The organism is Gloeocapsa sp. DLM2.Bin57 (assembly GCA_007693955.1).
Taxonomy (GTDB): Bacteria; Cyanobacteriota; Cyanobacteriia; order Cyanobacteriales; family Gloeocapsaceae; genus Gloeocapsa.
Genome location: RECR01000135.1, coordinates 1 through 52,881, shown reverse-complemented (window position 1 = coordinate 52,881; position 52,881 = coordinate 1). Strand labels below are relative to the sequence as shown.

Below are 52,881 nucleotides of genomic sequence, written 5' to 3'. Positions count from 1 at the left end.
TAATTAAAAAAGTGGGGATGGGCATCGCCTCACTCAAAAACGGTCAATCATCTCTGAAGGTGAAAGACAAGAAGCCTACAGCGTAATCTTTGATTCGTTGTAGGAGTATGTCACTTTAGGTATTAGGTTTTAGGGGGAACGGTTGAACGGTTTTATTATTCCTATATATCATACTCCCCATCTCCCCCATCTCTTCCCTTTTGCCTTTTCAAGTAACGCTATAAAAAAAAATTTTTTGAGTTTTTTCTTGACAATAGCTCGAAATACACTACAATATATTAATGTACTGTTAAATCACAGTTTATTCGAGGAAAACTTAATGCGTACCATGAATCGTACATCAACCACTGAAATGGAAGTTACCAGCATTCGTCTAGAAAGACAGCTCAAAGAGAAACTAAAAAAACTCTCTGGTAATCAAGGTTATCAAGCTTTAATCCGTGATATTCTCTGGAACTATGTTCAACAAAAATCAGGAGATTATCGCCCTAAATTCTCCAAAGCTGATATCCGTGCTCTAATCGAAGCTAAAGCAGCTAAAGACGAAAGTTGCGTTTTCACTGGTAAACTAATCGCCGAAGAATCAGAAATGTATCTAGGTTTAACTACCTACGGTGATTTAGTTCCAGTCAGCAAAGACGCTTTTAAAAATCTACCTGCAGAATAGTCTGTCTCTATTGTGACTGTTCTAATTGACTAGAGCTAAGTAAATTAACCCCGTTGTATTGTGAGACTAATTCAGAGACTTGAGGATTGTAAATACGTAAGTAATTCCAGTAATTACCAAAAACAGATTTTACGTATCCTTGAGTCTCAGGAAAAGGGATATTATTCACAAATACATCAACATCCGTCAAAGAGTACCTCTTTTTCCAGTTGTTCACGTTACCAGGACCTGCGTTATAACTGGCTACCGCAAACAGGGAATGATTTTGATATTGCTCATGGGTGTGATCAAAATACCAAGTACCCAAAATGATATTATCCTCGGGATCAACCAAAGAATAATCTGAGTCAATATCACTAATATCAGCAATCCACTGAGCTGTACTAGGCATAACTTGCATTAATCCTTTAGCCCCAACAGGAGAACGAGCATCAACCTCAAAGGTTGACTCTTGACGAATCAGGGAAATAACTAACAAAGGGTTAAGGTCTCTTTTTTCCGACCAAGTCAAGATAGTTTGATAATATGGGAAAGGAAAAAGAGCCTGCCAATAGGTGGGTGTTTGTCGTAAAGCTTGCCATTGCTCTTGTTCTCGGGGTTCTTCCCTCATTTTTAAATTCCAAATTAAGCTAATAGCTCGACGATAGTCTTGTTGTTCTAACAGTAGTAACCCTTGGGTAAATTGTTCAGCTACGCTTAAATCCTGGCGATCGCCGATTTCGGCATTAAATAAATAATAGGCGTCTAAATCTTGACCTAGTAAAAATAATTCCTGAAAAGTTGGCGACCCCGCAGGAGGTAGAGGACGTTGCGTAGGTTTAACTACTTCAGGACGATGATTCCTTACATCAGTAAAGTCTCCCACATCCCAACCCAGAAAAACAGCAGCACGCCAAGCATAATAAGATTGCCAATGATGAGTTAAAATGTACTCAAAAGCTTGATTAGCTTGTTCTTTTTCCCCTAGGTCTAAAGACCATTTACCTAACCAAAACACCGCTTCAGGAGCAACATCACCTCCAGAAGTAGTCTCTAAGATCGGTTTGAGCAATGCTATAGCTTGACGTTTATCCCCTGAGTTGGCTAGTTTTTGTGCCGTTTGCCAACGATAAGTGATAGCTGCTTCTGAATCAGCATAATTTGTCAGTAAAGTCTCTCTAGCTTCTACTGCTGATTGGGGAGATTGCAGAAAATCTAGGATAATTGATTTACGATAATAAGCTGTAGCTGCTTGAGAGGGAAATTTTTCAATTAATAAATCCAGATAAAATAAAGAAGCTTTCGCACCAGATAAAGTCGCTAGATGTTCTAAAGCTAAAGCGGTTTCTTGAGCATCAGGGAACTCTGTAACTAGTTTTTTATACCAACTAATCGCCTCTCTAGTATTGCCATTGATATGAAACCCTCTTGCTGTACGATAGATACTGCGCGGATCTCCCCCAACGTAACGATAAGCGTCTGAAGCTTTACGATATTCCCCATTTTGCCAATATCCTGCGCCAATACTTTGCCAATTTTGGCGAGTTAGATCGCCACTATGCTCTAAAATCAAACGATCTCTAATTGGGTTAGTGCGATAACTATGGTCATAAGTAGCCAATAGTAACATTAACTCCACTTGGTCTGGATTTTCTTCTAAACGTTGACGCACTATCTCATGAGTGAGAGGATGTTCAGGAAAACGCGCGATCATCTGCTCAAGATCTTGAGGATCATAATTACTTAAAGAAAATAATGCTTGAGCTGCAGCAGGAGTATCGGGATAATTTTCTATTAATTGACGCCAGGTATTTTGTGCTTGTTGAATATTATTAGTTAATTCATAAGCCCTACCCCTTTTTAGTAAAATATAGGGAGCTAAAACAGGGTAGGTTACTTCTAAACGTCTCAATAAAACTAAAGCTTGACCACCTTCGTATTGGGCGATTAAATCATTAGCTAATAAATAACGAGCGCGATTACGTTCTAAACTAGGTTGACTTTGAGCAATTATCGTTAACTCTTCTCTTCTAGTTTCGGGTGTTTCTAACACTAAAGCTAGTACTCTAGAAGATTCCTGATTAGTTGTTTCAGGTGTTCCCTTCAGAGAAAAACGGTATTCTTCAACTAGAGCTACTGCTTCTTGAGCTAATCTTTTAACTTGGGGTTGAAACCAGAAATAACCCCCAATCCCTCCTAGTAACAAAGTTGTTGCTAAGAAGAAAGAACCTTTTTTTATAGTTAATTTTTTCACTACTTTCTATTATCTTGAGGTAAAAATGAACGATCCATCGGTAAAGAAGCTACAGACTCAGTTAAGGTAAAATCACCTTTTTCGATTAAACTTTTTAAGGCTTCTGCTACTTCTAAAGAACGAGCAATACTAGCTAAGGGTGCTGTTCTAACTGTTTTCCCTTCAATGGTAATTTTACCGCTTTTTAATTGAGCATAACTAACTAACCCAAAAGTAGGACGTACTCTTCTTGGTATCGAAAAATCCATAATGGGAGTAACTATTTCTTCGTCTTGAATCCCACAACGTTTAATTACTCCTTCGTGTAAAACAGGTAAGGGTATCCCCACACCTAACATTAAAGATGGTCCATAATGTTTAAAATAACAACCTCTCACCCAGTAAGAATCCATTTCTTTAGCGTTACCAATTAAAGCTAAGGTAGCTGCAGGTCCAATGGGGGTATCATTGGGTAAACGTTTTTGCAAGGGAAAATGTTGTGTACCTTCCCAAGTAATATAACCTATTGCTCCACCTAAAAAAATCCGCGTACCAATACCGATGACTTCTAATTTAGGATCGTTAAATAAAGGGGAAATCGCCCCAGGATTAGAGTAAACAGCATTCCCTAAACGCGGTAATAATGGACCGAGATAGGTAAACAGTGGGCGATCGCCGGCATTCACACCAACGATAAAATTTTGATAGAGATTGCGAGGATTAAATAAATAAAATTGGTTAATGGTATCACGGTTAATCGAGGTTTCCAGAGACGCTCTCGGATAACAATCGGTTACTTGTCCAATTGCGCGTAAGTGTATTGTTTTTCCCGCGATTAACTCCTCAATAATATGACCTCCTCCTTTTTCTTCAGCTTCGGGAACTTCTCCACCGTAATCAGCCATACTAGTAGCACCTAAATATAAATCCACTGCGCCAAAACCCGCATAAACCGGGATTCCATCTAACCAACATTGGCGAATTTTGATGGGTGGATCTGTATGTCCAATATTGATGAATGCTCCCGATGACTCCATCGGTTCAAATGTTCCTGTACAGATAACATCTACTTGTTCATAACAGTTTTTTACTCCTATTTCTTTGACTTTTTTTTTCAGTTCCGCTACTGTCCAAACTACAGCTGAGCCTTGTTTAATTTTGGCGTTAATTGATTGAATCGTCCTGATTTGCTTCATTTTGGCTGACATTGTTCTGACTTGTCCTCCAGATTAACAATAAAACCATGATTACTGGAGGTAAAAAAACCCCAATCAAAGCGTTAGTTGGACTAAAGGCTATGGGTAATTCGACAGCAACATATTTAATTAAGATTGCTATAACCAAGGCGATCGCGAATACTTTACTAGTTAAAATTATTGCTGCTCTCACGGGATTATTTGAGTTTTTGTTTAATGATTTGGACAATTTGATTAAATTGTTTCTTCATCTGGGTCATTTCTTGCTGCATTTTGGCTATAGTGGCTTTAAGTTGTTTGATTTCTGCTGCCATCGCTTCAGGATCACTAGACACAGCAGTTGTTGGGGGAGTAACTGCTTTTGGAGCTACAGGTTTAGCAACGGCGAATTTCTTCGCTTTCTGCATCGCGTCTTTAATTCCTTCTATGAGTTGTTTTTGATCAAAGGGTTTCTCTACAAAAGCGAAATCTAGAAAAGGCTCTTTGATTTTATCTGTTACCTCTTCTTTACGACCAGACATCAATACTAGGGGTATAGCTTTGAGTTCTTGTTGCTTCTGAATTTGTAGATATACATCCCAACCGCTCATTTTTGGTAAAAAGAAATCCAGCATAATTAAGTTAGGTTCTGCACTTTGGATCAAATCCCACCCCTGTTGTCCATCTTGTGCTTCTATGATTTCAAATTGCCCTTCTGGTAACATATCCTTGACGCACCGTCTAATTACCCTACTATCATCAATAACCAGAATTTTACGACTAGCCACCAATTTTACTCCTTAATAACTATTTATTTAATTAATTTTTTTAGTGATTTGAGATTTATTTTAGCCTATTTGACTTCTCAGAGAACTTAAAACTATCTAGATAACGCTGATAATTATTAGATAATAGATAAAAACTGTCATTTTCCTCGTATTTATGTCTAACCCTAGTAATAACCTCAAACAAGAGTGGAGTTCAGAAATTCGCAATTTACCTTCTTGGTTACGTCCTAGTATCGGTAAAGCCAGTGACATTTCTACGGTACAACGAATTATTAAACAACGTCAAATTTATACTATTTGTGAAGAAGGGCGTTGTCCTAACCGTAGTGAATGCTATGCTCAAAAAACCGCCACATTTTTATTAATGGGACAAACTTGTACTCGTGCTTGTGCTTTTTGTCAAGTAGAAAAAGGTCAAGCACCCATGATCCTAGACCCCGAAGAACCCCAAAAAGTCGCTGAAGCAGTACAATTATTAGGCTTACGTTACGTTGTTCTTACTTCTGTAGCTAGAGATGATTTAGCCGACGGTGGCGCTAGTTGGTTTGTCAAGGTAATGGACAAAATTCGTGAACTCAATCCTGGTACGCAAATTGAGGTACTCACTCCTGATTTTTGGAGTGGTCATGATGCAGCTGTTAAACAACAACAGAGGGTTAAACTATTGGTAGAAGCTGAGCCTGTTTGTTATAACCATAATATTGAAACCGTGGAACGTCTCCAAGGACCGGTAAGAAGGGGTGCTAAATACGATCGCTCTTTAGGAGTTCTCAGTTTAGTCAAAGAATTTAACCCTAACCTTCCTACCAAGTCTGGTTTAATGTTAGGACATGGTGAAACCGAAGAGGAAATCAAACAAACTCTTGCTGATTTAAGAGCTGTCGGGTGCGATCGCCTTACCCTAGGTCAGTATTTACGTCCTTCCCTAGAACATCTTCCCGTCCAAAAATATTGGACTCCTGCTGAATTTGAGCAACTCGGTGATTGGGCGCGCTCCCTTGGTTTTACTCAGGTGCGTTCTGGTCCTTTGGTTAGGAGTTCCTACCACGCCGGAGAATTAGAAGCCTAATTTTGCTAACACTGGTTTAGTTGAGACCACATGACGATCTAACCCCAATTTTTCTGGCGCTATACCTAAAGCTAGAGATACTAGTTGAGACATATGTAGAACAGGTAGATTAAGAGTTTGACCCGTAACTTTAGCTACCTCTGGTTGACGTGAATCTAGATTCAGATGACAAAGAGGACAAGGGGTTACTAAACAATCTGCTCCTGCTGCTCTCGCCTCAGCTAGATGTTTTCCTGCCATTTGTAGAGCTTGGGTAGTGGCATAACTAGAGATGGGCCAACCACAACATTGAGTTCTACCTTGATAATAAATTGGATTAGCTCCTACAGTCCGAAAAACATTTTCTAACGATTCAGGAGCAACCGGGTTATCATAGGGTATATGGTCTTGACCTCTGAGTAGATAACAACCATAAAAAGCCGCGCAGTTTAGCCCAGCTAATTTGCGCTTTACTTTAGCTGCTAATGCTTCTAAACCATAATCTCCTACCAAAACCCAGAGTAAATGTTTAACCTCTGTTGTTCCTTGGTAGGGATTACATTTTTGTTGAGTCAGAAAATTGTTAACTTGATTGAGGTAATCAGGGTTATTTTGTTGAGCTGATTTGAGTCTTTCATCTACGTGACCAATCACCCCTTGACAAGTGCTACAATGAGTTAGCATAGGTAAATTTAGAGCTTCAGCTAAAGCCAGATTGCGAGCGTTAACCGTATCTTCCAACAATTGTGAATCTTCTTTATAAGTACCAGAACCACAACAAGCAGCCTGTTTAAGTTCGAGTAACTCGATTCCTAGTGCACTAGCCAGAGCATTGGTAGATAAATACAGTTCACGACAAGCACCCTGAGCGACACAGCCTGGGAAATAAGCGTATTTGAGCATAGATTTATTGTAGTTAAAACAAAGATTGCTTTTTTGATCCCTTTTTCAGATATGATATAAAAATGTCTATCTTTAAGGATATCATCTAGGAAAAAGAAAAACAATGAATGAAGAAATCTTTGCTAGAGTAAAAAAAGTAGTAGTAGAGAAACTAGAAGTAGAAGAAGAGCAAGTCAAACTAGAAGCTGACTTCGCTAACGATTTAGGCGCAGATTCTCTAGACTTAGTAGAGTTAATTATGGCTCTAGAAGAAGAATTTAACATAGAAGTAAGTGACGAAGTAGCCGAGCAACTAGATACAGTAGCAAAAGTAGTAGAGCATATATCTAAAGAAAAAGAACCAGTGTCATAACTGTTTCACTCCCCCATTAACCCATCTAAGCTACCTGACGCAAAAAGTGCCTTTGAAATAAATAAAAGAAATGACCAATTTACAACTGAAACGAGTTGTGGTAACGGGATTAGGGGTGATAAGCCCCCTCGGAAACAATCTGGAAACATACTGGGAAGGTTTACTCAGTGGAAAGAGTGGAATTGGACCGATTACTCTATTTGACGCCTCCAATCAAGCCTGTAAAATTGCAGGAGAAGTCAAGGGATTTGACGCCAATGAATATATCAACCGCAAAGAAGCTAAAAGAATGGATCGCTTTGCTCAATTTGCTGTAGTAGCAAGTAAAGAAGCCATAGCAGATTCAGGATTAGTTATTAACGATCTCAACTCAGAAGCAATAGGCGTAGCCATCGGCACAGGAATAGGCGGATTGCAAGTCCTAGAAACACAACATGAAGTGTGTCTAACTAAAGGACCCTCTCGTTGCAGCCCCTTTATGGTACCGATGATGATCGCTAATATGGCAGCAGCACAGGTGGCAATTCAATTAGGGGTAACAGGACCAAATCTCTGCCCAGTAACAGCTTGTGCAGCCGGGACTCATGGCATTGGGGAAGCCTTGCGCATGATTCAAAGAGGCTACGTCAAAGCTATGATTTGTGGGGGAGCAGAAGCAGCCATAACACCTCTGTCATTAGCAGGGTTTAGCGCAGCCAAAGCTCTATGTTTTAGCCACAATGAGCAACCAACTCAAGGGAGCAGACCATTTGATAAGGATCGCGATGGCTTCGTAATGGGGGAAGGAAGCGGAATCTTAATTCTCGAAGAGTTAGAACACGCTCTAGCTAGAAATGCCAAAATCTACGCCGAAGTAATCGGCTATGGGTTAAGTTGTGACGCTTATCATCTGACAGCTCCAGCTCCAGAAGGACGCGGAGCAACACGTTCAATGGAACTAGCCATCTTAGACGCTCTAATCAAACCAGAGCAAGTAGATTATATCAATGCTCACGGCACAAGCACCCCCGCTAACGATATCAATGAAACTAAAGCAATCAAAAAAACTTTTGGAGAACACGCTTATAAATTAGCGATAAGCTCCACAAAGTCCATGACAGGACATTTGCTAGGAGGATCAGGAGGTATCGAAGCAATTGCCACAGTGATGTCAATATATCAAGATAAAATTCACGCCACGATCAATCTAGATAATGCCGATCCCGAATGTGATCTAGACTATGTACCTCTAGAGAGTCGTGAGCAAAAAGTAGAGATAGCGCTATCTAATTCCTTCGGTTTTGGAGGAAATAACGCCACGCTAATCTTTAAAAAATATTAATCAGAATAATGAGATGATTATTGTAGAGTCAAATTAAAGCAAATCAAGATTATGGTTGTTCAAGCTCAGTCACTTTCAGAACTTTGTATCAATTCTATCCGTTTTCTGGCGATAGACGCCGTAGAAAAAGCTAACTCAGGTCACCCAGGTTTACCCATGGGAGCAGCCCCGATGGCTTTTGTCCTTTGGGATCGCTTCTTACGCTATAACCCCAAAAACCCTGATTGGTTAAACCGCGATCGCTTCGTCTTGTCAGCAGGTCACGGTTGTATGTTACACTATGCGTTATTATATTTAACAGGATACGATAGCGTTGGTCTAGAAGATATTAAACAATTTCGTCAGTGGAACTCCAAAACCCCAGGACACCCCGAAAATCACATAACCAAAGGGATAGAAGTAACCACAGGACCACTAGGACAAGGTATCGCTAACGCAGTGGGATTGGCGATCGCCCAAGCCCACTTAGCCGCAACCTTTAATAAACCAGACTTTCCCCTAATCGACCATTACACCTACGTCATCCTAGGAGATGGATGTAATATGGAAGGTATATCTGGTGAAGCTTGTTCTTTGGCAGGACACCTAGGCTTAGGTAAGTTAATCGCCCTTTACGACGACAACCATATCTCCATCGACGGCTCTACCGATATCTCCTTTACCGAAGACGTGGCTAAACGTTACGAAGCCTATGGCTGGCACGTACAACACGTAGAAGACGGTAACACAGACTTAGAAGCAATGGCAAAAGCGATCGCCGCGGCTAAAGCAGTCACCGATAAACCCTCTTTGATCAAAATTACCACCACCATTGGTTATGGCTCACCCAACAAAGCCAATAGCCACGATGTTCACGGCTCACCCCTAGGTAAAACCGAAATTCAAGCCACCCGTGAAAGTTTAGGTTGGCAATATCCCGAATTTGAAGTACCCGCAGACGCACTAGACCACTTCCGTAAAGCCGTAGCTAAAGGTGCTCAACTAGAAAGCGAGTGGAACGAACTATTCAACGCCTATAAAACCAAATATCCCGAAGAAGCAGCCCTACTCGAAAGACTCAGAAGCGGTAAACTTCCCGAAGGATGGGCAGATGCACTTCCCACCTATACCCCTGAAAGCAAAAAAGACGCTACCCGTAACCAATCGGGAGCTACCCTCAACGCTATAGCAGGAGTTTTACCAGAATTAATCGGTGGTTCAGCGGATTTAGCCCCCTCCAACAAAACCCTACTCAAGGGTTATGGCGACTTTCAAAAAGGTCAATACCAAAATCGTAACCTGCGCTTTGGGGTAAGAGAACACGCCATGGGAGCTATCTGTAACGGTATCGCTCTACATAACTCTGGTTTGATTCCCTACGGCGCTACCTTCCTCGTCTTTACCGACTATATGCGCAACGCCATTCGCGTGTCAGCTTTATCAGAAGCAGGGGTTATCTGGGTTATGACTCATGATTCCATCGCCCTAGGAGAAGACGGACCTACTCATCAACCCGTTGAGCATATCGCTTCTTTACGCCTTATTCCTAACTTGGTTGTCATTCGTCCCGCCGATGGTAATGAAACCTCTGGAGCTTATAAAGTAGCCGTAGAAAACCGTCATGGACCTACTCTATTGGCTTTTTCTCGTCAAAACTTACCCAATCTAGCAGGATCTTCCATCGAAAATACAGCCCTTGGTGCTTATATTCTCGAAGACTGTGAAGGAACACCCGAACTAATTCTCATTGGTACAGGTGGTGAAACCTATCTCTGTGTAGAAGCAGCAGCTATCTTAGCCCAAGAAGGGGTTAAAGTCAGAGTAGTTTCGATGCCTAGTTGGGAACTATTTGAGCAGCAGGATGCAGCTTATAAAGAATCTGTTTTACCCAAAGCAGTTAGTAAAAAACTATCTGTAGAAGCGGGTTCAACTATGGGTTGGTCTCGTTACGTCGGTAGCGAAGGCGCTAGTATTGGTATCGATACTTTCGGAGCATCCGCCCCTGGAGAAGTAGTTTTAGAAAAATTCGGCTTCACCGTAGATAATATCGTTAAACAAGCTAAAGCTTTATTAGCCTAGTCACAAATCCCCACTCTCTTGAGTGGGGCTGTTTTTTAGCGATAGTCAGGACTCTGAATATCCCTTAACCTCGCTTCAGGACGTTTAAAACGGTCTAATTGACTCTCATAAAACTGACGGTTGATTAAAAGGTGTTCAGGATTAGGATCATCGAGAGGATAATGTAAAGCGGTGCGCAAAGCTTGAATAACCGCAGAAGTAACGTTATACATAGAACGTTGAAAAGAGATACCCAATTGAATCAACATATCATCTTCACCGCGACAATGTTGACGATAATATTCTTTGAGATATTCGGGTAAAAAGTGAGACATATCATCCATTAATAGGGTAGGTGGAATACCCGCAGTACCTACAGGGAAAACATCAGCGTAGAGAATACCGTAATGGAAGTCTTTTTGTTCATCGGGTACTTGTTGAGCTTGAGCATTGTATGATTTAGTACCACGGAAAGGAGAGGTACGGTAAAAAACCGCTTCCACGTAGGGTAAAGCTGCTTCATGTAGCCAAGTAAAACCTTCAGATTCAGGGACAATCTCATAACATTCCCCCCGAATATAAACATTATGATAAATGGGGCGTCCTGCAGCAGCGAAAATACCGTTAACTAGAAACTCCATCGCTTCTTTGACGGTAGTCATCTTACCCTCATCATAGAGATCCGACATCTCAAAGAATACAGGAGCCATGACTTCCCAGAATAACCCTAGATTAGCGTAATAAGATAATTGGCGTACCTGTTCAATAAACATCTCGGGGAAGAGACGATATAAACCCAACATCACGGGGTTACCGCGAAAATAAGCTTTAATCGCTTTGTCAGCGTTAGCTTTATATTCATCGCTATCTAGATAGGCGTCAAACTTACCCAAACCCATATCACGACCATGCCAAAACATAGCGCGCATACAAGCTTCAGCGAATTCCATATTAATGCGATCGTGTAATAAGTGATGGAAGATTTTTGGTCCAGGGATAGTTTCACCCTTTGCCATAAAAGCCAGTAATTCTGGATGGGCTTCCGCTTCACCGCGCCAAACCCTTAACACTGCATCATCTCCTGCGTAATGGTTATGACGTTGTAGATAACTATCAGGGAGGAAATATTTAAAAAAGGGTAACGGGTTAAGAAAGACTTGTTCAGCGATATAGAGTAAATCCCGCCAATAAAAGTCCATAGGTACAGCGTAAGCTTTATAGATACCGATAATCTGCATCAGATTTTCTGGTGTATCGGGTAACATCGATCCTCCCCCTTCGAGACGGTGGATAATGTCGGCGAATTCGTGGGTAGAAGGGGGTAGAGTAGTGAGAGTTTGTACCATATTTATTACCTCTGGGCGTATGTTTGCACTAGTTGAGTCGCAGCTGCGATCGCATTGGTAGTAGTTTCTGTTGGGCGAACTAACCAGTTAGGTTGGATTCCCAAGACAAAAATCATTGCTGCGAGAATCAAAGCGGGTATTTTTTCAGACCACTGTACTCGGGGATAGTACGCTAAGCGGTTATCAAGTTTCCCAAAACAAGTACGATTGAGAAGGATAACAAAATAAACAGCGGTTAAACCTGAAGCGATAATACAGAGTAGGGTAGGAATGGGGAAAGTAGTAAAACTGCCTTGGAAAATTAAAAATTCTGCCACAAATCCTACTAAACCAGGAATACCCGCACTCGCCATCCCTGCTAGGATTAGTAAAGCACTAGTTAGGGGTAAACCACGGATAGGATTCATTAAACCATTGAGTACGTCTAAATCTCTTGTTCCTGCTTTACGTTCCACGATACCTACTAGGTGGAATAACAGGGCTAAAATCAAGCCGTGGCTTAGCATTTGGGCTACTGCGCCAAGTAAGCTTAATTCTGTCCAAGCGGCGATCGCTACTAGTATATAACCCATGTGACCAATGGAGCTATAAGCTACCATGCGCTTAATGTCTTTTTGGGCGATGGCGCTTAGTGCACCATAGACTACGGTAATTGTCCCCACAATCGCTAATCCTGGGGCTATTAATCGCCAAGTTTCAGGGAATAACTGTAAACCAAAGCGAATTAAGCCATAAGTACCTAATTTCGCTAGTATTCCTCCTAACAGAATCGTTACCGCGGGAGATGCTTCAGTATAGGCGTCTGGTAACCAGGTATGCAGGGGAACTAGGGGTATTTTAATACCGAAACCTACTACTAAAAGTGTGAGGAGAATTAGTTGGGTTTTTGAGGATAATTCTAGGGTAGAGATAGATTGATAGTCAAAATTTCCTGATCCACTTAACCAAGCTATTCCTAAGAAAGCAGCTAATACTAGTAAACCTGAAATAGCTGTATATAAAAGAAACTTGATTCCAGCGTAAGCGCGATTAGGTCCACCCCAGATAGAAATGAGTAAGTAAAAGGGTATTAGCTCAATTTCGTAAAAAATGACGAACAATAACAGATTTTGCGCCATTAATGCTCCTGCGATACCCCCATTACTTAGCAGTATTAGAGAATAGTATAAACGGGGACGCTCTACTTTTTCACCAATACTGTAGATAGCTACTAGGGTTAAAATCCCATTGAGAATTAACAAAGGTAGGGATATACCATCTACCGCTAGACTATAGTTTAAACCAATGGGTTCAATCCAGGGGAGATACTCACTAAATTGCCCTTGGGTATCATAGTAGTTGAATTGCCAGAGTAAAATTAAACTCACCGCAATAGTTAGACAAGTAAAGACAGTGGTAATTTGTCTTAAGCGTACAGCATTCAAAGCAACAGGGAGAAATCCCACCAATAAAGCAGCGATAACGGGTAACCAAAGTAAGATACTCAGCATGATTTTACAGTAGGATTAAAAAACAAAAAATAGCTACCCCAATCAGAATTGATAGGGCGTAAAATTGAGTTTGTCCTGAAACGTTGTATTTCAAGCTTTGACCACTAAATACCGTGACTAAACCAACTAAATTAACTATTCCATCGATAATAAAGCGGTCAAACCAGGAGATTAATTGAGATACTAGGTTAACTGCGCCGACGATGGTTAATTTATAGAGTTTAGCGGTGTAAAAATCGTAAGCGAAAAAGTCTTGTATTCCTTGTGGTTGTAAAACAATCGGTTTGGTGATCTTGTCGTTGAGATAGATATATATCGCTAATCCTCCACCTAATAAGGTTGATAGCAACAACATCCCGATTAATCCTTCGTTAAAACTTCCCGAGTTGGGTAATAATCCTGCTACTCCTAATAACAAGGGTAGATGCAATACCATTCCCGTTAAAAAAGTCATGGGTAAAACTAACGCCCATAAACCTTCTGGCGATCGCACCGTCATAGCTTTCGGTTCACCTCCAAAAATAGCGCAAAATTCCCGCATCACGCTAAAAGCGGTTAAACCATTCACCAGAATTACTACTAGGGCTACTGCTGGGTGTTCTTTCCATAATCCTTGCACAAATTCACTTAATACCCAAAAACCCCCTAAAGGTGGAAAAGCTACTAAAGCTGTTGCCCCCACTAGATAGGCTACACCTGAAATCGGACGACGACTCCATAAACCGCCATATTGTCTCAAGTCTTGGCTAATATTGTTTAAGACAATACCACCGATACTCATGACTAACAACGCCATGGCTAACCCATAGACTAATAATAGCTTCAGGGCGATCGTCTCTTGTTGAGTTGCTACCGCGATAAAGACTAAACCCATATACCCACTCACCGAATAAGAGAGAGATCTTTTGATATCGATTTGGGCGATCGCTATTAAAGAAGCTCCTACCGCTGTAGCTGCACCGATTACCAACATTACCTCTGAGGTTATCCCCGATAAGGCTAATACTGGTTGTAACTTAATTAATACCCAAGCTCCTGTAGATACAACCACTGTACTACGTAAAATAGTAGCTGGCATTGGTCCTTCCATCGCTTCATCTAACCATAAATGCAGAGGAAATTGAGCGCATTTAGCCAAAGGTCCTGCAATTAAAGCTAAACAGAGAAGAGTAGCGGTTTGAGAGCTAATTTGGGCGGTTTGGGCCCATTTGGCTAGTTCGGTATAATTCCAAGTTCCCGCTAAAGGTAATAAAGCCACTACCCCCATTAACAGGATTAAATCACCTACCCGTTTAGTTAAAAAAGCATCTCGCGCACCAGTTACCACTAAAGATTGATTGAACCAAAAACCAATCAATAAATAAGTACCCAGAGTCAGTATTTCTAGCACTACATAACTAAAAAACAAGGAATTACACAAAACTAGGGTACACATCCCCGCTTCAAATAGATTTAACAGAGAGAAAAACCTCGGCCATCCCCAATCCATCTCCATATAACCTACAGCGTAGATTTGGGCTAACAGATTTAAGCCTGTAATCAGAATTAGGGCGATAATATTGACTTGGGAAAATTCTAGATCTAAAGAAATGTTTAAATTAGCCGTCTCTAACCAGTTAAATGAACTATACTGAGTACTAGACTGGAGAGCTATTGGCAAAGCGAGCAAACTATGTAAAAAAGCGATCGTAGTTAGCAAAATATTAATATACCCACTAGCTCTAGGTCCAAGATTACGCATCAAACCAGGTGACCAAGGTATAACTAAAATCGTCCCTAATAAAGAGTAACAGGGAACTAACCAGACAGTCTGGTAAAGACTATTGAGCATTCCTTAACCTCTTGAAACTAAATTATTTTTTAACAAAGAAATATCTATCTGTTGACTTTTGACGATCAAATAGTCTAGAAAGGTTTGGGCAATAATTGAGAGACGTTTTCCTGAGAGATGAGCAACGTACCAACGACGCCGAATCGGAAAATGTTGCACGTCTAGTATGACTAACTCAGGGTTAGGAATTTGGGAAATTAAGGTATGTTGAGACAATACTGATATCCCCAAACCACCAGCGATCGCCTGTTTAATCGCTTCATTACTACCTAACTCTAACCTTACCGCTACTCGAATCTGATTACGTTCAAAAAGTTCTAGTACTGCAGCGCGAGTACCCGAACCTTCTTCACGCATAATAAAGGGTTCATGATTTAATGATTCAATCGGGATATTTTTCTCTTTAGCCAGAGGATGATCACTACGGGCTACTACTACTAGAGGATTTTCTAGAAATGGTTGACTATGTAAATCCACTTCCTCGGGAGGTTGACTGAGGATATACAAATCATGGTCATTTTCCAACATCTGACGCTGCATTTTTTGATGATTGGTGACATCAAGAGAGACGTCTATACCTGGATACTGTTCACAAAAAGCCCCCAAAATCCTCGGAATAAAGTATTTAGCCGTAGTAATTACAGCTAGGCGTAATTTTCCCTGTTTAGTACCCTTGAGATCAGCAATTTTCATCTCAAAGTTATCTAAACGTTCAAAAATATCTTGACAGGTTTTCAGTAACTCTTTGCCCGCTTCGGTTAAGTATAAACGTTTACCAATTTGTTCAAACAAGGGTAAACCAATTACTTTAGTCAGTTGCTTAATTTGACTAGATACCGTCGGTTGAGTGATATACAACTCCTCTGCGGCGCGGGTAAAACTCCCTAAACGCGCTGTGGCTTCAAATACGGCGAGTTGATGCAGTGTTGCGTGAATCATGACTCAGGCTCGATAAGACTAGTATTTATCATATACTAGAATCAATCTTTTGACAAATAAGATATATTTATTCCTATGATAGTCAAATGAAATGAAAATGTAGGGTGTGGCTTTATTCCTTATCTGCAAGGAGTATAGTTTAAGATATTATAAAATTTAGTCGATTAAATTAAAGTATAATGAGTTACTCAAAAACTATATTTAAATTGTGCACAGGGATTGTTTTAGGATTAAGTATCTCTATTCTTCCCGTTAAAGCCGAAGTAAAATTAGATAACCTCTTACGTCAAGGACGTGAGTATTTTGAAACAGGTAACTATGAAAGGGCGATCGCTATTTATCAACAAGCAGCAAAGATAGATAGTGATAACCCCAAGATATTCTCAGGGTTAGGTTATCTTTATGCACTGCAAAACAATTATGCAGCAGCAACTAGGGCTTATCAAAGAGCAATATCACTAGATCCCGATAACGGGAGTTTTTACTATGCTCTAGGTTATAGTTTAGCTCAAATGGACGATAATCACAACGCAGCTAAAGCTTATTATCGCGCTGTACAATTAGAACCCTTAGAATTAAAATATCATCTAGCTTTAGGTACAGTTTTATTGAGAGAGGAAGACTACGAAAGCGCTATAGTTACTTATCAACGCATTCTCGCTCTTAATCCGGACAACACAGAAGCAGAAGAAATCTTATTCACCTTGTTACTATATCAAGAACGTACCGAAGAAGCTCTAGAATTTTTAGAAAGTACTAGTTTAGATTTAAGAGAACATCTAGATTTACAATTACAGTTAGTCAGAACTTTATTAAAACAAAGACAATTTGATTTAGCCTTAGAAAATTTAACAGCCATAGAAGCACAAGCAACAGCAGATATAGAATTACAGCTAGAAATAGCCCAAACTTGGCAACAAATCAATAACCTTGATCAAGCTTTAGCCGCTTATCATCGAGCAATTCAGCTACAACCAGATTTAACTCCAGCACAAGAAAAGATAGCCGCAATCTTATTACAACAAGAAAACTATCTCGAAGCAATAGTAGCCTACCGACGTCTAATCGAGTTATCCCCGAATCAACCCGAAAACTATTATTATCTCGGTATCGCCTTACAGGGAAGAAATAGACATCAAGAAGCTTTGCAAGTTTGGCAAGAAGCTTTAACCCTCTATCAAGAGCAAAATAATCAATCAGGAGTAGAGAAAATAACTCTATTACTAAACAATGAATAAACTAGAGGGAAAAATAGCCCTAGTCACAGGTGCAACCAGAGGAATAGGTAAAGGTATCGCCATTGGTTTAGGAGAAGCAGGGGCAACTATATATATAACAGGTCGTAGTTTAAACAGCGATCCCGAAGTAGGCGGTAATTTACAAGCAACCTCTGACGCAGTCACCGCAGCAGGGGGTAAATGTATCCCTGTAGCGGTAGATCACAGCGACGATACAGCCGTAGAAACACTATTTCAACGCATCGCCCAAGAACAAAATGGACAACTAGATATACTGGTAAACAACGTCTATGGTGGAGTAAAAGCCCTTCGCAATAATCAAGGTAAACCCTTCTGGGAAGGAGAACTAAACCTGTGGGATGCTTGCAATAAGGTTGGGTTACGCAGCCATTATATAGCTAGTTACTATGCAGCTAAAATGATGACCCCTAGAAAACAGGGTTTAATCTGCACCATCTCTTCTTGGGGAGGAATGAGTTATATCTTTGGTGCAGCTTATGGCGCAGGTAAAGCCGCTTGCGATCGCTTGGCTGCTGATATGGCGGTAGAATTACAACCCTATAATGTCACCTCTATTTCTCTTTGGCCCGGTATAGTAGGCACAGAGCATATTACCCAATTAGCTCAAGAAATTAAAAACCAGGGGGATACCACCCCCCAAAATAGCGGCATTAGTGAAGGTTATAACTGGGAAACACCCCTATTCACAGGAAGAGCGATCGCCGCTTTAGCCACAGAACCAAATCTTATACGCTATACAGGAACTACTCAAATAGTAGCAGAACTAGCCCGACGCTACAATATCCTAGATGTAGAAGGAAATCAACCCGTATCTTTACGCTCTTTACGTTTTTTGTTACCCTTAACTATACCAACATTGCGAGATTATGCTCAGTTTATCCCTGATATCTACATACCCTGGTTTTTATTACTTCTTATCGCGCTTAAATCACCGAAAATAGGATAATTTAGCATGATTTTTTCAGTATTTATATTTATAGTGCGAGCATCTTGCTCCCTTAAGTAGTGGAGCTTAATTAAACATAAAATATCATAACGAGTTAAGATACTAAATTAATTTATGAATAATGTTAATCTTTTATCTGCAATTATTACTATCATTAATAAGACAGAATACTTAGTAGATATTAAAAATCCCAACAATCCAGCGCAACTAATTAAAAGTATATTAATAACATTTACTGTATATTAAATGAAGGTAATATCTCTTTTTTCAGGGGGTGGCGGATTAGATCTAGGCTTTACTAAAGCTGGATTTGAGGTAATTTGGGCTAATGAATACGATAAAGAAATATGGGAAACATACGAGAAAAATCATCCAAATACTTATTTAGATAAAAGAAGTATATTAAATATTAAATCACCAGAAATACCTAATTGTGAAGGCATTATAGGTGGACCTCCTTGCCAAAGCTGGAGTGAAGCAGGAGCTTTAAGAGGAATTGAGGATAAAAGAGGACAAATGTTTTTTAATTTTATTCAAATTTTAAAAGAAAAACGGCCTAAATTCTTTGTTGCTGAAAACGTATCAGGTATGTTAATGTCAAGACATCAAAATGCTTTTAAAATGATTATAAGCATGTTTGAAGATTGTGGTTATGAATTGCAATTTAAACTTTTAGAGGCTTCTGAATATGGAGTTCCTCAAAATAGAAAAAGAGTTTTTTTCATAGGGTTCAAAAAAGATTTGAAAATTAGCTTTAGTTTTCCAAATCCAACAAATCTTTTTAAAAAGGTAAGTTTACGTGATACTATCTATGATTTAAAAGATACAGCAATTCCTGCTAAGAAAAATAATAATTCAAATAAAGAATTTTTGAAAATTCCTAATCATGAATATATGATTGGAGGGTTTTCATCAATATATATGTCCAGAAATCGAGTTCGTAATTGGGACGAAGTTTCTTTTACAATTCAAGCGAGTGGAAGACATGCTCCAATACATCCTCAAGCACCAAAAATGGAACTAATAGAAAAAGATAAAAGAATTTTTAAGTCTGGTAAAGAACATCTCTATCGAAGATTAACGGTACGAGAGTGTGCAAGAATACAAACCTTTCCTGATGATTTCATCTTTTATTATGATAAGGTTTCAGCTGGATACAAAATGGTAGGAAACGCTGTTCCTGTACAAATAGCTTACATTATAGCCAAAGAAATATATAATACTATCTTAGATGATAATCAGGGAATAGGGAGTAGGGAGCGGGAAATGAAGAATGTAGAATGAGCGAAAAAATAATTAATTCTTAATTCTTAATTCAGAATAACACCGTTCTACCTAACTCCTAAATTAGCCTTTTATTTTTCATTCAATATAAGTACTCTGATTTTCCGCCAGTTTTGCGTAACAAACGAATCGATTCTATAATTATTCCCTTATCTAAGGCCTTGGCCATATCGTAGAGGGTTAAAGCAGCCACAGACACAGCGGTTAAAGCTTCCATTTCTACACCTGTTTCCGCTTTAGTTTTGACTATGGCGCAAATTTGATAACCTGGTAAACTCTCATCTGGGGTTAATTCTACGCTAATCTTATGTAAAGGTAGAGGGTGACACAAAGGAATTAAATTAGCAGTTTGTTTGGCTGCCATAATTCCTGCTAACTTAGCAGTAGCTAACACATCCCCTTTAGGAGCATTTCCCTGTTGAATAGCCTGATAAGTATCTAAAGACATCTTGACTTCCCCAAGGGCGATCGCTTCTCTAACGGTGGGAGATTTAGCCGAGACATCTACCATTTGGGCTTCTCCTTGGGAATTAAGATGAGATAGAGGTTGATTATTCATATTTATGCTCATCTTTGGGTGGACGTTCATTATTCCAAGCCCACCAAGAATGTCCACATTCACAGTGATAAAATTCTTGCCATCTACGATTGCCTTCTTCTGTAATTACAGGCGATCGCCGATTCAACCAAACGCTAACGGCTTGAGTAGGGGAAGCTTGACACTTAGGACAACGAAATTTCAGACCATGAGTAGCATTAACAGTCCAAGGAGGGGGTATGAGGCTAAAAGCATCCATTGAACAAAGAGGGGTTTTTTCCCATAATATAATATTATTGTTTTTTTCGCTGAAGAAGGGTTAATTATGAGTGAATTCATGGATTTTTTGCAACACAAATACGCTTATGTAGCTATTGGTGAATTTAAACCTGGCAAATTTGCCGAAGCCCAACAACTGTATGAACAAGCGATCGCCACTTATACCCACGGTTTTCAGGGGGCGTATTTATTACAAAAACCTGGTACAGATGAAGGAATCGCGGTGATTATGTGGGAAAGAATCGAAGACATGGGAGAAAATCAAACTGAAGCTTATCAAAAAATTCTCGATGAAATGAAGCATTTATTCGTTAAACCTCCTGTTGCTTGTTTTTATGAGGTAGCTAGTGAAATCAAAGGTAACCATGAGTAAAAAAAAATCCGCATTGTAGCACTAGGTTTAATCAGAGATAGAGATAGAATCTTTCTCTCTCGGGGGTGGGATTCTGTCACTCAACGCACTTTTTATCGGGCTTTAGGTGGTGGCGTAGATTGGCAAGAAACGAGCTTAGACGCTTTAAAAAGGGAATTTAGGGAAGAAATAGCAGCAGAACTAACCAATATAAACTATTTAGGATGTATTGAGAATATTTTCACCTTGGAAGACCAACCTAAACACGAAATTATCCAACTCTATAGCTGTGATTTCCTCGATCCTCATTTTTACCAACTCCAGGAATTAACCTTTACTGAAAAAACGAGAACAAAAATCGCCCTATGGGTGGACATAAACTCCTGTCTTTCGCGAGAATTAACAGTAGTACCTGAAGAATTCCTAAACTATCTTTAGATGTTAGAAACCACAAGTAACCAAATTAAACAAATTATTGCTCAACGTCTCCCCCTCGGAGAAAGAATTAAAGAAGTAGAACTCAACCTTAAACTACTCCAAGAGAAATTACAACAACTAGAAAATTACCGACAACAAATCTTATCTCAAAGCAACGACGTTAAACTCAGTAGCTATCTAGAAACAATAGACTATATCACTCTTAGCAATAAGCTAGACACAGAAATAAGCGTATTAAACCAACTAAAAGCTAGATTTTCCCGTCAAACCCTTAATTTAGGGGTAATAGGTAGAGCAGGACAAGGTAAAAGCCGTTTATTACAAAGTCTCTCGGGTTTAACTAATACAGAAATTCCTACAGGCGATCGCCAACATTGTACAGGAGTACGTTGCACTATCTATCACCATCCCCAATTAGAAACCTATGGGGAAATCTGGTTTCACTCAGAGACATCCTTTCTCGAAGAAGTGATTTATCCCTATTATGATAAACTCCATCTCGGCTTAAAACCCCCGAGTTTAGATAGCTTTGCTAGTCAACCTCTACCCCCTTTACCAGAAACTCTAGCTAATAATGCTGTTTCAGGGGCGATGTATGAACATCTCAGTCATTATCATCTTAACTTACCCAAATACCGTCATCTCTTTCGGGTTACCTCTCCCTACGTTATCCCTAAAGCGGAAATTAGATCTTATATAGCTCAAGATACCCCAGAAGGAGAAAGAATCTACTCTAACTATCTAGCCGCTAAAGAAGCTAAAATCATCTGTAGTTTTCCTAACCAAGACTTAGGACAAATCGCTTTAGTAGATATGCCAGGTTTAGGAGATACTGGATTAGGAGACCAAGAAAGACTGATTCAGGTATTAGGTAAAGATGTAGATTTAGTCCTATTTATCCGTTTACCACGTCCACCCCGTGACTATTGGGCTGATGTAGATGTACAACTCTATGATATCGCTAATCAAGCTTTGCGAGATTTACCCCTAGACAAGTGGTCTTTTTTGATTCTCAATCGCACTAATGCTGATTCCCCCATTAAAGATAACTCTCTCTATTGTCAGGATTTAGCTAACTCTTATCTGGATAAACATCTCTACACCGTTGATTGTATTATTGCTGACTGTGCTAATCCTACGGAAGCCCATGAACAAATACTAGATCCAGTCTTAGACTATCTGACTCAAAACATTACTACCCTAGACCAACAGTATAGTCATTCTTGTCAACAACGTCTCCTGGAGATTCATCATACCCTTAACGCTGAATTAGCTAAAGCCCAACAAGTCTTAAAATTAGTCTCTCTGGGTAATTGGTTTCCTCTGTTTGAGCAATTATTTGAGCAACTTTGGGATAATTTAACCACTAGTTTAGAAGATTTACTCAGTAAATTTCGAGAACAAAGAGACTGGGAAGATTTAGACTTTAAACAACAAGTAGAAGCAGCGATACAAGCTTGTCAAACCGATACGGGTATTCCTACTCTAGAAGAAATCGAAACTCGTCGTAAACGTCTCGGAGGTTATCCTAACGCTTATTATGAGTATCTCAACGAAATTCGCGCCCATCTCTCTCAACATTTCCTCTTACTAGATGAGGGTTTACAAAAGGGTATAGACAGGGTTAAATCAGAAGTAGCTCAAATCTTAACTGAACAAGCTCATCTTGGTAAACTAGATAAAACCACAGCTACAGACTTTCTGAATCAGGTTATCAGCCAAATCCCCCCAGAATTAACCGATTTAAGTTTAGGATTTCAAATTCTGGCTGATTTTAATCTCTCTTATCGGGGTATGATCCAACATCGTATTAGAGTGCATCTCGATGATTTGACTCCTAATTTTACTTCTTTACAATTATCTACCAATCCCAACGCCTCTGAAGTGTTAAACTGTTTGCGATCGCTCCACGCTGAAGCAGTCTATAAATGTCAAACCGCTTTAGACGACTTATTAGCCGAACCAAGTCAGGCTGCTTTTGCTATCCTAGAGGAGTTTTTAGATCGCGTTTTAAGATCCCAAGGAATCAAAAGTCAATGGCGTATATTCCTCGAAGAAATTCGCGATCAAATTTGGTCACAAGAATTCGCCCAACTTGGAACACAAACCAGAATGCGTCGGGAATGGTTAGACTTAGTAAAGCAGGTAACATCCGCTAATCAACTAGATAAGTTGCGATTTTTGAACTAAAGTAACGATGGAAAAACTCGAAATCACCATGTTAGGGCCATCGGGTGTAGGTAAAACTACCCTGTTAACCGCTATGTATGAACAATTTGAGAGTAATATTGGTTTGACTGATTTACAACTTACTCCCAATGAAGAAAGTTCAGCCATTTTACAAGATCGTTTGGTAGAATTAAAAGGTATGCTCGACGTCTTTGAAGCTAGAGATAGAAGAGGTATTCAAGGTACAGAAGCTCCCGCAGGTCCTGAATCTTTACGCTCTTTTATCTTTAGTATCGGTAAAAAAGGACGTACTCCCTCATTAGAGTTACACTTTCGTGACTATCCAGGTGGTTATCACACCGCTAAAGCTACAACCACCGAGAAGGAATTTGTTAAAAATTTGTTACAAAACTCCGTCGCTGTCTTAATTGCCATCGATGCACCTGCTTTAATGGAACAAAAGGGTAAATTTCATGAACGTATCAATCGTCCTCAACAGATTAAAGATTTAATTAAACAAGCGTACCAAGATTTAAACTCTCCCCGACTAGTGATTTTTGCTCCCATTAAATGCGAAAAATACCTCAAAAACGAAAAATCTACTAAAGAGTTAGTTAACGCTATTCGTCAGGGTTATGGGGGATTATTAGATCATTTTAATTCTGAACAACTTACCCCCTGGATTGCTAGTGTAATTACTCCTGTACAAACCGTAGGAAGTGTGGTTTTTTCTCGTTTAGAAGTAGATACCTACAATCTCCCTCATTTTTATTTTCGCAAAATACGTCATGACGCTCAATATAATCCCCAAGATAGTGAACAACCCTTACGTTATTTATTACGTTTTCTGTTGAAGTTACACTATGAGAATGGTAATTGGGGAATTTTTAATTTTCTCAGGGATTGGTTGAGAGTTGATGAACATCTGAAAATAGCTATTAATCAATTTGCTAATGGTTGTAAAACTACCGAGGGTTTCGCGGTTTTAAAAGGGGAAAAATGGCTAAGTTAAATAACAATACGTCTATCTATATTCAAAGTAGGGGAATTACTCCCGAAGATGATTACTGTTGGCTAAAAATCGAAGATAATAACCAAGTAACCGCTATCCCTGAGATTCTTAATCGATTATCTCTAGTTTCTTTGATTGATAGTCAAATGTTTTCTCTGGTTTTAGCTTATCAGCAACCCTATTTTATTTTATTGGTTACTGGTTTAGAAGCAACACCACCAGAATTAGATTTTATGGGGCGAAAAATTCGTAATTCTCTACTTTGGATTTCTCCTGAAGAAGCTCAAATCAGAAGTTTAACCGTAGCTGCTTTAGAGGGACAATTAGCTAACGCACTTGAAGAGATTATCTACCGAGATAACAACTTAAATAATAGTTTTAGAATTGATACCGACCAACTAGAAAAATTAACTGATTTAGTTAAACTTAACTACTATAATAATAGTTATAATCCTGCTCAATTGGGTAATAATAATGAAACTCTCAGACAACAATTAGCCCTAGAAATTCAAACTAATTGTTTACCAACTAATCGCCAATTATTAATAGTAATTACTAGCATTAAATCAGCAATTGACTTAGAAAGACTTAAGGTTTGGCGAGGTTTATCTAATCGTATCTCTTCAGACGAATTAACCCCAACTACTGCAACGGAAAAAAAAACTCTAGTCAATACAGCGGTTATAGCAACAGCAACAGCGATTACAATTTTTCTCATAATTTCGATGCTATTTTAAATGAAGGTTTCCAATTCTTAACCAAAGGATTAGAAATTACTCAAGTGATGGATTTTTTAAGACAAAAAGAACAACTAGAAGAACTCGCTAAACAAGGTCGTCTCCAATCTGCTGACTTAGAAGTATTAAAAAAAGCAGAAGATACCCTCAAGGAGTATCTAGCTTTAATTGAAAAAATTAGAGAATTAAACCGTAATAGTTGAAAAAAATAAAACCTTATGCTATGATACGTCTTTATAGCTAGGGGTGCTTGGCTCAACCAGGCTGAGATAGACCCTAAGAACCTGAGACTGGGTAATACCAGCGGAGGGAAGCTGTAATTAGAGGAACAAAAATATATGAGAGCAGAATGGGTTGTTAAGCGACGTGGACAGGATAACGTGTCTCAAATGCACTACGCACGTCAGGGAATCTTGACAGAAGAAATGCACTACGTCGCTAAACGGGAGAATCTCCCCGTAGAATTGATTCGTGATGAAGTAGCTAGAGGAAGAATGATCATCCCTGCTAACATCAATCATACCAATCTTGAACCGATGTGTATCGGTATCGCTTCTAAATGTAAGGTTAACGCTAATATTGGTGCTTCTCCTAATTCTTCTGACATCAACGAAGAAGTTAATAAACTCAAATTAGCGGTAAAATATGGTGCAGATACCGTAATGGATCTCTCTACAGGTGGAGGAGATTTAGATGTTATTCGTACAGCGATTATTAACGCATCTCCTGTACCCATTGGGACTGTACCTATTTATCAAGCGTTAGAAAGCGTTCACGGTAATATCGAAAATCTCACCCCTGATGACTTTCTCCATATCATCGAGAAACACTCTCAACAGGGTGTAGATTATATGACTATCCACGCGGGTATCTTAATTGAATATTTACCTTTAGTCAAAGATCGCATCACTGGTATAGTTTCTCGGGGAGGAGGAATTATCGCTAAGTGGATGTTACACCATCATAAACAAAATCCTCTCTATACTCATTTTGATGACATCATCGAAATTTTCAAAAAATACGACGTATCCTTTAGTCTAGGAGATTCTCTACGTCCTGGTTGTGTTCATGATGCTTCTGACGATGCACAATTATCTGAGTTAAAAACCCTCGGTAAGTTAACTCGTCGCGCTTGGGAACACGATGTACAGGTAATGGTAGAAGGTCCAGGTCACGTACCTATTGACCAAATTGAGTTTAACGTCAAAAAACAGATGGAAGAATGCTCAGAAGCTCCCTTCTACGTTTTAGGACCACTAGTAACTGATATCGCTCCGGGATATGACCATATTACTTCAGCTATTGGGGCGGCGATCGCTGGTTGGCACGGTACAGCCATGCTCTGCTATGTTACACCAAAAGAACACCTCGGACTACCCAACGCCGAAGATGTACGTAATGGTTTAATAGCCTATAAAATCGCAGCTCACGCGGCTGATATAGCTCGTCATCGTCCTGGAGCACGCGATAGAGACGATCAACTCTCTCAAGCGAGATACGATTTTGACTGGAATCGTCAATTTGAACTATCTCTAGATCCAGATCGCGCCAAAGAATACCACGATGAAACCCTACCCGCTGATATCTATAAAACAGCGGAATTCTGCTCTATGTGTGGACCAAAATTCTGTCCCATGCAAACCAAAATTGACAACGAAGCAATTACCGAGTTAGAGAAATTCCTAGCCAAAGAATCAGCTACTGTCTCTTGATACTCCCATGGTTAACCTTCGGGTATAAGAGTTAATTATTGGTTTACTTATCTCTCCCGTTAATTTCTGTAAGCATTTTTGAGCAAGAAATTTAACGGGATTCTTTGGCATCTGATTTTTATTGTTAATATTGAATGGAAAATAAAACGCTCTTGATAACTGCAAACTCTTACTAACTCCTCATTCTAATCTTTTCCCAAAAATTAAAAATAGCTTCTAATTGAGAGTTCCAAAAATCATAATCGTGTCCTGCACCTTCTCTGGGATAATATTCTATAATCTGGTTATTTCCGTGTAATTCTCGATATTTTTCGTAAAAAAGACGACTTTGAGACTCCGGGACAACCTCATCAGCAGTACCATGGGTAAGGAAGAGAGGCATTTTCCATTCAGCTATTCTAGCTTGGGGATTATCTACCCCCAACCAGCGATCGCCAAACTCTTCTCTATCCCCATAAACAGCGCGCATCAGGTTATCTGTGGGCATATTTTCCTGACTAAAATCACCTGAAAGACTAGCCCCAGCGACGAATAAATCAGGGTTAGACAAAGCGATTAAAGCTACTCCTCTACCTCCTGTAGATAATCCTAAGAGGGTATTATTTTGTCCAGGTAGTAGCAGATTATGTCTAGCTTGAATTGTGGGTATAAATCTGGTGTTGATAAACTCTAATCCAGGTATAGCATTCCAACGCATGGTAGTTTCAGGATAATAGCTACTCTCATAAATAGTTGTGCTCATTTCTGGCAAAATCAGAGCATAGCCATATTGTTGAGCGTATTTAGCTAAATCAGAGTTTTCTAACCAACTAGTGCGGGGAAAATTCCAACCAGGAAGAACTAAAATAGTACCAACGGGAGGGTTAAGAGGTAGATATAAATCATAAAAGACATCATCTACCTGTAGGTTTTTTTGCCAACCCTTTGCTGAGAGTATATCTCCTTGAGTCATGATTAATGGCGGTGGAGAGTTAAAATAATTAATAGATATGTTAGGAAAGTTCATGAGTTTACACCTGATAACCTAAAATTGCTAAAATAGTGATAAAAAGTCTTAGGTAAGATTTATGTATCAACTAATAGTTTTATTGCTAGTAGTAGTCTATGCAGCTGGAGTAGTTAAATTTCTAAAGGGGTTTCGGCGTACTAATTTTAACCCTGGTATCGTCAATAAAATCAAACTATCTCTATTATGGCCATTATTAATCATGATCAGTGGATCTTATCGTAGAAACTTCCAAAAAGCCCTCAAAGGATAAACCCCGATTTTGGTTAATTGGGGGGACATCAGAAAGTGCTAATTTAGCTCAACTCCTAGCAACTAGGGGTATTTTAACCACTATTACTGTTACCACGGTTGCAGCCCAAAAACTGTATCGAGATTCACCCTATCTTAAGATTAGGGTAGGGAAGTTATTATCAGATCAAGAAGGAGAAATATTCTGTAGAGAAGAGAATATCCAAGGAATTATCGACGCTTCACATCCTTTTGCGATCGCTATTTCCCAAAGGGCGATCGCCCTTTCTCATCGCTTAGATATTCCCTATCTACGTTATGAACGTTCTACTCTAGAGACTAACACAAGTAAAACGATTATCTGCGATAATTTTGATACCCTGATTCAGGGTAATTATTTAACAGGAGAGAAAGTCTTACTAACCATAGGATGTAATCATCTTTACTTATTTAAACAATGGCAAGAAAGAGCTACACTATTTACCAGGATTCTACCGACTATTGACTCTCTAGCAATAGCTACAGCTGCGGGTTTTACTCCAGAGAGAATCATTGCTATACGTCCTCCTCTAAGTTTTGAGTTAGAATTAGCCTTATGGCGTCATTGGGGTATCTCTTTAGTGGTTAGTAAAGCTAATGGGAAAGCAGGAGGAGAAGATATTAAACAAAGGGTAGCTAAGACTTTAAATATTCCCCTGATCATCATTTCACGACCAAAGTTAGACTATCCCAACATTACTGATAACCTTGACGAAGTTATAAAATTTTGTCTAAGGTGACATACTCCTACACCGAATCAAAGATTATGGTGTAGGCTTCTTATCTTTCACCTTAAGAGATGATTGACCGTTTTTGACTAAATCCTCAGAGACAATTGTCGAGTAATAGCAAAACGAATTAAGCGCCAAGGATTGCGAGAATTAAAGATGATTTTGTAACGAATAAATCTCCCTGTAACTAGACGAGTTAACCCTTTTAAACGTCCTTGCAATCTTACCCCAAAAAATTGGCTACTTCCTGTCTCAGCGTAGAAGGGATTAAACGCCAGTTTACCATAGATAACGTCAGCTCGATGAGTTTTGCTTAAACCTACTTTCTGATGTTCTAAATTAGGTTTTCCTCCATGTTCCCCATAATTGCGAAAAGGTAGATAATTAATTAAATTATGACCACGTAAATATTGGTCAAGATGAGAATCCCAACTAGAATAACTATCAGGTTGATAACTTGTCGGTAAGTTTAGTAGTAATTGAGCAGCATCAGGAGTAACAATATAAGCAACAGTAGAAGCAGAATAACCCTCAGCGTAACCCTGTGGGGAAATACTATAGACTTGAGGAGCACAAGTATATAACCAAGCTATACCTACATTTTGCTGATCTAAACTAAAAGGTAGGGGAAGTTGCGCAAAACCTTCTACGGGGACAAAATCTGCTTCTAGAATAAGGGTTAAATCTGTCTGTTGCGATGCTATTTCCCAAGCGCGATAATGATTAAGGAGACACAGATAACTAGGGGAATAGTTTTGATATTCGGGTAAGTGTTGTTGTCTGAGTAGTTGATAGGGTAAACCTTCTTGAGTTAAAGTTGTTTCTAAATTATCCGTGTTTTCTTTATAGGCAATTATTAATACGCGTCCGATGGTTTCTCTTAATTTAGCCATCACTATCAATAGTGATCCTTAAGTTTACGAATATGTGCAAAAACGGTTACAGGTTGGTCACTTGCAGCATTCTTTTGTACTGCTGGGGTATCCCAACGCAGAAAAGGGTTAGTCTGCTTTTCGATACCAAGTAGAGAGGGAATAGTCGCTATTTTTTGCTTACGTAATGCTTGGACTTGTTGATAACGTTGTTGTAATTGCGGGTTATTAGCTTCTACAGTAAGAGCAAAGGCTAGATTTTTCAGGGTGTATTCATGAGCACACCAAATTCGTGTAGATTCAGGAAGCGATCGCAATCTAGTTAAAGATTGTACCATTTGTTCGGCTGTACCTTCAATCAGTCTTCCGCAACCACCCGCGAAGATAGTATCTCCACAGAATAACTCCCCTGTTTGATTATCCCCAACAGCCCGAAAATAATAAGCAATATGTCCTTGAGTATGACCTGGAATATAAAAAACTTCCCCTACTCTCCCGGCAAATTCTAGGCGATCGCCGTCTTCTAGAAAGCGATGTTGTCCAGGAATTCTCCCGCGATCGTGACTTCCACCGTAGATACACAAATCGGGAAAATGTTCTAATAATTGCCAATTCCCTCCCACGTGGTCATAATGATGATGAGTATTAAAAATAGCCACTAATTGTAAATCCAACTGTTGTAAACGTTTTAACACTGGTTTAGCTTCAGCGGGATCTACTACTGCTGCTATTTTCTGCTCTAAATCAAATAACAAGAAAATATAATTATCACTTAAAGCGGGGATTAACTCAATTTCCATAGAGATTAATTAAACTAAACTATCTAACAGTATATTCTAGGTGAAAAATTTGGCTAATCGATTAAATAAAATCTCTCTAGTAGTTAGTGACCTTTCCACTACAGGTGCTAATCGTTGGGGGGGTGCGGTGAGACCATTTCTTCTAGGGCAAGCTTTACAAAACCTAGGTTATAATGTAGAAATACTTGGTTTAGCTTTTAGCGATTTTTCCCCAAGTAATACTGATATTCCCTTAATTGCTATTCCTTGTCAACCTAATGCGGGTTTCGGGAAAGCAATTAAACAACTATTAAGCAAAATTGATGGTGATCTAATCTACGCGGTTAAACCCAAACCGAGTAGTTTTGGTGTCGCTTTAATCAAAAAACTACTAACTAAACGCCCCTTATTATTGGATATCGACGATTGGGAATTAAGTTGGTATGGTGGCGATCAATGGCGATATCGTCCTAGTTTGCCACAATTAGCACGGGATTTACTCAAAAAAAATGGCGCTTTGCGATACCTAGATCACCCTGTTTATCTGCAATGGTTAGAAAAGTTGGTTAACTACGCTGATGGGATTACTACTCACAATGATTTTTTACAACGTCGTTTTGGAGGTATTTATATCCCCAATGGGAAGGATACCCAATTATTTAACCCCGAGTTATACGATTGCGCAACCAGTAAAGCTAAATATGGTTTGAGTGAGTATAAAATTCTGATGTTTCCTGGTGCTCCTCGTCCCTATAAAGGTGTAGAAGATGTTTTAATAGCTTTAGACTACTTAAATCGTGAAGATTTACGCTTAGTTATCGTCGGTGGTAGTCCTTATGATGATTATGACCAACAATTACTGAAAAATTGGGGACGTTGGTTGATTAAATTACCTAAATCCCCTTATCAATTTATGCCCGAAATTGTCGCCGCTGCTGATATCATTGTTGTACCTCAAAAAGATACCCCCGCCGCTTGTGCTCAATTTCCTTTAAAGTTAACCGATGGTATGGCTATGGCTAAACCTGTTTTGGCGACAAGAGTAGGAGATATCCCTAAGATTATAGCAGATACGGGTTACTTAGTTACTCCTGATAGCCCTCAAGAAATAGCCCTAACCATTACCGATATTTTAGCTAATCCTGAACAAGCCCAAGCCAAAGGATGGCGCGCGAGACAACGATGTCTGCAAGAATATAGTCTTGAAAAAATGTCAGCAATTTTAGCACCAATTATTAATGCTTACTTCTAAACAATTACATATTAAATATCTTTCTGCTAATTTACCTCTAGTTATTTTAGCTGTTATCTTTGGTCTTTCTAGCTCTTTTTTTAATGGTGTTAGTACCGCTTTAGTTATCCCAACTATTTTGCTAATTTTAAATCAGAATGAAGCTATTAAAAATATTAATTTTCTCAATTTCCTGAGTAATTATTTAGATAATTTTCCCGAGCAAACTAAAATAATTATAATGGTGTTAGCTGTTTTTTCAATGATTATTCTTAAAAATCTAACTAATTTTCTAACTACCGCTATTAATTTAAGGTTAAATTTGCTGATTAGTAAAACTATGTTGTATGAAGCTATTCAAAATTTAACTAAAGTCAGTATAGATTATTATCATCAAGAGCAAATCGGCACAATTATTAGTGATAACACAGGAGAAATTTTTAAAACAGCTAATATAATTAAAGCTAAAGTAGAGTTATTGATTATATCTCTAACTATCTTGTTTTTTACTTGGGTTCTCTTGTCTATATCTTGGCAATTGACAGTTTTAGCTACTGTAATAATTGGCATAATTATTGTCTTAAATCAATTTCTTATCAAAAAGTCTAAATATTATGGGATACTTTTAACTGAAAAAATTCGAGAATTTTCTAATAATTTTATTGAGTTCTTAATGGGTATAAGATTAATCAAAATAGTTAATACAGAATCAAAAGAATATCAAAAGTTAAAAGATATTTATGATGTGAGGGAAACTTTACAATATAAATCTCAGTTATTATCTAGTTTAATTGGTCCTGTTAATGATACTTTAGGGATTTTCTTGATTTTAACTATTATTGTGGTAGGACGATATTTATTTTTTAATCAATTTCAATCTTTAGCTAGTTTGATTTTAATTTATTTAGCTATTTTATTTAGATTGATTCCCTATTTTAATCAGTTAAATAACTTGAGAAGTCAATTTGCGAAAGAAGCAGCAAGCGTACAACGAGTGGTTAACCTTTTGAATAAAAATAATAAAGTCTTCCTTAAAAATGGTACAAAAATCTATCAACCAATCACCAGAGAAATTAGATTTGAGTCTGTAGAGTTTACTTATCCAGGTAGTGAACAACCTGTACTTAAGGGGATAGATTTAATAATACCTAAAGGAAAAACCACAGCTTTAGTAGGTACATCAGGAGCGGGTAAATCAACTATTACTGATTTAATGATTAGATTTTATGATCCAACCCAAGGAAAAATTAGTTTAGATGGAGTGGATTTAAGGGATTTTGACATAGAAAGTTTACATCAACATATGGGGGTGGTAAGTCAAGATACCTTTTTATTTAATAATACGGTTAGTTATAATATCGCTTATGGTTTGGAAAATGTAGAAGAAGCAGAGATAATTACAGCAGCAAAAAGAGCCAATGCTTACGAATTTATCGTTAATTTATCTGAAGGATTTAACACTAAGATAGGCGATCGCGGAGTATTACTTTCTGGGGGACAAAAACAGAGACTGGCGATCGCGAGAGCTTTATTAAGGAATCCCGATATTTTAATCTTAGATGAAGCTACCAGTGCTTTAGATACGGTGTCAGAGAAAATGGTACAGGAAGCGATCAACGAACTATGTCAAAACCGTACCACCATTGTTATTGCTCACCGACTCTCTACTATTCAACAAGCAGATCAGATAGTTGTGTTAGAAAAAGGTCAAATTCTCGAAGTAGGTAACCATAGGGAATTACTTGAGAAAAGGGGTAAATACGCCGATTTATACTCTTTAAACAGTTGAGTAAATCGCTTCTTCAGTACCTGGTATTTCTAGACAATAACCCGCACCATAGACAGTTTTAATATAACGAGGACGACGAGGATCTGGTTCTAATTTAGTTCTCAAATGACGAATATGAACGCGAATAGTTTCGATATCGTCATCAGGATCATAACCCCAAACTTCGCGCAGAATTTCACTAGGTGATACTGTTTGTCCATGACGTTGTAGCAAGCAATGTAGTAATTCAAACTCCAAATGAGTTAGTTTAACAGTTTTACTAAACCAAATCGCCTCAAAACGTTCCGGAATCAAAGTCAATGGTCCTTGACTGAGGATTTCAGAATGTTTAGCCGCTTGGGGAATGCGATCGGTCCTACGGAGTAAAGCTCTCACCCTAGCGAGCATTTCTTCTACTTCAAAGGGTTTAGTGAGATAATCGTCTGCTCCTGCGTTGAATCCTTCTACCTTATCCTGAGTTTGACCTAAAGCGGTTAACATCAAAACTGGTATATCAGCAGTGCGAGGATCACGTCTGATGCGTTGGCAAACCGTAAAGCCATCGACTTTCGGTAGCATCAAATCTAACATAATTAGGTCAGGTTGTATTTGAACGGCTAGTGCTTGACCTTTGATTCCATCTTCTGCCTGATTAACGTCGTAACCTGCCATTTCCAGGTTAATGGAGACTAGTTCAGCAATAGCCGGATCATCATCGATTACGAGTATTCGGGGCATTATTACACAATTACCAGTGAGGTTTAGGGTTACTTATCTCTAAATCCTGTACTAAGATTTCTAAGCATAGATTTAAAGTTGTCTGTAATGATTATAAGCAATATTTCTTATTTCGTTGCAAATCTTTAACTAAGTTTATATTTATTCAATCTGGTTTCTCTGAGCAAGCAAATCCTGAAGCTTGGGGATGACCACCACCGTTATACTCTTTGGCTATTTTGCTACAATCAAACCCCCGACGAGAACGTAAAGAATAACAGACTTTATCCTGTTTAACATACCATGCTGCTACTACTGGATAATCTTGATATTGTTCAGCATTAAGCATCGCGTGACAGGTTTCGCTAATCAGGTGGGGTGTATTAACTAAGGGGATTAACTCTTGTTTTCCTGGTAATTTACCTAAATAGGACATAGATAACTGACTTTTGACGTTGTGAGCATTAGCTTGAAGCAGAATCTCACCCATTTTGACTAATTCAGAGATTTGCTGATTATCTAGATAGGGTAACCAGGTGTTGAAATCTTCGTAACCAAAAGTCATTAAAACCGCTGTTACTGCTGCTGTTTCGGGGTATTGCCATTGCCAGAGGTCGCGATCTTGAATTAGTTTAAATAGTAGAGGTATGGGTTGTTCGGGGTGGAAATATTCCCAAGTAATCATTGCTCCTGAGCGTTTTAAATCAAAAACCGAGTCTTTAAGTCCTAAAAACCCCGTCATATCTTCTAAAGCAGTTTTATGATGGTCTAAAACGATGACTTGATGATTTTCTGGTAAGGTTTCCATCACCGAACGTGGGTAACAGAAATCTAATAGATAAATAGTACTTTGGGGCTTTAATAGTGGTAAGGGTTCTTGATGTTGTACAGGTATATATTCAGCAGCGGATTTAAATTTCAGATAAGCAGCTATTGCACTTCCGTAACCATCTAGACAGTTTTTATGATAGAGAAAATAAATCATTTAGTTTATCCGTATCTAAGAGAAAGAGAGGGTGAGAGTTGGGTATTTTCACTATTTTAGAGCTTAAGGAAGCAATCTTGTTTTTAGTTAGATAACTTGTGGGTAGAGAAGCGATATTCTCTGTAGGTACACGTTGAATAACAGGAGGATTAACTAGGGGTAACCCGACTAAATCTTGATTAGCTAATTGCATAATTAATAAATAAGGGTAAGATGTTTGATTGGTGGATTTTTCTAATCCTAATAAATAGGCTAAATCAATGACGACAATTTCCTGGTTTTGATATTGGGTTAAACTGATTGGATTAGAAGGAGATAGCCCATAAATTGCTTCTGTAGTTATGACTTTAATTACAGATAAAACTGAGATAGCAAACCAATTTTGGTCATAAGCAAAAGTTAAAAAATGAGCGATGTTGGTGTTAGTTTGTTGACGCAAACGCCGAGATTTAAAGGAAGAAAAATCATTCATAAGATTTAAGCGTAGCTAATAAAACTTGCTCTTGAAATGGTTTAGAGAAATAATCTGTAGCGCCAAGACTCATAGCGGTTTGGCGATGTTTTTCACCACTGCGGGAGGTGAGCATAATCACTGGTAAAGATTTATATTCAGGATGAGAACGAACTTGACTCAGGAAAGCATAACCATCAAGACGAGGCATTTCTATATCACAGATTACTATATCTATATGGTTAGTAGCTAGTTTTTCTAAGGCTTCTTGACCATCTTTAGCTTGCTCTACTTTATAACCGACTTTTTCTAGGGTTAAAGCCAGAAAACGACGGACATTAATCGAATCATCTACTACCATAATAGTCTTTTTGGCAGTGGTTGTCTGATTAATAAGGAGAGTTTCTGTGTCTGAGAAGGAATCAACAGAGGTAGTCAGATTAACAGCAGAGTGATCAGTTTCTAACCAGTTAATTAAAGCTAGAGGATCGGCGATAGGGACTACACGCCCATTACCTAAAATAGTACAACCAATTAACCCTGTAGGTAACGGTATAACTCCTTCTAGAGTACGTACTGTAACTTCTTGCTCACCCCAATAGCGCTCCATTTCCAAAGCAAATAAACGATTTCCTTGAGCAATCATCAAGACAATGGGTTGATTAATAATTGGTGATCCATCCCCAGGAGATTCTGGACTCAAGCGGTTAAAATTAAGCCAAGGAGCAAGAGATAATAAAGGGATAATCTCCCCATCCCAATTGAGTAAATGTTGTCCTGCTGTTTCTATTCTCATGTCAGGGGTAATCACGAGCATTTCTTCTACCACGCTAACGGGTATCGCTAGGAGCATTTTGCCACTTTCTAGCAGTAAAACTTTAACTACTGAGAGGGTAAAGGGTACGATAATGGTAAAAGTAGTACCTTGTCCTGGTTCGCTGTTGACTTGAATCTGACCCCTAATTTTTTGTAACTCTCTACGAACGATATCCATACCGAGACCTCTTCCTGAGAGTTCGGTTACTTGGGAAGCGGTACTAAATCCTGGTTCAAAGATTAAATCAATGAGTTTTTCGTTACTCAGGTTTTGTTGGGGTGAATTACCGATTTTTTGGCGAATTTTAGCGATATTAATCCCTTGTCCATCGTCTTGGATGGTGATAATAATCAGGTTTCCTCTTTGTCTAGCGTCAATTGTAATTGTTCCTGTGGGGTTTTTACCTAAATCTATCCGCTTTTGGGTATCTTCTATCCCATGGTCAAAAGCATTGCGTAAGAGGTGAATTAAAGGATCATTAAGCAGATCGAGAATGGTACGATCTATCAGAGTTGATTCTCCTGTGACGACGAGATTGACGTCTTTACCATATTTGATGGTCATTTCTCTGATTGCTCTAGGAAAGAGTCTGACTAAATCAGCGAAAGGACGTAATCTGACTTGGGTAAGATTATTTTGTAATAATTCTGATGTTCGCGAAATACCTTTAGCTGCTTTTTCGGTTAAGTCTAGATTGGTTTCGATGTCTCCTGTTACCTCTTGAATTTGAACGATGATTTCCATCAAGTCTTGAAACAGGGGGTGTATTTCGGTATAGCGATCGAATTCTAAACTATCCCAGGAGTCGGATATATCTGCGTAAATTTGACTGTTTTGGGGTTGTCTAATTTTTGCTGTCTGATCATAGATAATTCTCAAGGAGCGATTAGCTTGGTCTAGATTATTGACTCTTTGTTTGAGTAATCCCATCAGACTAGTTAGTTGTTGTAATTGTAGGTTTAAACCATTGCGTTCAATAATTAACTCACCAAATAAATCCTCTAGTTGTGCTAATTTTTCGGCTGATACGCGTAGATTATGTTCACTAGGGGTGGTTGGGGGTGGAGGTGGAGTGATGGTGGGGGATGGTGAATCATCAGTAGTAGTGGTGACTAGGGTTGCTTCTGTAATCAGGGGTTGGGAATCTAGCTCGGGTAGATTGGTGGGAATGAGGGAGAATTGCTGATTAACAACTAAACTTTGAGCATAACGCCATTGTTGTAAGGCTAATTCGCTTATTTCCAGGAGATTTTCTGCTGTAGCTTGGTTTAGCGCTTGTTCAATAGCTAGACAGAGGGATTGAAACTCCCTTAGTTCGAGCATTTCCCCTAAACCTCCTAATTCTTGAGCGACTAGGGTAAATTCTTCCCGTAAACAGGTTTTATCTTCACTATTGATGACTGTTTCTAGACGTTGTAAACAACCTTCTACCTCGGTTGTAAACATTAAGACGCGGATATCTTCCCCGGAGGAAACCTCTAGGATAGCCAGAGAGTCTTCCCCGGAGGTGTATCCGAGTTCTTCTTGTACTTGGTTAAAGAGTGGCTCTGCTACTTGTGTTATCCAGTTAGGATCTATGGTTTCTACACCTTGACGATATTCGTTGACACAATATTTGAGACAATCTATGGTTTCAAGGAGTAATTGTTCTGTAGCTACGGATTCACAAATATAACCAGGTTGCCAAAAGTTAAAACAGTTTTCTAGTTGGTGAGATAATTCGCTCAAGGTGGGATAGTTCATTAATGCTGCTCCACCTTTGAGGGAGTGAGACGCTCTTCTAATGGTTTCTAGGCGATCGCCTGTTAGGGGTTGATTAGCGATACCTAGTAAACCTAGTTCTATGTTTTTGATGTATTCTTCGGCTTCCTCTAGGAATTGTTGTCTGATTTGTTGTTCTTGATAATAAGACATGACTTATTCAACCGTAAAGGTTTCTACAGATGCTTGTAAATTTACAGCCGAAGCTACAGTTGTTTCTAGAGAGGAGGAGATTTTCTGGGCTGATGCTGCGGTTTGGTTGGAAATTACGGCGATTTCCTGCATTAAGTCGGTTAATTCTTGAGAGGTTGCGGTTTGGGATACAGTAGCTAGGGAGATAATTTGTACTAGTTGGTCAATTTGTTGAGATTCACTGACGATTTGGGCGAGACTTTCTTTAGCTTTGGTGACTAAGTCTGTACCTTGGATTACTTGGGTTGTCCCGATTTCCATGGCTTCCACTACTTCTTGGGTTTCTAGTTGAATCGTTTCGACTATTTGCTCAATTTCTTTTGTAGCTGTGGCTGATTGGGCTGCTAATTGTCCTACTTCTTCGGCTACAACTGCGAAACCTCTACCTTCTTCCCCAGCTCTAGCTGCTTCGATACTGGCGTTGACCGCTAGGAGGTTGGTTTTGAGGGCGATTTCGTTAATTAAGGCGATTACTTTGGAGATTTTTTGGGATGCTTCCCCGAGTCGTTTAACTTTTTTGGCTGTATTAGATACGGTGTCGCGGAGATTGAGAATACTATCTACTGTTTGAGTCATCCCTTCTTCTCCTGCTTTAGCTACATTAGAAGCGTTTCGCGCTACGCTAGCGGCTGAGCCTGCGTTTTCCGTGATTGCTTGAATTGATTGTGACATATCTTGAACCGAGTTGAGCATCTGTTGTATTTTTTGGGCTTGTTCTCGGGATTCATCGGTTAATTGGTAGATTGATTTGGCTTCATTTTTTAATGATTGGTTGACTTCTGTAGTGGTTTGTTTAACCTGAGTTACGATATCGCGTAAATTTTCCAAAATCACGTTAAAGAAGTCAGCGACAATCCCTATTTGTCCTTCTGTAATATTTGCTCTTACTGTTAAGTTACCAGAAGCTGCTCCTTCTACGTCGTTAAGTAGGTTGAGTAATTCTTCTTGAATCTGACGGCTTTGTGCTTCGGTTCGTTCGGCTTCTTTTTGTTTACTCTCGATTAAAGCTAACCCCCCTAAGGCTTGAGCGAGATTGGTTGCTAATGATTGGCTATATTCTATCTCTGTTGGTTGCCAGTTATGGTAATTTTGGCAATGATGGGCTATTAATAATCCGAATAGTTCTTGACCTTGGAGAATGGGTACAATCAGGTTAGATTTGACTTTGAGACGTTTGAGCAATTGCAGTTGAGTAATGTCATAATTGATTTCGTCAATATTGTCTTGACTGATTATTTCTCCTTGGAGATAACTATTTAATGATTCTAGATTGAGTAGTGAGGTTAGATTCTCTTCTTCTAAAACTTGAGGATATTCTTCTCTGACTACTTCTGAAGCTAGATAACCTATACCATCTGGCAAGAAGCGATATACTAACAAACGATCTACTTTTAATTCTCTTAAAGCTTCTTGGAGTACTGCTTCTAGAGGTTGGCTTAATTCTTGGGCGTTTTTGGCTTGTAAAATCTGGTTAAATAGCTCTTTTTGACGGATTTGTTGGCTTTTTTCTTGTTCTGATTCAGTAATATTATCCGCTAGGTAATTAAAGGTTTTGGCTAGTTCTCCTACTTCATCTCCTGTAGTAATCGGAGCACGTATTCGGCGATCGCCTTTGGCAAATCTTTCTGTTGCTTGTTGTAATTTTTCAATTGGTCCGGCGATCGCTCTAGTCAGTAGATTGGCTAACCATATACTCAACAGTAATGCTAAACTAGCTACCCCTAATTGGATCAAGAGAGTATTTGTTAATAACTCATTTAAGTCTCTTTCTGGTGTTCCTCGAATCAAAATAGCTATAGGGGGATTATCTGCATCTTTAGGGATCAATCCTCCTGCTGTTTCTTGCCAGATATTAGGTAAAGTTGTGGCTGTAACTGTATATTCTTCTCCTTCTATCTCAATATCCTGTTGGGTTACACTCTCTTGGGGATTATTTACCGCACCTTGCAGCACTTCTAATTCACTAAGAGGTACATCAGCTATTTGCTTACCATCTTCTAATTGTTTTAAGGAACTCGCTAGGGAAAACGAACCATCAGCATTGCGATAATATACCGCGCTGTATCCTCCTCGAAAACTTTCTACTGTATCTCTAACTATGGGTAATTTCCCGTTTACTATATCTCCTGAGATTAAAACTGCGATAATCTGATTACTACCTGGTTCTTTTACTGGTGTAGCTGTATAGCGAATCAAAGCGTTATCCGTAGCTAATCCAGCAGCTAGGGGTGATCCTTCCTTCATTAATTCATCTTTGGATACAATCGCGCTAGCTCTAAATTGCTCACCTGTTTGTCTGACTTGTGTAACTAAATTTTCGGGATTAAATATTTCTCCTTTACGGTTATTATTGGCATTTATAATTATTCTTTGATCTACCCCTACTAGAGTGGCGTATTCGATTCTTCTGGCGATGATCTCTCCTCTGAGAATCTGTCTTACTTGTTGTTCTAATTCTGGTGGTATTGCTTGACCTTGTGATGCTAATACCGCTGCCTCAATAATCGCTACGTTATCTGCTTGTCCCCTAAAGCCAAACCCCATTTGGTTGATTTTAATCATATAATTAATGCGGGTGACTTCTGCTTCTGATTGGGATTGTGAGATTAATTTATCATTTCCTGTTCGTAAAATTAAATACGCTCCTAATCCAGTGATACCGAGTATTGATAATAATTGTGATAAGAGTAAAATCGTTAATTGTTTACGGTTAATCGGTAGTTTAGCAAACCATCTCTGTAAAGGTGCTTCGGGAAGTTTTAGGTTTTTATTCTCTAATTTTGCTGATTTTTGTTGACCATTTAGAGGTATTTTTTCTACTTTGGTTATTTCTAATTCTTTAGTCATTGTCTTTAATTTAGATAGGGGTTATTAGTAAGTTTTCCTGATAAAAATGCTTGAGCATCTAGTACTAGATACATAGAACTTGGTTTTTCAAACACACAACCTCTCAGATAGGGTACTAAACTAGCGTTAACTACTCCTAGGGGAGATTGGATTTCTTCTGGTTCAATTTGTTTAATTCCTTTGATTGCTTCTACAGCTAATCCTAGTGATTTTTTATTAATACTTATTATGGCAATATTATAGTTAGCAATTTCTAAGTTTAAGGGACTAAAGTTAAACATTGCTGCTAAATCTATTACCCAGATTACCTGACTACGTTGATTTAATAACCCTAAAACGAAGGATTCCATGTTAGGAATAGGGGTTATTTTTTCTTTCCCTATTACAACTACTTCTTGGGTTTGTGTCATCGGTAAAATTACCTGAGTTGAGCTATTTACTTGTAAATTTAAATATGCTTCTTTTTTACCTGAACTTGATTGTAGTAGCTCTGGATATTCCTTCATTTTATCAATTACATAATATCTATTTCCACCTATTGAGAATCGTAGCCAATTGTACGATCCTCAATAAATTATTGAATCTAATTAGCTACAGAACGCACTGCGCGGATAATTTCTTCTTTGGTAAAGGGTTTAGTTACATAAACGTCTATTCCTTGTTTCATCCCCCAGAGTCTATCTAATTCTTGATTTTTGGAGGTACAAGCTATCACAGGTAGTTTTTGGGTGGTGGGATTTTTTTTTAGATTCCGACATAATTCTAAACCACTCATTCCCGGCATTACTAAATCTGTAATTACTACGTCTGGTTTTTGGTTGTTCACTTTTTCTAGTGCTTCTTGTCCATTGTTAGCGTTGATTACGTTGTAGCCAACTTCTTGAAGATAGCTAGCAATTAATTGCTGTTGGGAAGGTACGTCTTCTACTACGAGAACTGTCAGCATTTTTTCCTTTTTAATTAGTAATAGTTACCCAAGATATTTTAAGACAATCTCGTTGAGTTTATCTTGACCAAATGGTTTAGTTAAATAATCTGTTGCTCCTGCTATTTTAGCTTTAGCGCGATCGATGATGCCATTTTTTCCTGTTACCATAATGATTGGTGTTGCACTTAAAGCTGAATGATTCCGAATTAAACTACATAAGCGATACCCGTCTAAATCAGGCATACCTATATCTAATAGTATTAAATGAGGTTTGATGCGGATAATCTCCATTAACGCTTTGGGAGATTCAGTAATGGGGTGAATTTTCACTTCTAGAGAGTTTAAATAATGACTAATCACCCTGATTACGGTAGGACTATCATCTACACAAACAATGATTTTTTCTTGTTGTGGAGTTGTTGTTGAAACCAGTTTTATTAGGTTAGGTAATTTGTCAAATGGTGTTTGAGGTGGACTCAGTTTAATCAACCCTTGACGTATCATTGGGTGAAGTTTTTGGGCTATAATCAGTTCATCCTGACCTAATCTTCCTCCTAGTTCCCGAAAGTTATAACCAACTAAAATTTTACCGTATTTTTTCCTGACTTCTTCTAGTAGTTGTTGCGATTCTTGTATTTCACGAGATATATACGGGGATTGATAACTTGATTCTATTTCTGGTGTAAGTAGTTGCCATTTTTTTAGTCTTTCTTCTGTTTTGGTTAATAATTCATCCAGAAAAAATCGAATCAAAATCGATTCATTTTCGGTATGTTTTTGAAAGCCAAAAAGATACTCATTTTCCTGTAATAATAACAATGATTCTAAGGCTTCTTGAATCAACCGAAAAATCAGGTTATAACTCTGGGTAGGTGAGAGGATTTTTTCTTGATACAACCAGTAAAGTACTTGATATTCAGGATTATAAATACCTTGTTTACTACTTTTAAATAGTATTAATCTGGTTTTAGCGATAACAGCGCTAGTAATTTGAGAGTTATATTTACTAAAAAAACGCAAATGACGATCAATTTTTTCTTCTGGTTTAAGAGAATTTGTGAGATAAATTATATTCCCTTGATTGAAGTAAACTGACCATTTCACTTCTCCCCAAGTTATTTGTAAATTTCCAGTGGATTTTAAATCTGCAAATCTTTTGAGAATAGTAATAATGTCTGTTGCTGTATTTTTAGTAAGTTCGTCATAGGATGAATACATACTAGGAATCGTCATAAGTCACGAGGATGCGCAACAAAATTCTATCATTTCCTCCCTAAAATGCAATCAGTAAATTTAACTAATCACTCTGGGTTAAATAGTGATTTTCGATACATTTTCCTAGTTAAATTGTTTGAGCTTATGAAAGCGATAAGGACCTAAAATAGCTCCCCAAATGGCTTTTTTGGTGTTAGGGTCAATCCCTTTGTCATAAGTACAAAGTTCCTGAGAATTAACGGTAAATCCGAGGGAGACTTGATAGGTTGAACCTTGGTAAGTAAAACAACAGGGTTGCGAGGATTGGGTCAAGGCTTGAAAATTTTCGTGATCAGAGGTTTCTACTATTAAAGTACAACCGGGAAGGAATTCTACTTGTTCTGTGGTTAAAGTATCTAGTTTCGAGGGGTTATTTCCCGCACCTTGAAAGGCTCGCACATCCTTAAACATATAATGTTCAACTTGTAATTGTGGAGATTCGCGTAAACGCAGCAACCGAGGGCGATAGGGTTGCTCTAAATTAACGATATTAGCTTGTTCAGCAAATAAAGTGATACTATCACTCCATAAATGAGGAACGGGACGTAACCATAAGCGTAGGTGAACGTACCAAATCGGCTCGGCGATCGCCTGTTGTTGATTATCAAATTCACCCGCTAGATAGTTAGCTAGGGTATGGAGAGGAAAAGATAGACTCATGACGCAAATTAACCCCAAAGATAGACTTATAGACGTGACATACTCCTACACCGAATCAAAGATTACGCTGTAGGCTTCTTGTCTTTCACCTTCAGAGATGATTGACCGTTTTTGACTAAACTTTGGTGTTCGCTTTCATCCCCAGGCTTAACAGCGCTCGGGACTTCTCGCTCACGTGTTAAGCTTGAATCTAGGTTCTTTGCTGAGGACATCCTGTACCTCGGTCGAAAAACTACAGTTTACTCTGTTTAACTACGGTTTAAGCGTGTCACAATAGAAGATAATGGTTATTATCATAGATTAAGTCTAAATTTGTTTGTGGAAAAAGTTCGCACTGTTTCAGATACTAAACGAGATTTCTATACTCAGCATACCCGTCCGATTAATTCTATCTACAGACGGGTAGTAGAAGAGTTACTCGTAGAAATACACCTACTTTCGGTCAATATTCATTTTCGAGTTGATCCTATCTATTGTTTGGGTGTGGTTAGTTCGTTTGAGCGTTTTATGCAGGGTTATCGTCCCGAAAAAGATAAAGAATCGATTTTTCAAGCTATTTGTCACGCAGTGGGGAGTAACCCACAAGAGTATCGAGCTAATGCTGATTTGGCTCTGAATTTGGCTAAAAGACAAGAGTCAATAGCTAATTTAATCTCTTGGTTTAACTCTCCTGATCCCCAAGAGGGAGAATACCCCCTAGCAGAAGCGGTGAAGGCGATCGCCCAAAATCCCCAGTTTAAATATAGTCGTCTTTTTGGTATTGGGCTATATACTATGATCAGTGAAATTGACTCAGAATTTTGGCGAAAGCAAGAATCAAAAGAGGAGATTACTACTCAATTAGCGGAGGTATTCCCTGTTTCTGCTGAAAAATTACAAAAAGATTTTGATTTATATCAATCTAATTTGGAAAAAATACAACAGATGATTATCGTCCTTGAGGAAGCCTTAGAAGCGGATCGCAAGAAACGAGAGAGAAAGAGTTTAGAATTAGATGTAAAAAAAGATGACGCACAAAGTTAAATTACTCTAAATTAAAACTTTTTTCCTATGGCTCTTTTGGCATTGTGGGGTAACAAGAAGTAGTAAGAAAGGAAAGTTGATCAACCTACCTCTTCTAATTCTTACGCCCTTTCCCCTTTTCCCTTTTCCCTATCACTAATAATTATGGTAATTAAAGCAGTAATTTTTGACATGGATGGACTCTTAATTGATTCTGAGCCTCTATGGCAACAAGCTGAAATAGAAGTTTTTCGAGAAGTTAATATCTTTTTAAATCATAAATTGTGTAAACAAACAACAGGTTTAAGAATTGATGAAGTAGTGGAGTATTGGTATAATAAATTTCCCTGGAAAAGTATTAGTCAAAGACAAGTAACAGAAGATATAATTAAAAGAGTTATTGACTTGATTTCTCAGCAAGGAGAAGCTAAAAGTGGCGTCAAAGAAATTTTCGAGTTTCTCAAGTATAAAAACGTAAAAATCGCTTTAGCATCTTCTTCAGCTTATCCAATTATTGATATAGTACTCAATAGATTAGGTATCAAAGAAGTCTTTACTGAAATTTATTCAGCTTCCGAGGAAGAGTATGGTAAACCCCATCCTGGAGTGTATCTAACGACGGCTAAGAAATTAGAAGTTAAACCCCAAGAATGTTTAGTCTTAGAAGACTCTCTCAATGGGGTAATAGCCGCTAAAGCAGCACAAATGAAGTGTATAGCTATTCCTGAGATCTTCCCTGATTATCATCCTAAATATATTATCGCTGATTTAGTGATGAAGTCTTTGTCAGAGATTAACGAGGATATTTGGCAAAAAATAGGGGTTTTGAACGGTTAAAATTTTCCTATTACACCGCCCAATCAGTACATAAATGTTCAGCCTGTTTTAAGACAGTCTCTGTGGCTTTTTCTTGTTTGTCAGGTGGATAACCATGTTTTTTAAGAAGTCTTTTAACAGTTATTCTTATCTTAGCCCTAGCACTCTCTTTAACATTCCAATCGATTGAAATATTGGCTTTAACAGCCTGCACTAAATCACGAGCTATCATTTTTAATGTCTCATCTCCTAGTACCTGAACTGCACTATTATTAGTATCAAGAGCATCATAAAAAGCTATTTCATCTTCTGTTAACCCTAAATCCTCTCCCCTGGTTTGGGCTTCCCTAAATTCTTTAGCAAGGTTAATTAACTCGTCAATAATCTGTGCTGTTTCTATAGCCCTGTTTAGATACTTTTTAACCGTAGCCTCAAGCATATCTAAAAAAGAGCGAGATTGGGTAATGTTTTTACGAGATTTAGTTTTGATTTGATCATTGATAAGTTTTTTAAGAGTTTCTAAGGCTAAATTTTTATAAGGAAGTCCTCTTACTTCTTCTAAGAATTGATCAGAGAGTATCGAGATATCAGGTTTAGCTATCCCTGTTGTTTGAAAAATATCAATTATTTGCTCAGACACAATCGCTTTACTTACTATTTGTTTAATAGCAAAATCAAAATATACCCCATCTTTTCTATCCGTAATGGTATGTTTTACTATAGCAACCTTAATAGCTTGAAAGAAGCCAACTTGATCACGAATGGCGATCGCTTCATCTAAACTACTACAAAGAGCAAAAGCTTTACTAAGCTCAGTTACTGCTTTTAAGTATCTTTTTTTACCATCTTCTAAACCCAAAATATAATCCATTGCGGCAGGAATAATACTCAATCTTTCTTTGGGAGAGCCTGTAAAAAACACAGAATAATCAAAACCATGATACATTGCCTTAACTATTTCGTATTTTTCTTGTAAAACTACTAAAGCCTCATCTACAGGAATACCTGCATTGTCTTTATCGCCATCTGTGTAATACTGTAATGCTGATTTAAGTTGCTCTGCTATACCAATGTAATCAACAATCAGCCCTGCGGGTTTATCTTTAAAGACACGATTAACTCTAGCAATTGCCTGCATTAAATTATGCCCCTTCATAGGCTTATCACAATACATCGTATGCAGACAAGGAGCATCAAAGCCTGTCAGCCACATATCCCGCACTATGACAAGCTTTAACTCATCTTCGGGTTGTTTAAAGCGTTTGGCTAAATCCTGTCTTCTCTTTTTATTGCGGCTATGCACTTGAAAAGCTTCATCATCAGCCGCCGATCCACTCATTACTACTTTAATAAAACCTTTGTCATCGTCTTCGTTATGCCATTCTGGGCGGAGTTTAATAATTTGATTGTATAAATCTACACAAATACGGCGACTCATGCAGACAATCATTCCTTTCCCGTCTATACTTAGCAGTCGATTTTCAAAATGATTTACTATATCAAAGGCGATTTGCTCTAATCTTTTTTCCGCTCCAACTAAAGCCTCTAACCTAGCCCATTTAGACTTAAGTTTTTCTTTGGTATCTATTTCTTCGGTTTCTGTTAACTCTTCAAATTCAGAATCAATTAGAGGACGTAATGATTCTAATAATTGTATTTTTGCTAAGCGATTTTCATAATATATCTTTTTAGTAGCTTCATCTTCTACTGCTCTTTGAATGTCATAAATATCAATATAATCTCCAAATAATAAAGGAGTATTTTTATCTTCTTGCTCAATAGGAGTCCCCGTAAATCCCAAAAATGAAGCATTGGGTAGTCCATCTCTGATATACTTAGCATATCCATAGGAAATAAAAGCTTCATCTTCTTTTTTGGTTATTTTGGCTTTTAATCCGTATTGGCTGCGATGGGCTTCATCAGCAATAAAAATAATATTTCGTCTCTCTGATAAGACGGGGAATTCTTCCTCTCCTGTATCAGGAGCAAATTTTTGTATTGTTGTAAAGATTATCCCGCCTGATGGTTTATTTTTTAGGTATTCTTTTAAGTCTTTTCTGCTTTCTGCTTGTTGTGGATTTTGTCTTAGTAAGTCAAGACAATTAGAAAAGGTAGTAAACAGTTGATTATCTAAATCATTTCTATCAGTTAAAATTATTAAGGTAGGGTTATTTAACTCTGCTTGTTGGGTTATCTTGGCTACATAAAAAGCCATAGTCAGACTTTTGCCGCTTCCTTGTGTATGCCAAACAACCCCTGCTTTTTTATCTCCCTGATCTGAAGTAGCCTTGATTGTGCATTTAATTGCTTTATTAACAGCGTGATATTGATGATATCCTGCCATTTTTTTAAGAATGCTTTCTCCGTCTGTTTCAAAGACTATAAAATATCGCAAGATATCAAGTATTATTTCTTTGTCAAAAATCCCCTTAATCATTACTTCAAACTCGGCTGAGCCTTTAGGTGCTATAATTTCTCCGTCTATGGTACGCCAGGGCATAAAACGTTCCCAATCAGCGGTAAGAGTGCCAAATCTTGCCTCTATCCCGTCTGAGACTATCAGTATTTGATTGTAATGAAACAGAGAAGGAATTTCTTTTTTATAGGTTTGTAATTGATTAAATGCCCCTCTAATTGTAGCGTTTTCATTACTGGGATTTTTTAACTCTATTACTGCTATGGGTAAGCCATTAATAAATATAACTACATCAGGTCGGCGATTATATTTATTTTCAATGACGGTAAATTGATTTAAAGCTAAAAAATCATTATTCTCTGGATTATTAAAGTCTATTAGCCAAACTTTATCGTATTTGATTCTATCTTCGGTAAAGTATTCTATATCTACTCCTTCGGTTAGGTATTTATGAAATTGTTTGTTGTTTTCAATCAAACTGGGGAAGTCAGTACGAGTAATTTTTTTAATCGCTTCTTCTATAGCATGAAAGGGGATATCTGGGTTAATTGAGATTAAGGCTGATTGCAGACGGTTTATTAATACTATATCTGCATAAGATTTTCTCTCTTCATTAGCGTTTAAGGTTGTATAACCAAGGTCTAAGAGAATGTCTAATGTTGCTTGTTCTACTATTGATTCGGTAAGATAAGACATAGGAAAATAAGGAGTAATGGCTGTGAATATTTTTTAGAAATTAGTAAGAGTTTCCCCTTGATATTTTATATTTTCTCCTGTAATAACAGAATACAAAACAACAGGATCTAAATCAGCTCCATTTTCCCAATAAATAGTTCCCCATTCTGAGTTAAGTTTAACCTTTTTAAAATACTCTAGGCTGTTTAATGGTTCAAAGATTCCTTTAAATTCTATCAATCTACTAATATCAACTACTCCATCTTTGCCATCTTCAAATTTAAGATAGAGTAAATAATTTTCTTGTGGTTTAACTTCGATAATATCTTTCAACATAATCTATTCTAATGGGTCAATTTTCTCTAAAGGTTGTTGTTCTTTTGCTCTTTGCCAGTTGGCGAGTAACTCTTCTTTATGAAGAGCCGCCCATTCAATAACTAATCCAAGAACTCTAGGTGTTAATTTGCCCTCCAAAACAGCAAGATTTTCTATATCGATAAGGGCTTTTTGTTGATTATACCTAACGTGAAAATGAGCTGGGGGATGGTCAGCATAATACATGGTAATAATAATTCCTAAAAATCTGCTTATTTCTGGCATTTATATTTCTTTTTCTCTTATTTTCTCTGCTTCTTTAATTCTAATTTCTCCTGATATTAGTTTGGGTAGAAGGGTGTCTCTAAGGTAGGCAATTTTTTTAGATTCTCTTTGGTTAGTATTAATTTTTGTAAAAATTGTATTTACCTTACTTGTAAAAAAATGAATTAAGTTATTACTAGGAATTAATATAGGTATTTTTTTGATTATTTTTGAATTAATAGCTTGTGCAATAGAAGAAGTATTACCCAATAAACTATAATCAAAAAAACTTAAGTACAAGTATGTATATTCACTTGATATTTTTTTTCTATCTTCTATATTAAAATGTGCTATCGCTTCATTTGTAACCATTTCTCCATCAGTTATAGCTAGACGACCTATAGTTAATTTAAAGCTTAAAATTACTGTATGATTTGGAACAATTTTGATATTAAATTTTTCTACAGCTTCTGGAATTAAGTATTCATTTGTATCAGTAATAAAAAGTCCGTTTTCTCCCATATCTCGTATTGATACCCATCGAATATTATGATAACTAGTTGAAAACCAGTGAGATTCTTTTCTTGGAGGAGTTTTTCCTATTGATATATTAAAGATCTTATCAGCTGATTTTACCTCCCACCCCTTCGGTATCATTCCCAACTCAGAATCAACAAAAGAGTCGGGGAAAAGATCGGCTATTTCTTTACTCATTCCTACAGGATCTCGACCTTCCATTTTAGCTCTTACTGGGTCAAAATCAATAAACCAAGATTTAAATATAGCCCTTGCTATGCTTTCTAGGGTGCGATTCATGCGTTGGTTGAGTTCGATTTTGTCGTCCAGTGTACCGAGTATATGGGCGATCGCTTTTTGTTCGGCAAGGGGGGGGAGGTAAATCTCTAATGGATGAATGTGATTACGGTTTAATGTTGGCACACCACTACCAACATTGTACTTTCCTAAATCAAGATAAGATAAAAGATAATAAATAAATTTTGGATTATTGCCTTTAAAATCCTTAACCCAAAGTGTTGTATTTAATGCCCAGAAATCCTTTTCAATAAACTGAGCAAAACCTAAACTTCCACTTCTTCCTATAACCACTCCAGGTGCTTTTACTCTAGCTTGATTATGAGTGCCAACAATGCCTGTTGATGCTACTACAGGAATATTTCCTAACTTTCTGTCCTTTGCTGGAAGATCAAATCCTCTTTGTAAAGTGATTGCTTCCCCAAGTGTAGTATAAATCCAAGAGTCATTCATAATTTAACTTATTCCTCTTCCTCCATATCCACCCTTTCTAATTCTTCTTCTAACTCCTCAATAGTAGGCAAATTACCCCTTAAATTATCAGGTAATAATTGTGTTAAAGAAATTTTTGCCACAGCTTGTGGCAGATTTATATTCCATAACCCAACCTCTCCAAATTCTTCTTAATTTCCTCTTCCAACCTCGCCGACTCCTTAAATTGCTCTATATTTTAATCTAACTCCTGCACAATCAACTCTACTTCCTTTTTTAAATCATCTAAATCATTTTCAACTACCCCCCAAATCTCAACAGCATCTACTCTCATATAATTGTGAATTAGAACATCCCTTAAACCAGCAATTTGTCGCCAAGGAATCCGACTATGATAACTTTTTAGTTGCTTCGCCGATAATCTCTAGATTTCGTATCACTGCATCCTGAATCATACGAGTACTTAAAAATTTATCTTTATCCTCAGATACATAAGACTGAATCAAATTGATAGACTCCAAAATATCATTTAAGTATAGTCTTTGCTCTCTCACAACCAAATAGCCTCATTAAGGACTTTATCTCTAATTAACAAAGGTAAATTTTGTGATTTGACCACATCTACTTTACACCCCAGAAAATCCTCCAACTCTTGCATAAGAGCGATTCTATCTAAAATACTACGCCCAGATTCAATATCTACTAATAAATCAAGATCGCTATTATCATTATTTTCCCCCCGAGCAACAGAGCCAAATATCCTAATATTATATGCTCCATACTTACGGGCAATTTTAATAATTTCTTCTCGCCTTTCTGCTAATACTTGTTTAAATTTCATACCCCAACACCTCTAAATTCTTCTTAATCTCCTTCTCTAACCTGGCTGACTCTGTAAATTGCTCCGCTAATTCTGAAGTTAATCTCGCCATTTTTTGCTCAAAAGGCTCATCATCCTCTGCTACTTCTTCTGCTCCTACGTATCGTCCAGGGGTTAAAACATAGCTATGGCTTTGTATTTCTTCTAAACTGGCACTTTTACAAAATCCTGGTATATCTTCATACTCTCTCGCTTCCTTTTCCCCTCGCCAAGCATGATAAGTATTAGCGATTCTGCTAATTTCTTCCTTAGTTAACTCCCGATGCACTCTATCAATTAATACCCCTAATTTTCTAGCATCAATAAAGAGAGTCTGTTTTTCTCTATTGCGAAACTTGCGGTGCGATCCCGGCGAGGAAACCTCACCAAGGGAACGCGCACCAAGACAACCATTTCTCTTGTTACGAGTTAAAAACCACAGACAAGCTGGTATTTGGGTATTGTAAAATAACTGTCCCGGAAGAGCTACCATACAATCAATTAAATCAGCCTCTATTAAGGCTTTACGAATCTCACCCTCTCCTGAAGTATTAGAACTCATTGAGCCATTGGCTAGAACAAAACCTGCTACACCATTAGGGGCTAAATGATGAATAATATGTTGTATCCAAGCATAATTAGCGTTTCCTTTAGCTGGTGTGCCATATTGCCAGCGTATATCTTCTGCTAGATGTTCTGCTCCCCAATCGCTCATATTAAAGGGTGGATTAGCAATAATAAAATCAGCTTTTAAATCCTTGTGTTGATCACTGTGAAAGGTATCAGCATTAGTTTTACCTAGATTCCCTTCTATTCCCCTAATTGCCAAATTCATTTTACACAGCTTCCAGGTTGTGGGGTTGGATTCTTGACCGTAAATAGAAATATCTCCAATTCTTCCCCCATGGGCTAAAACAAACTTCTCAGATTGTACAAACATACCACCAGAACCACAACAGGGGTCATATATTCTACCTTTGTAAGGTTCGAGCATTTCCACTAATACTTCTACTACACAGCGAGGCGTATAAAATTGTCCGCCTTTTTTCCCTTCTGCACTAGCAAATTCTCGTGACATACTCCTACACCGAATCAAAGATTATGGTGTAGGCTTCTTGTCTTTCACCTTCAGAGATGATTGACCGTTTTTGAGTGAGGCGATGCCCATCCCCACTTTTTTAATTA

At 38.1% G+C, this 52,881-nt stretch carries 49 protein-coding genes, 1 pseudogene and 1 riboswitch; of the genes and pseudogenes, 20 read left to right on the top strand and 30 right to left on the bottom strand.

From position 1 onward, the window contains the following. Nucleotides 1-319 precede the first annotated feature (319 nt). The gene (locus EA365_16775) at nucleotides 320-667 is read left to right on the top strand and encodes a hypothetical protein (GenBank protein TVQ41859.1); all 348 of its coding nucleotides are present in this window, start codon (nucleotides 320-322) and stop codon (nucleotides 665-667) included. A 7-nt stretch (nucleotides 668-674) separates the two neighbouring features. Here the strand turns inward: EA365_16775 and EA365_16770 are convergent, their stop codons facing one another. The 4 genes from EA365_16770 to EA365_16755 are packed head-to-tail and all read right to left on the bottom strand — an operon-like array spanning nucleotide 675 to nucleotide 4,842. After that, entirely contained in the window at nucleotides 675-2,900 is a 2,226-nt protein-coding gene (locus EA365_16770) for a tail length tape measure protein (protein ID TVQ41858.1), read from the bottom strand. Beyond that, nucleotides 2,900-4,066 (bottom strand): hypothetical protein, encoded by a 1,167-nt coding sequence (locus EA365_16765; GenBank protein TVQ41861.1) that lies wholly within the window; start codon nucleotides 4,064-4,066, stop codon nucleotides 2,900-2,902. The genes EA365_16770 and EA365_16765 overlap by 1 nt, the downstream gene beginning before the upstream one ends. Next, on the bottom strand, nucleotides 4,044-4,268 hold the full coding sequence (locus EA365_16760; GenBank protein TVQ41857.1) for a hypothetical protein: 225 nt from the start codon (nucleotides 4,266-4,268) through the stop codon (nucleotides 4,044-4,046). The genes EA365_16765 and EA365_16760 overlap by 23 nt, the downstream gene beginning before the upstream one ends. A gap of 4 nt (nucleotides 4,269-4,272) precedes the next feature. Continuing rightward, on the bottom strand, nucleotides 4,273-4,842 hold the full coding sequence (locus tag EA365_16755) for a response regulator (GenBank protein TVQ41856.1): 570 nt from the start codon (nucleotides 4,840-4,842) through the stop codon (nucleotides 4,273-4,275). A gap of 154 nt (nucleotides 4,843-4,996) precedes the next feature. Here EA365_16755 and lipA point away from each other — a divergent pair, with 154 nt between their 5' ends. Beyond that, entirely contained in the window at nucleotides 4,997-5,911 is a 915-nt protein-coding gene (gene lipA / locus EA365_16750; GenBank protein TVQ41855.1) for a lipoyl synthase, read from the top strand. Here the strand turns inward: lipA and EA365_16745 are convergent. Further along, the gene (locus EA365_16745; protein ID TVQ41854.1) at nucleotides 5,900-6,793 is read right to left on the bottom strand and encodes a heterodisulfide reductase; all 894 of its coding nucleotides are present in this window, start codon (nucleotides 6,791-6,793) and stop codon (nucleotides 5,900-5,902) included. The genes lipA and EA365_16745 overlap by 12 nt on opposite strands. Nucleotides 6,794-6,896: 103 nt before the next feature. Here EA365_16745 and acpP point away from each other — a divergent pair, with 103 nt between their 5' ends. The 3 genes from acpP to tkt all read left to right on the top strand — a co-directional run bounded on the left by acpP (nucleotide 6,897) and on the right by tkt (nucleotide 10,524). Beyond that, entirely contained in the window at nucleotides 6,897-7,145 is a 249-nt protein-coding gene (gene acpP, locus EA365_16740; protein ID TVQ41853.1) for an acyl carrier protein, read from the top strand. 70 nt (nucleotides 7,146-7,215) lie between these two features. Beyond that, a complete protein-coding gene (gene fabF, locus EA365_16735; protein ID TVQ41852.1) occupies nucleotides 7,216-8,466 on the top strand; it encodes a beta-ketoacyl-[acyl-carrier-protein] synthase II in 1,251 nt (416 codons plus the stop codon). Nucleotides 8,467-8,517: 51 nt separating this feature from the next. Further along, nucleotides 8,518-10,524, top strand: coding sequence for a transketolase (gene tkt / locus EA365_16730; GenBank protein ID TVQ41851.1), 2,007 nt, complete (start codon nucleotides 8,518-8,520; stop codon nucleotides 10,522-10,524). A 35-nt stretch (nucleotides 10,525-10,559) separates the two neighbouring features. Here tkt and EA365_16725 read toward each other — a convergent pair whose 3' ends face one another. Genes EA365_16725 through EA365_16710 form a run of 4 tightly spaced genes read right to left on the bottom strand, consistent with a single transcriptional unit; the run spans nucleotide 10,560 to nucleotide 16,109 of the window. Further along, nucleotides 10,560-11,849 carry a CO2 hydration protein gene (locus EA365_16725; protein TVQ41850.1) on the bottom strand — a complete coding sequence of 430 codons (1,290 nt, stop codon included), beginning with the start codon at nucleotides 11,847-11,849 and terminating at the stop codon, nucleotides 10,560-10,562. 5 nt (nucleotides 11,850-11,854) lie between these two features. Next, nucleotides 11,855-13,339, bottom strand: coding sequence for an NADH-quinone oxidoreductase subunit M (locus EA365_16720; protein ID TVQ41849.1), 1,485 nt, complete (start codon nucleotides 13,337-13,339; stop codon nucleotides 11,855-11,857). 4 nt (nucleotides 13,340-13,343) lie between these two features. Beyond that, nucleotides 13,344-15,170: an NAD(P)H-quinone oxidoreductase subunit F gene (locus EA365_16715; GenBank protein ID TVQ41848.1), complete on the bottom strand. Its 1,827-nt coding sequence runs from the start codon at nucleotides 15,168-15,170 to the stop codon at nucleotides 13,344-13,346. A 3-nt stretch (nucleotides 15,171-15,173) separates the two neighbouring features. Further along, the gene (locus EA365_16710) at nucleotides 15,174-16,109 is read right to left on the bottom strand and encodes a LysR family transcriptional regulator (protein ID TVQ41847.1); all 936 of its coding nucleotides are present in this window, start codon (nucleotides 16,107-16,109) and stop codon (nucleotides 15,174-15,176) included. Nucleotides 16,110-16,288: 179 nt separating this feature from the next. Here EA365_16710 and EA365_16705 point away from each other — a divergent pair, with 179 nt between their 5' ends. The 3 genes from EA365_16705 to EA365_16695 all read left to right on the top strand — a co-directional run bounded on the left by EA365_16705 (nucleotide 16,289) and on the right by EA365_16695 (nucleotide 19,598). Then, nucleotides 16,289-17,347: a tetratricopeptide repeat protein gene (locus EA365_16705; GenBank protein TVQ41846.1), complete on the top strand. Its 1,059-nt coding sequence runs from the start codon at nucleotides 16,289-16,291 to the stop codon at nucleotides 17,345-17,347. Beyond that, a complete protein-coding gene (locus EA365_16700) occupies nucleotides 17,340-18,314 on the top strand; it encodes an SDR family NAD(P)-dependent oxidoreductase (GenBank protein TVQ41845.1) in 975 nt (324 codons plus the stop codon). Before EA365_16705 ends, EA365_16700 begins: the two co-directional genes overlap by 8 nt. 246 nt (nucleotides 18,315-18,560) lie before the next feature. Further along, entirely contained in the window at nucleotides 18,561-19,598 is a 1,038-nt protein-coding gene (locus EA365_16695; protein ID TVQ41844.1) for a DNA cytosine methyltransferase, read from the top strand. Nucleotides 19,599-19,680: 82 nt separating this feature from the next. Here the strand turns inward: EA365_16695 and moaC are convergent, their stop codons facing one another. Together moaC and EA365_16685 are read right to left on the bottom strand one after the other, a co-directional pair. Continuing rightward, nucleotides 19,681-20,169 (bottom strand): cyclic pyranopterin monophosphate synthase MoaC, encoded by a 489-nt coding sequence (gene moaC, locus EA365_16690; protein ID TVQ41843.1) that lies wholly within the window; start codon nucleotides 20,167-20,169, stop codon nucleotides 19,681-19,683. Next, a complete protein-coding gene (locus EA365_16685) occupies nucleotides 20,150-20,395 on the bottom strand; it encodes a hypothetical protein (GenBank protein TVQ41842.1) in 246 nt (81 codons plus the stop codon). Before EA365_16685 ends, moaC begins: the two co-directional genes overlap by 20 nt. Nucleotides 20,396-20,458: 63 nt before the next feature. Here EA365_16685 and EA365_16680 point away from each other — a divergent pair, with 63 nt between their 5' ends. The 6 genes from EA365_16680 to thiC all read left to right on the top strand — a co-directional run bounded on the left by EA365_16680 (nucleotide 20,459) and on the right by thiC (nucleotide 26,835). Continuing rightward, complete coding sequence (locus tag EA365_16680; GenBank protein TVQ41841.1) at nucleotides 20,459-20,788, top strand: antibiotic biosynthesis monooxygenase; 330 nt, start codon at nucleotides 20,459-20,461, stop codon at nucleotides 20,786-20,788. A gap of 6 nt (nucleotides 20,789-20,794) precedes the next feature. Continuing rightward, a complete protein-coding gene (locus EA365_16675) occupies nucleotides 20,795-21,205 on the top strand; it encodes an NUDIX domain-containing protein (protein TVQ41840.1) in 411 nt (136 codons plus the stop codon). After that, the gene (locus EA365_16670) at nucleotides 21,206-23,395 is read left to right on the top strand and encodes a hypothetical protein (protein TVQ41839.1); all 2,190 of its coding nucleotides are present in this window, start codon (nucleotides 21,206-21,208) and stop codon (nucleotides 23,393-23,395) included. Between the two features lie 7 nt (nucleotides 23,396-23,402). Further along, complete coding sequence (locus tag EA365_16665) at nucleotides 23,403-24,386, top strand: hypothetical protein (protein TVQ41838.1); 984 nt, start codon at nucleotides 23,403-23,405, stop codon at nucleotides 24,384-24,386. Next, entirely contained in the window at nucleotides 24,374-25,123 is a 750-nt protein-coding gene (locus EA365_16660) for a hypothetical protein (GenBank protein ID TVQ41837.1), read from the top strand. Before EA365_16665 ends, EA365_16660 begins: the two co-directional genes overlap by 13 nt. A 232-nt stretch (nucleotides 25,124-25,355) precedes the next feature. Beyond that, a riboswitch (TPP riboswitch) is annotated at nucleotides 25,356-25,452 on the top strand. Between the two features lie 9 nt (nucleotides 25,453-25,461). Beyond that, nucleotides 25,462-26,835 carry a phosphomethylpyrimidine synthase gene (gene thiC, locus EA365_16655; protein TVQ41836.1) on the top strand — a complete coding sequence of 458 codons (1,374 nt, stop codon included), beginning with the start codon at nucleotides 25,462-25,464 and terminating at the stop codon, nucleotides 26,833-26,835. 172 nt (nucleotides 26,836-27,007) lie between these two features. On the opposite strand, the gene EA365_16650 is transcribed toward thiC, so the two are convergent. Beyond that, nucleotides 27,008-27,841, bottom strand: a complete 834-nt coding sequence (locus EA365_16650; GenBank protein TVQ41835.1) for an alpha/beta hydrolase — start codon at nucleotides 27,839-27,841, stop codon at nucleotides 27,008-27,010. 61 nt (nucleotides 27,842-27,902) lie between these two features. Between EA365_16650 and EA365_16645 the strand changes: the two genes are divergently transcribed. Then, the gene (locus EA365_16645) at nucleotides 27,903-28,094 is read left to right on the top strand and encodes a hypothetical protein (GenBank protein ID TVQ41834.1); all 192 of its coding nucleotides are present in this window, start codon (nucleotides 27,903-27,905) and stop codon (nucleotides 28,092-28,094) included. Then, a complete protein-coding gene (locus tag EA365_16640) occupies nucleotides 28,060-28,851 on the top strand; it encodes a cobalt-precorrin-6A reductase (protein TVQ41860.1) in 792 nt (263 codons plus the stop codon). The genes EA365_16645 and EA365_16640 overlap by 35 nt, the downstream gene beginning before the upstream one ends. Before the next feature lie 77 nt (nucleotides 28,852-28,928). On the opposite strand, the gene EA365_16635 is transcribed toward EA365_16640, so the two are convergent. Continuing rightward, nucleotides 28,929-29,735 carry an LPS biosynthesis glycosyltransferase gene (locus EA365_16635; protein TVQ41833.1) on the bottom strand — a complete coding sequence of 269 codons (807 nt, stop codon included), beginning with the start codon at nucleotides 29,733-29,735 and terminating at the stop codon, nucleotides 28,929-28,931. A gap of 5 nt (nucleotides 29,736-29,740) precedes the next feature. Then, entirely contained in the window at nucleotides 29,741-30,514 is a 774-nt protein-coding gene (gloB, locus tag EA365_16630; GenBank protein ID TVQ41832.1) for a hydroxyacylglutathione hydrolase, read from the bottom strand. A 40-nt stretch (nucleotides 30,515-30,554) separates the two neighbouring features. Here gloB and EA365_16625 point away from each other — a divergent pair, with 40 nt between their 5' ends. Both EA365_16625 and EA365_16620 read left to right on the top strand, forming a co-directional pair. After that, nucleotides 30,555-31,745 (top strand): glycosyltransferase, encoded by a 1,191-nt coding sequence (locus EA365_16625; protein TVQ41831.1) that lies wholly within the window; start codon nucleotides 30,555-30,557, stop codon nucleotides 31,743-31,745. After that, nucleotides 31,732-33,513: an ATP-binding cassette domain-containing protein gene (locus tag EA365_16620; protein TVQ41830.1), complete on the top strand. Its 1,782-nt coding sequence runs from the start codon at nucleotides 31,732-31,734 to the stop codon at nucleotides 33,511-33,513. Before EA365_16625 ends, EA365_16620 begins: the two co-directional genes overlap by 14 nt. Here the strand turns inward: EA365_16620 and EA365_16615 are convergent. The 9 genes from EA365_16615 to EA365_16575 all read right to left on the bottom strand — a co-directional run bounded on the left by EA365_16615 (nucleotide 33,502) and on the right by EA365_16575 (nucleotide 44,104). Further along, nucleotides 33,502-34,230, bottom strand: a complete 729-nt coding sequence (locus tag EA365_16615) for a DNA-binding response regulator (GenBank protein TVQ41829.1) — start codon at nucleotides 34,228-34,230, stop codon at nucleotides 33,502-33,504. The genes EA365_16620 and EA365_16615 overlap by 12 nt on opposite strands. A 145-nt stretch (nucleotides 34,231-34,375) precedes the next feature. Next, on the bottom strand, nucleotides 34,376-35,194 hold the full coding sequence (locus tag EA365_16610; protein ID TVQ41828.1) for a phosphoesterase: 819 nt from the start codon (nucleotides 35,192-35,194) through the stop codon (nucleotides 34,376-34,378). Beyond that, on the bottom strand, nucleotides 35,172-35,666 hold the full coding sequence (locus tag EA365_16605; protein TVQ41827.1) for a chemotaxis protein CheW: 495 nt from the start codon (nucleotides 35,664-35,666) through the stop codon (nucleotides 35,172-35,174). The genes EA365_16610 and EA365_16605 overlap by 23 nt, the downstream gene beginning before the upstream one ends. Then, nucleotides 35,659-38,376 (bottom strand): hybrid sensor histidine kinase/response regulator, encoded by a 2,718-nt coding sequence (locus EA365_16600; protein ID TVQ41826.1) that lies wholly within the window; start codon nucleotides 38,374-38,376, stop codon nucleotides 35,659-35,661. Before EA365_16600 ends, EA365_16605 begins: the two co-directional genes overlap by 8 nt. Before the next feature lie 3 nt (nucleotides 38,377-38,379). Continuing rightward, nucleotides 38,380-41,262, bottom strand: a complete 2,883-nt coding sequence (locus EA365_16595; protein TVQ41825.1) for a HAMP domain-containing protein — start codon at nucleotides 41,260-41,262, stop codon at nucleotides 38,380-38,382. A 5-nt stretch (nucleotides 41,263-41,267) separates the two neighbouring features. Continuing rightward, on the bottom strand, nucleotides 41,268-41,768 hold the full coding sequence (locus EA365_16590) for a purine-binding chemotaxis protein CheW (GenBank protein ID TVQ41824.1): 501 nt from the start codon (nucleotides 41,766-41,768) through the stop codon (nucleotides 41,268-41,270). Between the two features lie 77 nt (nucleotides 41,769-41,845). Then, the gene (locus EA365_16585; GenBank protein TVQ41823.1) at nucleotides 41,846-42,208 is read right to left on the bottom strand and encodes a response regulator; all 363 of its coding nucleotides are present in this window, start codon (nucleotides 42,206-42,208) and stop codon (nucleotides 41,846-41,848) included. Nucleotides 42,209-42,232: 24 nt separating this feature from the next. Then, on the bottom strand, nucleotides 42,233-43,423 hold the full coding sequence (locus EA365_16580; GenBank protein ID TVQ41822.1) for a response regulator: 1,191 nt from the start codon (nucleotides 43,421-43,423) through the stop codon (nucleotides 42,233-42,235). Nucleotides 43,424-43,528: 105 nt separating this feature from the next. Next, entirely contained in the window at nucleotides 43,529-44,104 is a 576-nt protein-coding gene (locus EA365_16575) for a chorismate mutase (GenBank protein TVQ41821.1), read from the bottom strand. A 318-nt stretch (nucleotides 44,105-44,422) separates the two neighbouring features. Here EA365_16575 and EA365_16570 point away from each other — a divergent pair, with 318 nt between their 5' ends. Then, nucleotides 44,423-45,127 carry a photosystem II biogenesis protein Psp29 gene (locus tag EA365_16570; protein ID TVQ41820.1) on the top strand — a complete coding sequence of 235 codons (705 nt, stop codon included), beginning with the start codon at nucleotides 44,423-44,425 and terminating at the stop codon, nucleotides 45,125-45,127. 144 nt (nucleotides 45,128-45,271) lie between these two features. After that, a complete protein-coding gene (gene hxpB / locus EA365_16565; GenBank protein ID TVQ41819.1) occupies nucleotides 45,272-45,943 on the top strand; it encodes a hexitol phosphatase HxpB in 672 nt (223 codons plus the stop codon). A gap of 10 nt (nucleotides 45,944-45,953) precedes the next feature. On the opposite strand, the gene EA365_16560 is transcribed toward hxpB, so the two are convergent. The 7 genes and pseudogenes from EA365_16560 to EA365_16530 form a co-directional block, all read right to left on the bottom strand. Continuing rightward, nucleotides 45,954-49,034, bottom strand: a complete 3,081-nt coding sequence (locus EA365_16560; protein ID TVQ41818.1) for a type I restriction endonuclease subunit R — start codon at nucleotides 49,032-49,034, stop codon at nucleotides 45,954-45,956. Between the two features lie 33 nt (nucleotides 49,035-49,067). Next, the gene (locus EA365_16555) at nucleotides 49,068-49,349 is read right to left on the bottom strand and encodes a DUF2442 domain-containing protein (GenBank protein TVQ41817.1); all 282 of its coding nucleotides are present in this window, start codon (nucleotides 49,347-49,349) and stop codon (nucleotides 49,068-49,070) included. Between the two features lie 3 nt (nucleotides 49,350-49,352). Beyond that, entirely contained in the window at nucleotides 49,353-49,613 is a 261-nt protein-coding gene (locus EA365_16550; GenBank protein ID TVQ41816.1) for a DUF4160 domain-containing protein, read from the bottom strand. Further along, nucleotides 49,614-50,858 (bottom strand): restriction endonuclease subunit S, encoded by a 1,245-nt coding sequence (locus EA365_16545; protein TVQ41815.1) that lies wholly within the window; start codon nucleotides 50,856-50,858, stop codon nucleotides 49,614-49,616. It lies immediately after the preceding gene. Nucleotides 50,859-51,075: 217 nt separating this feature from the next. Beyond that, a pseudogene (locus EA365_16540) lies at nucleotides 51,076-51,391 on the bottom strand (DUF86 domain-containing protein). Beyond that, a complete protein-coding gene (locus EA365_16535) occupies nucleotides 51,388-51,678 on the bottom strand; it encodes a DNA polymerase subunit beta (GenBank protein ID TVQ41814.1) in 291 nt (96 codons plus the stop codon). Before EA365_16535 ends, EA365_16540 begins: the two are co-directional and overlap by 4 nt. Then, the gene (locus EA365_16530; protein ID TVQ41813.1) at nucleotides 51,668-52,774 is read right to left on the bottom strand and encodes an SAM-dependent methyltransferase; all 1,107 of its coding nucleotides are present in this window, start codon (nucleotides 52,772-52,774) and stop codon (nucleotides 51,668-51,670) included. The genes EA365_16535 and EA365_16530 overlap by 11 nt, the downstream gene beginning before the upstream one ends. Between the last annotated feature and the right edge of the window lie 107 nt (nucleotides 52,775-52,881).

Coding starts and splice junctions, on each gene's coding strand:
- lipA (TVQ41855.1), top strand. CDS start 4,997: ATGTCTAACCCTAGTAATAACCTCAAACAAGAGTGGAGTTCAGAAATT.
- EA365_16660 (TVQ41837.1), top strand. CDS start 24,374: ATGGCTAAGTTAAATAACAATACGTCTATCTATATTCAAAGTAGGGGA.
- EA365_16545 (TVQ41815.1), bottom strand. CDS start 50,858: ATGAATGACTCTTGGATTTATACTACACTTGGGGAAGCAATCACTTTA.
- EA365_16635 (TVQ41833.1), bottom strand. CDS start 29,735: ATGGCTAAATTAAGAGAAACCATCGGACGCGTATTAATAATTGCCTAT.
- EA365_16645 (TVQ41834.1), top strand. CDS start 27,903: ATGTATCAACTAATAGTTTTATTGCTAGTAGTAGTCTATGCAGCTGGA.
- EA365_16600 (TVQ41826.1), bottom strand. CDS start 38,376: ATGTCTTATTATCAAGAACAACAAATCAGACAACAATTCCTAGAGGAA.
- EA365_16560 (TVQ41818.1), bottom strand. CDS start 49,034: ATGTCTTATCTTACCGAATCAATAGTAGAACAAGCAACATTAGACATT.
- EA365_16605 (TVQ41827.1), bottom strand. CDS start 35,666: ATGAATGATTTTTCTTCCTTTAAATCTCGGCGTTTGCGTCAACAAACT.
- EA365_16615 (TVQ41829.1), bottom strand. CDS start 34,230: ATGCCCCGAATACTCGTAATCGATGATGATCCGGCTATTGCTGAACTA.
- EA365_16555 (TVQ41817.1), bottom strand. CDS start 49,349: ATGTTGAAAGATATTATCGAAGTTAAACCACAAGAAAATTATTTACTC.
- EA365_16585 (TVQ41823.1), bottom strand. CDS start 42,208: ATGCTGACAGTTCTCGTAGTAGAAGACGTACCTTCCCAACAGCAATTA.
- EA365_16665 (TVQ41838.1), top strand. CDS start 23,403: ATGGAAAAACTCGAAATCACCATGTTAGGGCCATCGGGTGTAGGTAAA.
- EA365_16575 (TVQ41821.1), bottom strand. CDS start 44,104: ATGAGTCTATCTTTTCCTCTCCATACCCTAGCTAACTATCTAGCGGGT.
- gloB (TVQ41832.1), bottom strand. CDS start 30,514: ATGGAAATTGAGTTAATCCCCGCTTTAAGTGATAATTATATTTTCTTG.
- EA365_16530 (TVQ41813.1), bottom strand. CDS start 52,774: ATGTCACGAGAATTTGCTAGTGCAGAAGGGAAAAAAGGCGGACAATTT.
- EA365_16700 (TVQ41845.1), top strand. CDS start 17,340: ATGAATAAACTAGAGGGAAAAATAGCCCTAGTCACAGGTGCAACCAGA.
- EA365_16580 (TVQ41822.1), bottom strand. CDS start 43,423: ATGACGATTCCTAGTATGTATTCATCCTATGACGAACTTACTAAAAAT.
- EA365_16705 (TVQ41846.1), top strand. CDS start 16,289: ATGAGTTACTCAAAAACTATATTTAAATTGTGCACAGGGATTGTTTTA.
- EA365_16745 (TVQ41854.1), bottom strand. CDS start 6,793: ATGCTCAAATACGCTTATTTCCCAGGCTGTGTCGCTCAGGGTGCTTGT.
- tkt (TVQ41851.1), top strand. CDS start 8,518: ATGGTTGTTCAAGCTCAGTCACTTTCAGAACTTTGTATCAATTCTATC.
- EA365_16720 (TVQ41849.1), bottom strand. CDS start 13,339: ATGCTGAGTATCTTACTTTGGTTACCCGTTATCGCTGCTTTATTGGTG.
- EA365_16715 (TVQ41848.1), bottom strand. CDS start 15,170: ATGCTCAATAGTCTTTACCAGACTGTCTGGTTAGTTCCCTGTTACTCT.
- EA365_16725 (TVQ41850.1), bottom strand. CDS start 11,849: ATGGTACAAACTCTCACTACTCTACCCCCTTCTACCCACGAATTCGCC.
- EA365_16775 (TVQ41859.1), top strand. CDS start 320: ATGCGTACCATGAATCGTACATCAACCACTGAAATGGAAGTTACCAGC.
- EA365_16535 (TVQ41814.1), bottom strand. CDS start 51,678: ATGAAATTTAAACAAGTATTAGCAGAAAGGCGAGAAGAAATTATTAAA.
- EA365_16650 (TVQ41835.1), bottom strand. CDS start 27,841: ATGAACTTTCCTAACATATCTATTAATTATTTTAACTCTCCACCGCCA.
- EA365_16670 (TVQ41839.1), top strand. CDS start 21,206: ATGTTAGAAACCACAAGTAACCAAATTAAACAAATTATTGCTCAACGT.
- moaC (TVQ41843.1), bottom strand. CDS start 20,169: ATGAGCATAAATATGAATAATCAACCTCTATCTCATCTTAATTCCCAA.
- hxpB (TVQ41819.1), top strand. CDS start 45,272: ATGGTAATTAAAGCAGTAATTTTTGACATGGATGGACTCTTAATTGAT.
- EA365_16590 (TVQ41824.1), bottom strand. CDS start 41,768: ATGAAGGAATATCCAGAGCTACTACAATCAAGTTCAGGTAAAAAAGAA.
- EA365_16550 (TVQ41816.1), bottom strand. CDS start 49,613: ATGCCAGAAATAAGCAGATTTTTAGGAATTATTATTACCATGTATTAT.
- EA365_16610 (TVQ41828.1), bottom strand. CDS start 35,194: ATGATTTATTTTCTCTATCATAAAAACTGTCTAGATGGTTACGGAAGT.
- EA365_16695 (TVQ41844.1), top strand. CDS start 18,561: ATGAAGGTAATATCTCTTTTTTCAGGGGGTGGCGGATTAGATCTAGGC.
- EA365_16620 (TVQ41830.1), top strand. CDS start 31,732: ATGCTTACTTCTAAACAATTACATATTAAATATCTTTCTGCTAATTTA.
- EA365_16685 (TVQ41842.1), bottom strand. CDS start 20,395: ATGGATGCTTTTAGCCTCATACCCCCTCCTTGGACTGTTAATGCTACT.
- acpP (TVQ41853.1), top strand. CDS start 6,897: ATGAATGAAGAAATCTTTGCTAGAGTAAAAAAAGTAGTAGTAGAGAAA.
- thiC (TVQ41836.1), top strand. CDS start 25,462: ATGAGAGCAGAATGGGTTGTTAAGCGACGTGGACAGGATAACGTGTCT.
- EA365_16710 (TVQ41847.1), bottom strand. CDS start 16,109: ATGATTCACGCAACACTGCATCAACTCGCCGTATTTGAAGCCACAGCG.
- EA365_16595 (TVQ41825.1), bottom strand. CDS start 41,262: ATGACTAAAGAATTAGAAATAACCAAAGTAGAAAAAATACCTCTAAAT.
- fabF (TVQ41852.1), top strand. CDS start 7,216: ATGACCAATTTACAACTGAAACGAGTTGTGGTAACGGGATTAGGGGTG.